Here is a 56033-nt window from a genome sequence, read left to right as displayed (position 1 = left end):
GCACCAGGGCTGCCTCGCGTTCTTCCTCCGAAAGGAAGCGGTTCCGGCTGGACAGGGCCAGACCGTCGCCGGCACGCACCGTGGGGACGGGGACTATTTCGACCGGAAAGTTCAGGTCAGCCACCATCCTCTTTACCAGGGTCAGCTGCTGGGCATCCTTCTGGCCGAAGTATGCCCGGTACGGCGCCGGCGTCCCGTTGTTTCCGCAGGCGCCGGGGATGCCGAAATGGAGCAGTTTGGCCACCACGGTCAGCGCTCCATCGAAATGCCCGGGCCGGGAGGCGCCCTCCCATTTCTCAGCGAGCTTGCCCGATGTGATCCGCACCATGGGCTCCCCGTTGGGATAAACCTCCTCAATGTCCGGCGCAAAGACCAGATCAACGCCTTCTGCCGCAAGGAGTTCCAAATCGGCGTCAAGTGTCCGCGGATAGCGTTCAAGATCACTTGCTTCGCCGAACTGGAGGGGATTCACGAAAATGCTGACCACCACCACGTCGTTTTGTTCGACGGCGGTACGGGCCAGTTGGGCGTGGCCCTCGTGCAGTGCTCCCATTGTTGGCACCAGCCCCTGCGAGCTGCCCTGCTTTGCTTTCAGCAGCCGGGCGCTTTCAATTCGAAGCGAGGCCGCGGTGGTGACTAGTTTGAGCGCCATCTATGATCCTTCCGGCGGCTGGGCTCCGTCGCCAAGGGCGCGCTTCATCTCTCCGAACTGATCCTCTTTCAACAGGCCCCGGCTCGCGGCGCGTCCCGCAGTTGCCCGGGCCATGGCAAGGTACGCGGCCAGAATGTCTCCGCCTGCACCGCCGTCGTGTTCCTTCAAAGCCTCGGCGTGAGCCGTAACGGTTCCCACATCGCCGCGGGCTACCGGGCCCGTCAGCGCCGATTCGCCGGAAGCCAGCGCGTTCTCCAAGGTGGCGCGGAGCAACGGCCCAAGCATCCGTTCCGGTGATTCCACTCCTACTTCCCGGAGCAGTTGCGAAGACTGGGCCACGAGGGTCACGAGATGGTTTGAGCCATGGGCCAGCGCAGCGTGGTAGAGGGTCCGGTCAGCCTCGGCGATGGCCACAGGCTCAGCGCCCATCTCCACCACGAGCGCCTGCGCTATGGGCAGCATGGCGGCGTCCGCTGTGACGCCGAAGGTGCAATCCAGCAGCCGGGTAAGGTCAAGGCTCATGCCGGTGAATGTCATGGCGGGGTGCAATGCGAGCGGCACGGCACCGGCGGCCCGCACCGGGCGGAGGATCCCCACTCCGAAGCGGCCGGACGTGTGCGCCACGAGCTGCCCGGGCTGCCAGGCGCCAAGTTTGGCGAGCCCTTCCACCAAGGCCCCCAGGGCATCGTCTGGAACGGCCAAAAGCACCAGCTCCGAACGCTCCACGATTTCTTGAACCTCGAGGACGGGGACACCGGGCAACAATGTTTCGGCCCGCTCACGGCTTGCGTCCGATACGGCGGAAACCCCGACGACGGCGTGTTCAGCGGCGCGCAGGGCCGCACCGAGGATTGCACCCACCTTTCCCGCGCCAATGATTCCAACACCAAGGCGTCCGGGCCTAGCCATTCTGGGGACCGTCCTGACTGGGGGCTAAGGGTTCGCTCGGAGCCAACTGTCCGCTGAGGGCAGGGGGTTCGGCGATGGGAGTTGCCGGGGCTACCTGCGCCAGCCATTGTTCGCTGGTCTGGCGCTTTCTCGCGGCCCGAGCCCGCGCCGCCTGTTCCTGGAACAGCGCCCGGGCCACATCGACGTCCGCCTGGATCAGCCTCGGCACAACCGGCCCCGCCGTCGTGTGCAGGACAAGATCCGCGACGCCGAACCGCCTTGCAACCGGACCCTGATGCAGAGCAATGGACTGCGTTCGCTGATGCGGCACCACTACGAGCTGCCTCCACCACCGGCCGGAACGGAGCAGCAACGCGGTGTCAGTTGCCGCGTAGCCGTTGCGGCGCCATGCCAGCGGCGCCAGGAGGCGCGCACGTTCAGGGGTGGTGATGAAGCCGCCGTCGTTCTCCCTGCCGTTGATTCCGGCCGCAAAGATGCGGGCCGCATCAGGGGTTCCGGGGTCCGGCAGGACCAGAGACATCATCGTCATAACGTCCGCAAGCGTTCCCACCGGCAGGAGCGTGGTCCGCGAGCCGCCTTCGCCGTTTCCGCCGGCAGCCCCGTAACCGGCAACGTTCACGTGCATCCGGTACCAGCCGAAGAGCCGCCAAATGGGCGGCTGAAACACCCTAAGCGCCTGGATCCGGCCAGGGGGCAATGTCTGTGCCTGCGTATCCAGCAAGCCGTATCGCAGCCGGATACCGTCCGGGGAGATGGCAGCAGTGAAGTTATAGCCCTTGTTGAAGGAAGACCAGTAGGCGGCAGCAAGGCCCAAGGCCGCCGGGATCAGGTACAGGAAAAATCCGCTGTTGCCCGTGAGGACCGAGAGCAGCACCGAGCCAACCGCCCCCAACAGCACAAAGACACTCTGTTCGCTCAGGAGCAGGGAACCCACAAGCCTCGACGGCGGGACGGACAGTACGGTCTGCTCCGGTGCCTCCTGGACGACCGCGTCCGGGCTCTCGGGATCCGGCGTGACTCCCGCGGCACGGGCCAGGATGGTGGCCCGGAGCTGGCGGGCGTCGTCCATCCGCAGGAAGGCGAGCCGGACTGCTGACTCCCCGGCGTCGGCCACTTCGAACCGGAGCTCCGCGAGGCCAAAGATCCGGGCCAGCAGCGGCTGCACGACGTCGATGGCCTGCACCCGGTCCAAGCGGGCCTGGCGCTGCTGGCGGAACAGGAAACCGGTCTTGACCCGGACATAGCCCTCGGCAACCTGGTAGCGGGTGAAGTACCAGGTCATGATGAAACCCAAAATGGCCAGCACCAGGATGACGCTCCCGGCAGCAAGCAGCCACGGTGCACGGCCCGCCATCCGGTCGTCGATGAGCGGACCGCCTTGGATCAGCCGTTCGAAAATGTCCCGGCCGAAGAAGTAGCCGATCGCCGCGAGGGCTATCCAGCCCCGCACAAACGGCGACGCCGGATGGACCCGGAGCCACTCGCCGTCGGCGTTACCGGGGGAAACTCCGGCTGGACCGGCATCTCCGGCGGCTTCCACCGTCACAGTCCTGCCAGCCTGGCTTCACCGCGGGCGGAAAGCTGCTCCCGCAAGCGGGCGCCTTCGCTCTCAGGAAGGCCGGGAATCTGGGCATTGGTTCCGGCGGAGGCCGTGTGCAGCTTCAAAGTGCACAGACCCAGCCAACGCTCCAGCGGGCCAACGCCGATGTCCACGTACTGCATGCGCCCGTAGGGAACCACCATGACGCGTTGAAAGAAGATGCCGCCGCGGATCAGGAGGTCGTCGTCGCGCTCGGCGTAACCGATGGCACGCACCTGCCGGGGAATCAGTACCAGCCGCCAAACCGCGAGAATCAGCATAAGAGAGGGTGCTGTCACGGCAAGCCACAGCGGAGGCCACGTCCACCAGCCCAGAAGTACAAAGATCAGGGGCAGGGACAGGACGACGACGGCAATAAGGTTGCCGATCGCCCATTCCACGAGTCGGACGGTCACGTACTTCGGTGAAACACGCAGCCACGTGATCCCGGGAGGATCAATCGCCTTGGTAGGCATAGCCGCCCTCCCCCTTTGCCTCTCCGCGGGCGCGTCCCGGGAGCTTGGTTGTGCCATCGCCGTCGCCGTCTTCAGGTGGAATACGGCAGAACCGCTCCACGAGGAGCCCCACGATGATCATGACGAGGCCCCCTCCTGCCATGGCAATCGCGAGCCAGGTGACGCCTTGATCGCTCCGCAGGCTCCACACCCGCAGCTGGTCCAGGATGATGCCTGCATGCCAGCCAAGCAGCACCGTTCCGGCATAAGCACTGGCCTGGGCGAGCACCAGGGTGCGGGCAGCCAGGATGGGGTCAAGGATGATTTTCTTCTTGGTGCTGTTGCGCCAGCGAAGTACACGAATTCCCAGCACCAGGGTGAGCGCCACGATCACGCCCATGGTGACCAGGGCGGTGAGAGGCAGGACCGGAGTAGCGAAGCTGAAGCGATTGGCCAGCAGGGTGGCGAGCCAGCCCGCGACTGCGAGGATCAGGCCAATGCCGAGGAGCAGCAGGGGATTGATGGGTTTCACGTCCTACACCGCCCCGGCGGTAGGGAGACCATTGAAGTCACCGAAGCCATCGAAGGGGCGGAGCCCGGAAAGATCCTCGGCCTTGGCCGCAAGAACGCCGACCCGTTGCCCGTCGAGCTCCGCTGCGGGCTCGATGAGCGACCACGGATAGAGCACGAATGCGCGCTCTGCCGCCCGGGGATGCGGAAGCGTCAGTTCGGGATCGGAGCTCACCACATCGCCGTAAACAATGATGTCAACGTCCAGGGTGCGCGGCCCCCACCTCACATCGCGGACACGGAGGTGCTTGTTTTCCACCGCCTGGCAGTGCCGTAGCAACTCCATAGGAGTCAACGTGGTCTCTACCGAGATCACCATGTTCAGGAAGTCCGGCTGGTCCTGCGGCCCGCCGACGGGCTTCGTCTGCATAACGGGTGAGACCGCGAGCAGCCGCACTTCCGGCCGGTCCACGAGATCCGCGACGGCGCTGGACAGGGTGTCGTTCCGCTCCCCCAGATTGCTGCCGAGCGCCAGGACAGCGTGCGCGTACGGCAGCGTAGCCCGCGAAATCATCATTGCCGCTCCCGGTGGACGCTTACGGAGACGTCGCCGAACTCGACGTCGATGGGCGCCTGCGGTTTGTGAACAGTGATGTCGACGGCGGACAGGGGAAACTCCTGCAGCAGATCTTCAGCGATACGCACGGCAAGGGCCTCGATGAGGTTTACAGGTTCGCCTGTGATCCACTTCCTGATCCTGTCCGCGACCTCGCCGTAGTGCGCGGTGTCGGAGACGTCGTCTGAAACGGCTGCTTTTGCGAAGTCCAGGTGCAGCACGGCATCAACAATGAACGGCTGGCCGTCACGGCGCTCGAAGTCGAACACTCCGTGATTCCCCATAGCGGTAACGCCGCTCAACGTGATCTTGTCCATCCAGCCTTCCCTTGTCGGTTGGTGGTGCGTCAGTTGCTGACGGGTGCCGGAGCCAGGCGGGCAGCAACCTTGACGGCGTCGAGGCTGGGGCCGACGTCGTGCACGCGGACGGCCCACGCGCCCCGGGCTGCGCAGACAGCGGTAATGGCGGCCGTGGCGGCGTCACGCTCGTCGGGAGCAGCGGACTTGCCGGCAACTGTGAGGAGGGTACCGAGGAACCGTTTGCGCGATGCCCCCACCAGGACCCTATGGCCCAGGGCCTCCAGTTTGTCCAGGTTCCGCAGCAGTTCCCAGTTCTGTTCATCGTTCTTCGAGAACCCGATTCCCGGATCCAGAATGATCTGCTCCGGTGCAACGCCTGCCGCGTACAGCTTGTCGCGGACACCGATCAGTTCGGCCACAACGTCCTCGGCCACATTCGCGTACTCCGTGAGGGAGCTCATGGTGCGCGCGTCGCCGCGGCGGTGGGTCAGCACATAGGGGACCTTGCTCGTAGCCACAAGTTCGGCCATGCCCGGTTCGATGCTGAGCCCGGAGACGTCGTTGATGATGGCTGCGCCTGCGTCCAGGGCAGCAGCGGCGGTCGCGGTGTGGACGGTGTCGATGCTCACGAGGGCGCCGGCCTTGACCAGGGCGGCGATCACGGGCAGGACGCGGCGTTGTTCTTCCTCAGGGCTGACGTCCTCGGCTCCAGGCCTGGTGGACTCGCCCCCGACGTCGATGATGTCCGCTCCGGCGTAGAACATCCTCAGTCCGGCCGCAATAGCGGTGTCCGGAGTGGGGTTCTTCCCGCCGTCGCTGAAGGAGTCAGGAGTGACGTTGAGGATTCCCATCACAAGGGTCCGGTCAGCGGGCAGGCTATCCAGTGTTGCGGCCCGCCGCGGTTTGCGAAGTATAGGCAGCGGAGATGTTGCGGGTCCGGTTCCAGGTGCTGCAGCTAGGGAGTCCATAGTCTGTTGTTACCTTCCGATGATGAGGCTCATGGCTTCGGCGCGGGTTGCCGGGTCATGCAGTTGCCCACGTACCGCACTGGTGACGGTTTTGGCACCTGGCTTGCGGATGCCGCGCATGGACATGCACAGGTGTTCACATTCGATGACGACGATCGCTCCCCGGGGTTTGAGGTGGGTGACCAGGGCCTCAACAATCTGGGTGGTGAGGCGTTCCTGAACCTGCGGACGCTTAGCGAACATGTCCACGAGCCTGGCCAGCTTACTCAAGCCTGTCACTTTACCGTCGTGGGAGGGGATGTAACCAACGTGGGCCACCCCGTGGAACGGCACCAGATGGTGCTCACAGGTGGAATAGAACGGGATGTCCTTGACCAGCACCAGCTCCTCATGGTCGAGGTCGAAGGTGGTAGACAGGATCTCTGCAGGGTCGTGATGCAGGCCTGCAAACATCTCCGAGTAGGCCTTGGCGACCCGCTTGGGGGTGTCCTGAAGCCCGCCGCGGTCCGGGTCCTCGCCTATCGCGAGCAGCATCTCCCGGACAGCGGCTTCGATCCGTGGCCGGTCCACTTTGATGCCCCGGCGTCCCGCAGGATTCTCGGCAGCAGAAAGGTAACCGACCTCGGTGAGGTCGTCATGGTCGTAGTGATTCACAAGACGAGTTTAGCCGTGGCCGGGCATATCATGCCCGACGTCGGTACCGCCCTTGAAGACCTCCTGGCCTGCCACACCCTGCGGGTGCGGGGGCTGGGCGTCCAGTGGCTCATCGAGGCGGGCCTCCTTGGCCTCCTCCTGGGCTTCGCGCGCAGCCTTCTCCTGGCGCGACTCAACAGGGCCTGCCATCTGTACCGGACGCGACTCCTTGGACAGCCATACCTCGCGGAAATCGCGTTTGCGGATGTCACGGAAAATGTCGGCGATTTCTGCCTGGTTCAGGGTTTCCCGTTCAAGGAGTTCAAGGGCCAGGTAGTCCAGCACGTCCCGGTTTTCCGTGAGGATGGCGTAAGCCTCGTCATGCGCCTGGTCGATCAGCCGCCGGACTTCCTCATCCACGATGTACGCGATCTGGTCTGAGTAGTTGCGCTCATGACCGGCATCGCGGCCCAGGAACGGCTCGCCGCCACCCTGGCCCAGGCGCACTGCACCAACGCGTTCGCTCATGCCGAACTCCGTCACCATCTTGCGGGCCGTGGAGGTGGCCTTCTCGATATCGTTGGAAGCCCCGGTGGAGGGATCGTGGAACACAATCTCCTCGGCAACGCGGCCACCCATGGCGTAGGCCATCTGGTCCAGCAGCTCGTTGCGGGTCACTGAGTACTTGTCGTTGTCCGGGACCACCATGGTGTAGCCGAGGGCGCGCCCACGAGGCAGGATGGTGATCTTGGTAACCGGCGCCGAGTTCCGCAGGGCCGCCGCCACGAGGGCGTGTCCGCCTTCGTGGTACGCGGTGATCTTGCGCTCGTGCTCCTTCATGACGCGGCTGCGCTTCTGCGGACCCGCCATGACGCGGTCAATCGCTTCATCCAGGGCGCGGTCATCGATCAGGTTGGCGTTGGACCGTGCTGTCAGCAGGGCGGCCTCGTTCAGGACGTTGGCGAGATCAGCACCGGTATAGCCCGGAGTCTTCTTGGCCACAGCCTTGAGGTCCACGCCCGGCGCCATCGGCTTGCCCTTGGCGTGAACCTGGAGGATCTGGTCGCGCCCCACGAGGTCCGGAGCCTCGACGGAAATCTGCCGGTCGAAGCGGCCCGGGCGCAGGAGCGCAGGATCCAAAACGTCCGGACGGTTGGTGGCCGCGATCAGGATGACGTTGGTCTTAACGTCGAAGCCGTCCATTTCAACCAGCAACTGGTTAAGGGTCTGCTCGCGCTCGTCGTTGCCGCCGCCGATGCCGGCACCGCGGTGACGGCCGACGGCGTCGATCTCGTCAACGAAGATGATGGCCGGAGAGTTGGCCTTGGCCTGCTCGAAGAGGTCGCGGACTCGGGACGCACCGACACCCACGAACATTTCAACGAAGTCCGAGCCGGAGATGGAGAAGAACGGAACGCCTGCTTCGCCTGCCACGGCACGTGCCAGCAGGGTCTTACCGGTGCCGGGAGGGCCGTACAGGAGGACGCCCTTGGGGATTTTGGCGCCCACAGCCTGGAACTTGGCGGGCTCCTGGAGGAACTCCTTGATTTCCTGGAGCTCCTCAACAGCTTCGTCGGCGCCGGCGACATCGATGAAGGTCACCTGCGGCATGTCCTTGCTGACCATCTTGGCCTTGGACTTGCCGAATTGCATGATCTTGGAGCCGCCGCCCTGCATACGGGACAGCAGGAACCAGAAGAGGAGACCAAGGAGGATAACCGGGACGAGGAGGGAGAACAGGCCTGAGAACCAGTTGCTCTCGATCGGCTGGTCCGTGTAGCCGTTGGCCGGCTTGGCGTCGGTGATTGCCTTGACGACGTCGTCCGCCCTGGCATTGACGAAGAAGAACTGGACGCTCTTGCCCTTGTCCTGACCGTCGATGGTCAGGTTGTCCTTGAGGGTCAGGTCCACGCGGTTCTCGGCGTCGAAAATCTTTGCCTGTTCCACCTGGCCGCTCTGCGAAAGCAGCTCAAGGCCCTTGTCCGTGTCTATTCGTGAGGCACCGCCGGGGGCGAGGGTGGCAAAGGCCAGCAGGAGCATTGCAACAACAACAATGATCCAAATTCCCGGACCCTTGAAGAAACTCTTAGCTTTCATTTGTTCGGGGCTCGCCCCGTCCCTCCTGGTAGTGCTGCACGGCGCAATTGCGCGCGCGTGAGGTACTGCGTCAGCTACTAGCTATACACCGTACGGAGTAATTCACGCACGGTGAAGCCCAAAAGTTCCCTATGGGCGTAGCTGCTACAGCACACAACGGCTCGGTGCGCGAGCCTTCATCGTTACCGCTTTCAGACGGTCAGGCCTTGGGGATCAGGATCCACAGGGCAATGTAAACCAGCTCTCCCACGCCCACCAGGCCGAAGATCACAAAGGCCAGGCGGACGATGAATTTGGGGATGCCGAAGCGCGCAGAGATTGCCGCACAGACACCTGCGATGATCTTGCCGTTCCGGGGTCGAACCAGGGTTGAGTCCATGGGCTCATGCTAACGGGCCAGCTCAACGGAGGGAACCATCAAGCCGGCCCGGAAGGACCCCGCGGCAGCGGACGGACCAGCTAGCCGTGACGCCCGTTCAGGACCGTCACGTTCTCGTAGGAGACATCCTCACCGGTGGTCAGGACCACAAAACCGGTTTGGATTTTTCCCGATGTCACGCTCAGATGCCGCACTGCAGTCCCATCTCCGGCGACGAGGAGTGTGACCCCCTCTTTGAAGGTAAGCACGACGTCGGCTGCGTTGCCCGTGCTCCCCTCGAGCGTGATGCCGCTTCGGTCCTGCCAGATGACCACAGGCTCGTCGTACAACCCGGGGCCAAGACGGATGATCACCGGCAGAGAATAACCGGAAGGGACGGACCCAACAGCTGCCCTGATGCTCCCGAAATCCCCTGATCCGTCCAACGCCACAGTGACAACATCAGCAGGCGCCGACTCGGTTCCGCCAAGAGGGCCCGCGAATCTGCCAACGAGGGCGGGGACGGCCTCTGCAGAATCCAAGCGGTACTGGTAGTGGGAGGACGGATCAAAGGCAGCGCCGCGGGGAGCACTGTTTACACCGACGCAGTCCTCGAAAATGTTTCCCGAGGCAGCCAGTTCACCTTCCGGGTCCTGGATGTTCAGCGGATTCCTGACGTCCTGGAAATAGTTTGCTTCGACGACGAGCCTGGCAGCGTTGCGGCCCAGCATTCCGTAGCTTGAAATGTCCTGCAGATAGTTGTTGTACACATGGCCGGCCAGCACGTTGTCCAGACTGGCATTGCGCTGATGCGTGTTCCTGATCCAGTTGTGGTGGAAGGTCAGCTGCGTAACGACGTTGTCCGTCCAGCCTTCGCCAATGGCCTTGTTGTGGTCCGCAAAGACGTTCCACGAATAGGTCACGTAGTCGCAATCCTTGCGGGTATCCACCAGGCCGTCCCCCATGCGGGTGAAATACATGTGGTCCACCCAGATATGGTGCGAGGTGTCCACCTGGATCCCGTCGCGGTCGTTATCCGGCCGCTTGCCCTCGAAATCCCCGGGAATGTACGAATCGCGCACTGTGAAGTTCCGGAAGATCACGTTGGCTATGTTGATCAGCTTGAAGCCGGCATTCACCACTTCAGCGCCAGAACCAGCGCCCAGGAAGGACTTGTTCGACTGGACCCGCAGCTTTTCATAGGCATCGAAGACGATGCTGCCGTGCAGGATGACCACGAGCGCCTCGCTGGCATTAGCGAAGCTCCGCAGCTCAGCAGCGGTGCGGGCGTGGACAATGTTTCCTCCGGCGCCCCCGGTTGTTCCGTCCAGCCCAAGTCCGGGCAGCGACGCGAACCCCGCGGGGTGGTGGGACCAGACCGTTCCGCCCAAGGCGCTGCTGTTGGGCAACCCGGCCTCGTCGAATCCGTTTCCTCGGAGGCTGGACTCGGAGCTGTATTGCAAGCTATCGGTGGCCACCGCGGCCGAAACTCCCGTTCCCAGGGAGCTGGCGGCTACCGCCCCTCCCCCGAGCAGGCCCGTTGTCAGCACGGATCTGCGGGACGGCGTGACGGTGATTGCCTGAGAAATTGTGCTTTTCACGGTCATTTCAGTTGCCCGCCTCTGTCAGTGCTTGTGCTCCTGCATACGGCGTCCAGTCACCCAGGTAATTGGCAATGGTGAACTCCTGCGCTCCGGCAGCATCGAGCTGCGGGTGGAAAGAATTGAGCCAGGCTCCCGGCCCGCTGTTGTTGTGTTCCCCGAACCGCCCTTCTGTCCAGGAGTGTCCGCTCATGTCCGCCCAGCCCTGCTCAGCGATGTGTGCGCCAAGCCACGAGTCACGAATGACGGCCTGGGGGTGTGCATCAGGATCGCTGCTCGCGAACCAGGGCCGGCCGAGGCTGACCGTCCCGGGGGCTGCGTCACCGGTCAGACTGCTGTTGATGATCAGCAGCCCGTACGGGTTTGCGTTCTTGGTGCTCGGAGCCACGATGTAGCCGTTGTTCGTTGCGCTGCCCCGGTCGAGGGAATGAACAGTACAGCCGTCCAGGACGGCTGTACCGCGGCCGTAGATAAAGTCGACGTCGCCCTCGATGTAGCAGTTCTTCAGATAAGTGCGTGCCGTGGAATCGCGGCCGGTGGTGTCAGCCAGATAGGTGTCCTGGTTGCCGAGGAAGCGGGTGTTGTCGAACGTGACCATGTCCCCGACGGAGCGGACGGCGAGCGCCTGACTGGACCCATTGGCGGCTTCGTCGTACGTATTCTCGACAGTCAGGTTTTTAACCGTCGTGTTGTCTGCGGCAGCGGTCATGGTGGGGCTGCCCTTTGCACCCCAGGTTCCGCCGAAGAACTTCAGCTGTCCGGCTGCAGTGTTGTAGCTGACAACGACGTCGGCCGGGTTGCCAGTCGCTCCAGTGATAGTGACGTTCTTGCGGTCAGGCCAGACGTTAACCACTTCCCGGTAGACGCCGGGTTTCACAGTGATGGTCCGTGCCTGGGTGCTGTGGTCCGGAATGGCTCCGATCGCGGCCTGGATGCTTCCGAAATCGCCCGTACCATCGAGGGCCACGGTGATGTTTGCCCCGGCCACCTTCGCGGAAGACTCCCGGGGACCCGCACCTTCCGAGACGATCCTGGGGACGTCCGCCGTCGCGTCCTTCTGATACTGGTAGAACGACGCCGGCTCAAACGCCGTGCCGATGTTGTCCTTGCGGCCGTAGGTGCCCTTGAAGATGTTGTCGCGGTTCACCACCTGTGTTGCGGGGTCTTTTGCGACGATGGGATCGGCCACCGTGTCGAAGTAGTTGCCTTCCACCACAACTTTGGCGGCGTTCCGGCCCATCATGCCGTATTGGCCGATGTCCTCCAGGTAGTTGTTGTAGACGTGCGCAGCGGCGGTGTTGTCCAGGCTTGCGTTGCGCTGGACGGTGTTGCGGATCCAGTTGTGGTGAAGGGTCATCCGGGTGACTGCGTTGTTCGTCCAGCCCACCCCGAGCGCCTTGTTATGGTCCGCGAACACGTTCCAGGAGTACGTCAGGAAGTCCGAATCCTTGCGGGTGTCGATCATGCCGTCGCCCAGACGCTCGAAGGCCATGTGGTCCACCCACACGTGGTGGCTTGTATCCAGTTGGATCCCGTCGTGGTCCCCCGTCTTGCCGTCCCAGTCGCCGGGAATGTAGGAGTCCCTGATGGTGAAGTTCCGGAAGATGACGTTGGAGACATTGATGAGCTTGAAGCCGCCATTGACCAGCTCTGGACTGTTGCCCACACCGATGAAGCTTTTGTTGGACGCCACCGGGATCTTAAAATAGGAGTCAAGTTTGATGGAGCCAGGGATCAGAATCACCAGGGGTTCTGCTGCCGCCGCATAGCTCTTCAGCTCCTCGAAGGTCCCGGCGTTGACCACCCGGCCGGCCTGGCCTCCCGTGGTGCCGCTGAGCCCGTTCCCTGGCAGCGCAGCGAAGCCGTCAGGCGCCTGTTTCCAGAGCGCCTGCGCCCGGCCGTCGTCGTCGGTCGGTCCCGTCTTTTGAGTTCCCGCGACGTTGTTGGGTGGCGCAGCCTGCGCCGGAACCGCCGCTAATCCCCCCAACAGACTCGCCGCCATGAGGGCGCCAAACATCGATAGAACTTTCATCCCATACTCCTTTGTGTGTGATTACTTGCTGGTTCGGCGTTGACGCCGGAGTTTCAGTGAATAGCCGACGCCGTCACTTCAGGCCGGTGGTTGCGATGCCGCTGATGAGGTACTTCTGCCCCGCGATGAAGAAACCGATGATGGGCGCAATGGACACCACGGACATGGCGAACATGGGCCCCCACATGCTCTGGCCTTCGGAGTCCATGAAGGCCCGGAGCGCCAACGGGACGGTGTACAGGTCCTGGTTTTGGATGTAGATCAGGGGCCCGAAGAATTCGTTCCAGGTGGAGATGAACGTGAAGATCGCAGTGGTGGCCATCGCCGGGACGCACAAGGGCAGGATCACCTTGATGAATGTGCGGAAGGGGCCGCAGCCGTCAATCTGCGCTGCGTCATCCAGCTCGACCGGCAGGGACTTCATGAACTGGACCATCAGGAAGATGAAGAACGCGTTGGTGGCCATGAAGTTGGGCACCACCAGGGGAAGGTAGGTGTCCAGCCAGCCCAGCTGGGAAAAGATGATGTACTGCGGCACCAGCAGGACGTGGCCGGGCAGCATCAGGGTTCCCAGCATCAAGGCGAAGAAGAGCTTCCGTCCGGTGAACTCCATTCTGGCGAACGCGTAGGCGGCAAGGGCACAGGAAAAGATATTGCCCAGGATGGACAGCACCACGATGACCAGGGAGTTAAAGAGGTACACGTGGAAAGGCTGATTCAGGGCCGTCCAGCCCTCGGCATAGTTTGCGAAGTTCCAGTTCTGCGGCCACAGGCCCAGTTGCCGGAAGATGTCCTCACTGGGCTTGACCGAGCTGGAAATGAGCCACAGCAGCGGATAGAGCATCACCAGCCCCACCAGACAGAGGATGAGGTGTTTGGTGAAGCGCTGCGCGGGGGTCCCTTCAGTTTCCCCGTCCGGGACAGAGGGGTTCCGTTGCGGCTGTTTTTGTGACCGCTTCAAGGGAAGATCTAGCAAAGCCATGTCGGTTGCCTTAATTGTCGTAGAAGACCCAGAACTTGGACGCGATGAAGTTGATGGCGGTGAAAATCGCGATGATCATCAGCAGCACCCAGGCCATTGCCGAGGCATAACCCATCTCGAACTCGGTAAAGCCCTTCTGGTACAGGTAAAGGTTGTAGAAGAGGGTGGAATCCGCCGGACCGCCCGTGCCCCCGCTCATGACGTAGCCCTGGGTGAAGGTCTGGAACGAGCCGATGAGCTGCATGATCAGGTTGAAGAAGATGATGGGGCTGATCAGCGGAATCGTGATGCTTCGGAACTGCCGCCATTTCGATGCTCCGTCAATGGACGCGGCTTCGTAGTACATCGACGGAACCTGCCGGAGTCCGGCGAGGAAGATCACCATGGGTGAGCCAAAGGTCCAGACGTTGAGCACTATCAGGGTGCTCAGGGCGAACTCGGGGTCAGTGACCCAGGCGGGCCCCTGGATGCCGAACAGCCCCAGGAAACTGTTCACGATGCCGTCATTGCCGAAGATGTAGCGCCACAGCATAACGATCGCCACACTCCCGCCGAGGAGGGAGGGCAGGTAGTAAACGGAGCGGTAGATCGGCAGGCCCCTGATACCGCGGTTCAGCACCAGGGCCACTGCCAGCGCCGCGGCCAGCGAGATGGGAACCGACACGAATGTATAGATGAAGGTGACCTTCAGCGACTGCCAAAGCCTGGGGTCCTCAAACATGGCCTCGAAGTTGGCCATTCCCACCCAGGCCGGCTGGTTGAAGAGGTTGTAGTCCGTGAAGGCCAGGTACAGCGAAGCGAAGAACGGGATGACCGTGAACAGCATGCCGATGAACCATGGCAGCAGGAACAGGTAACCGGACCGCTGCCGTTTCCGGGAGGAAACCTTGCGGGAGCCCCGGCCGGGCGGATCAGCAGGGGGGCCCGCCGGCAGGGTCTTTGGCTGTTTGGTCAGGACCGACATGGTGTCAGGCTCCAATCGCGAGGACGGCCGGGCTACTTGTTAATGGCTGCATTGCTCTTCTCAAGGAAGGTCTTTGCGGCATCGGCAGGGCTGATCCGGCCGAACTCAACCTCCGTGGTCAACTGCTTGAGGGTGTCCGCGACAACGCTTGCGCCCTTGGGGTAGACATAGGCCTCAGGGAGTTCGTCCTGCTGGATGGCCGCCATCATGTCAACGAACGTTTTGTCATCCTTGCTGAGCTTGGACGTGATGGATTCAGCGACGTCGGGATTGATCGGCACGCCGCGCTGCGTCAGGGTGTGCCCCGCGCCGTCGCTGTCGTTGGTCAGGAAGTCCACCAGCTTGGCTGCTTCCTTTGGGTGCTTGGACTTTGCAGCGACCGACCACAGCATGGTGGGATCAGCGGAGTAGCCCCGCCGTTCGCCGGTGGTTTCTCCGGGTATCCGAAGGAGGACCACTTCCCCTTCTACAGCATCGTTGTAACCCTTGAAGTTATTGATGGGGATGATCTGGGAGGCAACGGTGCCCTTGGCCAGGTAAGACTGGGCGGGTGATCCACCGATCTGCTCGAAGAAACCTGCGGGTGGATATCCCCCGGCTTTTCGAAGGTCCACGCTGTACTGGAACCAGTCACGGATGGTCTCCTCGCTGACACCGAGCTTGTTGTCCTTGGTGTAGAAGTCCTCACCACGCTGGCGTGCGAGGAGGATCGGACCGGTTTCGGTGGCCACGTCATAGCCTGCGCCATAGACCTTTCCACCGGTCTTCTGGGTCACTTCGCTGGCAAACTTGGCGTAGTCTTCCCAGCTCCAGGTCTTGTCGTCAGGAATGGTCACCCCGGCCTGGTCCGTGATGGTTTTGTTGACCACCATGCCGATTGTTGTTACTCCGGTGGCCAGTCCATACAGCTTGCCGTCGACGGTTCCGCGGCTGAGCACCGTTTCCGGTACGGCGTCGAGCTTGAGTTCCGGAAGGGTCTTGAGGTCTGCCAGAGCGCCGCGCTGGGAGTATTCGAGGAGGCTGCGGTTCGCCATCGCGAGGACGTCCGGCGGATTTCCGCCCGCAAAGCGCGTGGCCAGCTTGTCGGCGTAGGGTCCGCTGTCCTGGTATTCGGTCTTGACCTTGACGCCGGGGTTTTTCTCCTCAAAGACGCGGAGGGCAGCTTCAGTGACCTTCGCCCGGTTGGCGTCACCCCAGAACACGAAGTTGAGTTCCACGGTGCCGTTCTGGCCGGCCGGGTTTCCCGAACCGGCACAGCCGGTCAGGGCCAGGCCAAGCGTGAGCCCGGCGGCTGCAAGGACGGTTCTGCGGGAGTGGAGCTGCAGTGTCATCTTCATCGAATGACAACCTCTCTGATGTGAAAGTTTCTGTTGGAAGCGCGTAGGGGACAGAGGAGCGTGGACGAAAGTTTCTGAACGGAACTAGTGAACTGAAGACCGTGGATGTTCCGACACTCCCCCTTTATGTTCGGCTCAGTAAACGATTTCTAGCAAGGAACTACTGTGACTGTCAACACATGCAGGGAAATTCGCTCATTAGGAAACTTTCTGAGTGCTTGCCTATTTATTTCCGATTGGTTAGTCTCATCCAACCCCCGAACTTCCGGACGAAAGGAACTGCCATGGTCCCCGGTCACCATCACAGCAATGCCGTGGACCTCACAGTCGGCGGGGCAGGGATCCTTCGTTATCAGAGCGGAAGTGCCTTGGACGGCAGGCAGTCCCCGCGGCCTTTCCTGCACCCGGTCCAAACCCTGTCAGGCACGCTGGTCACAGATTCCGAGCCCCCGGACCATTCGCATCATCTGGGCATTTCAGTAGCCTTCTCCGACGTAAGCGGCACCAATTACTGGGGTGGGCGTACGTTCAAGCCAGGGGAAGGCTCCAATTTGTTGGCAAATCATGGCCGGCAGCAGGTCACTGATGTCTATTCCGGAAAGGACTCCATCAGCGAGAATCTGGACTGGATCGGAGCCGACGGCGGCGTGCAGGCAATCGAGCGCCGTCGCATCCAGGTGATGAGGCACGCTGATCCGCGGGCCTGGGCCATGAGCATCAGTTCAACCATCAGGCCCGCGGACGAACTGGACCACCTGGACGTATCCTCCTCAGCGGTCAAAGGAAGGGCGGGGGCAGGATACGGCGGTATCTTTTGGCGCTTCCCCCGGGACGCCCGCGCGGAACTGGTGCTGACTGAAGCCGGAACCGGCACTGATCTTGCCCACGGCTCACCTTCACCATGGCTGTCTCTCGCGGCTGTGGTCGCGGGAAGACGGGCGAGCGTAGTGCTGGCCCAGGATCCGGGAATGACACTTCCCTGGTTCCTGCGGACCGAAGGTTACCTGGGGGCCGGCCCCGCCGTCGCCTGGGACACCAGCAGGACAGTCTCGCGGCACAACCCGCTGAATCTGGCCCTCCACGCCGTCGTGATGGACGGGGCAGTGGACTCCCCCGCCCTGGCCCGCAGGCTCCTGGACCTTCATCCGATGCTCCGCATGCAGGCTTCCCAGCCGGCCCTCACTCACCGATAGGATCCAGTGACTTCCGCAGACAGCAAGCCAACATACAGCAACCCCATCCTCAATGCCGACTGGCCTGATCCTGATGCCATCGAGGTAGATGGCTGCTACTACCTCATTTCGTCCAGTTTCAACCGCGCCCCTGGACTGCCTGTCCTCCGTTCGCGCAATCTGGTGGACTGGGAGCATCTGGGGCATGCACTGAAAGCACTCCCGCCTGTGGACCACTTTTCCCTGGTCCGGCATGGAAGCGGGGTCTGGGCCCCGGCGCTCCGTCACCACGACGGCCGTTTCTGGATTTTCTACCCGGACCCGGACCACGGCATCTTCGTGCTCCATTCGGAGAAGGCAGAGGGCCCCTGGAGTGAACCGCATCTGCTGTACCCCGGCCGTGGAATCATCGATCCCTGCCCCCTTTGGGATGAGGATGGTAAGGCCTACCTCGTCCACGGCTGGGCCAAGAGCAGGATCGGACTCAAGAACGTTTTGACGGTGCATCGGATGAGCCCGGACGCCTCCCGGCTTCTGGACAGCGGCACCCACGTTATTAAGGGCGAAGACTTTCCGGGATACACCACCATCGAGGGACCAAAATTCTACAAGCGCGATGGCTGGTACTGGATTTTTGCACCCGCAGGAGGAGTAGCCACGGGATGGCAGTCAGTGTTCCGGGCGCGCTCACCCTTTGGACCTTATGAAGCGCGTAAGGTCCTGGAGCAGGGAAACAGCGCTGTCAACGGTCCCCATCAGGGCGCTTGGGTCACCACACCTGCTGGCCAGGACTGGTTCCTCCATTTCCAGGATCGGGGCCCTTACGGCCGCGTCGTCCATCTCCAGCCCATGGGATGGGGCGACGACGGCTGGCCGTGGATGGGTGCGCAGTTTACTGACGCTCCCGCCGGGACTCCGGTGCTGACCCACCCCTATCCACGAGGGACCTCTCCCGACTCCGTCCACCTCCCAACGTCAGACGACTTCCGTGAAGGGAGCTTGGGGAATCAATGGCACTGGCAGGCCAACCCGCAGGCGGACTGGCTGTCCCTGCCCGGCGACGGGCGGGCCATCCTGCATTGCCAGCCCAACGATCCCGGCAATCTCCGGGAGCTGCCCAATGTCCTGGGCCAGATCCTTCCGGGTGTCCCGTCCGTCTTCAGCACATCAATCGAACTGGGCGATGTTCCGGCAGGGACCCGGGCCGGTGTGGTGGTGCTGGGATTGGAGTACGCCTGGCTTGGCCTCAGGAGAACCCCCACCGGGGTGCAGCTGAGCGCCGGCACCGGAGGGAGCACGCCACAGGAGGAGCAGCTTGGAGCCCCGGTGGACCTCCAGGCCGGTGCGATACAGTTCCGGGTCCGCACGGATGCAAGGCATCGGGCGCATTTCGCGTGGCGTCCGCGGGGAGCCGGCGAATGGCACGAGCAGGACTGGGAGTTCACCCTGGCCAAGGGCCATTGGATCGGGGCGGAGCTGGGGATCTTCGCCACCTCGCCCAGAGGTTCCAGCGGGACGGGCGATGTTATCGTGGGGACAGTACAGCTGGAAGCCGCACGTACTGCACAGGAACAATCGCCGGAGTTTGCGGGATCCACACCACTATGACTCCTAGGACTTCCACTTTGGCCACCCCACCATCGACGCCCGCTCCCCGCTCCACCATTGCGGATGTGGCAAACGCTGCGGGTGTGTCCGTTCCAACGGTCTCCAAAGTTCTCAATGGCCGCGCCCATGTTTCCCAGGAGACCCGGGACCGCGTCAACACCGCCGTCGAAGAACTGGGCTATAACAAGAGAAAAACCCAGGTCAACGGAGCACGGTTGCTCCAACTCGTAGTGAACAACTTCGACAGCCCCTGGGTGCTTGAGATCCTCAAAGGGGCGGAGGCAGCCGCTGCCCGCCAGGGCTACAACGTGCTGTGTACCAAGACTGAACATGTGTCGTCCGAGGAGTGGCGGAAACTCCGGCGCTCCTCAACGAATCAGCTCGCCGGGGTGATGTTGCTGGCTCCCCACAGGGGGTCACGATTGGTGACGGCACTGCGCTCACTGAACATCCCCGCCGTCGCCCTTGACCCCCAAGGCAACGAGGCACTCGCAATTCCGAGCGTTGGGCCGGCGTCGTTCTCCGGGGCGATGCTCGCCGTCGAGCATCTTCTCAAGCTGGGCCACCGGAAGATCGGAATGATCACCGGCGGCGGCGCTGATTCCGTCCACAGTCCCGCCCGTTATGCCGCCTATGCTGCGGCGCTCAGGTCGGCAGGGATCGAGCTGAATCCCGGTTTTGTGCGCGACGGCGACTTCAGCATCGAGGCCGGCCTCCGGCTCGGCGGCGAACTCCTGGATCTGGAGCAGAGGCCCACCGCCGTGTTCGCCGGGAACGACCTTCAGGCGCTGGGCCTGATGAGTGCCGCCGCCGTGAGGTCAATCCGGGTGCCTGACGAGCTCAGTGTGGTTGGCTTCGACGACATCGCCCAGGCAGCTCTTACATCACCTCCCCTGACAACCATCCGGCAGCCTTCAGAGCAGATGGGCGGGCTCGCCGTCGGCATGCTGGTGGACCAGATCGAAAACGCCGCAGCCGGTCCACGCTCCATAGAATTGGCCACGGAGCTGATCCAGAGGGGCTCCACCGCACCGTACCCGCAGCCTGGTTGAGCGTTCCCCGGCTTGGCTACAGGAACAGCGTTCAGTTGTTCCTGCCCCTGGCGGCGACTGCCCACGTGCCACTATGGCTTCCCTCTCTCACCAGACTCACTTCGTCAACGAGGTTCATGGTCAGGCAGACGTGGTTGGGGATGACCCTGAGCCGCGTACCGCGTTCCGGAAGTGCCGCTCCTGGTGGCCACTGTACTGTGGCGTGGTGTTCCGACAGGGCAATGATTCTCGCCGCAGGGTAGTCGAGCAACCGCCCATACCCGGTGGCCCACGGGGCACGGTCGCTGCCCAGGATCTTGCTTCCGGCATCAATGATGAAGCGCCCGGGCTCGTCCGGGCCAGTCTTATGGTGGCTGACAACCGTGCTGGCGACAGTGAGTGCGATGTCCTCGGGACTGCACCGCTCAAGCTCGAGCTGCTGCGCATCACCAAAAACGTAGACACCTGGCCGCAGTTCTGTGGCTGCTGTTTCCCCGCCCAGAAGGGCGGTTGGCGTCGATCCGCCGCTGAGCTCCATCTCAGTGAAGCCTGCGGAAGCAAGGGCCCCCGCGGCCTGGCGAAGGATCGTATCCTCTTCCCCGGCGGCCTGAGGGGGCATTCCGGGTGTGTAGCTGTGGCCAGGGAAGGTGAACACCCCTGTGACGTTGAGGCCGGCCTCGACTGCTGCCAAGGCGATGGCGGCGGCTGAGTCGGGATGGACGCCGCTGCGGTGGTGGCCGCTGTCGAGCTCCACCCTGACTGCGATTTTTCCCGCGTCGGCTCCGAGATTCCTTCCCATGAAGACGGCACTTTCGGCAGAATCAACGCCTACCGTGATGCGGGCGGTCTCCGTGAGGCGACGGAGCCTTTCGGCTTGCCGGACGCGCACCCAGAGCGGATAAGCGATGAAGATGTCCTCCACTCCGCCGTTGGCGAAGACTTCGGCTTCACCGATAGTTGCCACAGTGAGCCCCACGGCCCCTGCTGCGAGCTGCTTGGCCGCAATTTCCAGTACCTTATGGGTTTTGGCGTGAGGCCGCAGGTTGACGCCACGGTTGCTGGTGGCAGACGCCATCCTGGCGATATTCCGGTCCAGTATGGCGACGTCGATCATGACGTCAGGGGTGGTGATCTCATCGGGAACAGTCATTGAGGGCCTCCTTTCGTCAAGATCCCGTGGGAGTTGCAGGGAATTTACCTGCGGTTTACGGCGAAAGTCTTGCCCATATGGCCGGCCTGCGACAGACTCATTCTCACCTGATGAACGGATCCGCGGGGCGATTGAACTTAATCGGCTGATTTCGTTCGGCCAAACCACGTGCGAAACGAACGCCTCGACGCGTTCCGGCTCTTTGGCGATGACGCCGTCGGCAACGAGTCCGCAGACCGGAGAGGATAGTCATGACAGGATCGTTTGAGGTATTCGTTGATTCGGAATCGTACTTCAGGTTCCGGCTCAAGGCTCCGGATGGAACCATCATGGCTGTCTCCACGCCCTTTGAGGACAAACCCGCGGCGGTGGCCGGCATTACTGCCGTGCGCGAGTACGCGGGAATGGGACTCATCACTGACCTGTGTCCGGCTGGTCTGTCCACACGCCCTCCAGAACCGGCGCTTGCCGTTGACACACGGCGCCCGAATGGAGACCGGCAAAGAGATGATCACCAGAGGGTTGATCTGAGACCTGGTGATCACAGAACAGCAGCTGACCATTTCCGGACGCGTGCCAGGACCTTGCGCCAAGCGGCAACGGCCCCCCGCTGGACCCACCTGGTCTGAGTCTGTGGGGTCTCAGACCCCCTCCGGGTTTTGAGACTTTGGTGGGTTACTCGTAGACGTGCGGCGCCAGGGTGCCTACGAAATCAAGGTTTCGGTACTTTTCCGCGTAGTCCAGGCCATAGCCGACCACGAATTCGTTAGGAATGTCGAACCCGACGTACTTGACGTCGATCTGCACCTTCGCGGCCGTGGGCTTGCGGAAGGCCGTGCAGATTTCCACGGACGCGGTGCCGCGGGATTCAAGGTTGGTCTTCAGCCAGGACAGGGTGAGGCCGGAATCGATGATGTCCTCAACGATCAGCACATCCTTGCCCATGAGGTCGGTATCAAGGTCCTTGAGGATCCGGACCACGCCTGAGGACTGGGTGCCGGAGCCGTAGGAAGAAACAGCCATCCAGTCCATGGAGACGTGGCTGTGGAGTGCCCTGGCGAGGTCAGCCATGACCATCACAGCACCCTTGAGGACGCCGACGATAAGGAGCTCCCGTCCCTCGTAGTCCCTGTCAATGTCTGCAGCGAGCTCGGTAATGCGCTGCTGGATCTGTTCCTTGGTGTAGAGAACGTGCTTAAGGTCTGCCTGGACGTCGTTTGAATCCACCAATGGCTCCTGTGTAGATACGGGGTGCGACTATTTCTGGGGCGGTTTGTGAGACCGGAATACAAGCTTCCCACAGCGTGCGCCTTCACGGGGAACGGGGCGTCGGCCGGTCTCCCGGTAGAGCTGGTCTTCGGCCAGGATTTGCGCAAGGGAAAGCCTGTACACGCTGACTCCTCCGGGCAGTTCCACCGGCCCCGCTGAGCCCTTCCGCCGCAGGAGGGCTTCCGCTGCCAGGAGCCGCTGGTAGCTGGGCTGCTGGCCCCCGACGGCGGCAGCTGCCTTCGCGATGACCCGGTACCTGATGGCCGGGGGAAGTTCCCGCAGCTCTTCCTCCGGCAAGGTCACGTCCGGTCCGGAACGCTGAACCAACAGGTCATAAGTCGTGTTCGCCACATCCTCGAGGTAGTCAGCATCGAGCTGCAGGATAGAGGCCGTGCGGGCAAGGGATTCAGCCACCCCCGGGCCAAGCTTTTCCTCCAGCAGCGGGAGGACCTCCACCCGGGTCCGCGAGCGGGCAAAGGCAGGATCTGCATTGCTGGGATCATGCCAAGGCTCCAACCCTTCCACCTTGCAGATTTCCAAAGTTTCAGCCCGACGCAGGCCAAGGAAGGGCCTCAGGAGACGATCCCGGACGGGGCGCATCCCCGCCAGGGAACGGGTACCCGATCCACGGGCAAGGCCCAGCAGCACCTGCTCAGCCTGGTCATCCAGGGTATGTCCCAGCAGGATTGCGCCGGCTCCGACGTCCTCCGCCACCGACTCGAGCGCGGCGTGCCGGGCGTCGCGGGCGGCAGCTTCGGGGCCCACGCCGGTGGTGGCCACGTCGACCGTCCGCACCACGACAGGAGAGAGGCCCAGCTCCTCCAGCATGGCTGCGGTTTTGGCCGCAACGTCCGCAGAGCCCTGCTGGAGCTGATGGTCCACAACCACTGCGCCTACCGAGACGCGGTGCCCGTCCACGTGTCCTCGCCGGGCAAAATAGGCCGCTACGGCTGCCAGTGCCAGTGAATCGGGGCCACCGCTGCACGCCACGAGCACTTGCTCCGGGTAGCCCGCGGAGGCCAGGGCGTCCTGCAACATTTTCCGGGCGGTCCCGACGACGGGAGCAAGACGGCCGGGACGCCGTCGTCCGCCCGTCCCGAGCACAGCCCCTGACCCCGCGCCTGGCCCCGAGCCTGGCACGGTAATTAGAGCCCCATCCGTTCGAGCCAGATCTTGGCGTCGTGGATTTCAGGCTCGGTGGGGAGGTGATCGGCGGATTCCCAGACCCGGTTGAAGCCCTCCATGCCTGCAACGTCAACAACGGCACGGACGAACTTGGCGCCGTCGGTGTATTGCCGCATCTTCGCGTCCAGGCCGAGCAGGTTGCGGATGAACTTTTCCACAATTCCGCGGTCCTTGCCGCGGTCGTTGAACCGCTGCCGGATTGTTTTCACAGACGGGACGATGCTGGCGTCGACGGCGTCCATCACCACGTTGGCGTGCCCTTCGAGGAGGCTCATCACGGCCGTCAGGTGCGAGATAGCGGCTCTTTCCTCGGGGTCCTGAAGCAGGTCCAGAATGACGCCGCGGCCTGGCGTAGTACCCGAGGCCGACCTGTCCTTAAGGGAGCGTGCGGCAGCTGTTGCCCGCTCCATGAGCGAATCTACATTGCCGAGGAGATGCCCGCTGAGATCATCAATTTGGGTGAGCATGTGGTGTCGCAGCCAAGGTGCAGCCGCAAACTGCACGCGGTGTGTCTGTTCGTGCAGGCAGACCCAGAGCCGGAAGTCCTCCGGCGTGACGTTGAGCTCGCGCTCTACGGCAATGATGTTGGGAGCAACCAGAAGCAGCCGTCCGCCAGCCGGCGCGTTGGAGTCCTCGGCCAGGGCCGAAAACGGATCGTACTGGCCCAGCACCTTGCTGGACAGAAAGGCCAGGATGGCGCCGAGCTGGCTGCCGGTGATGGCCCCGCTCACCGCCGCGGCTCCCGGGGTGAGCGTTCCCTGCCGGCTCTCAAGGAGCTTTTCGATCGCGGGCTTGAGCATCACCGCGAAACTCTGCGTGTTGGCCCTGGACCAGGAGGCCCTGTCCACCACCAGGACTGAGGAATCCCGGAGGTCCCGCGCGGCTTCAAGCCCGGTGATGTCGTGGACGTGGGGTACCGAGACGTCGGCCATGAAACGAAGGTTCTCCACGGCTGAGCCGATCTCTGAGGACCCCAGTGACGGGCCGGCCGGAGCAAGCCTCGCCGCGGTGGAAGCGGCAAGCTCCCAATTGATGAGCGCCTGGGCCGGAACTGTTGACTCGCCTGCTGAAGACTCCATAACGTCCATCACACCATAGCCCGCTGCTGTGCGTCCTTAAGTTCGCCCAACGGCGAACCCGCCAGTCTGATTAGTGTTCCAGTTTGATGGCTTTCCGAAGGCTGAGGGCTCCGCCGCCCTGCATCACGGCACGGCGGTACACCTTTTCGCCCAGGCGCAGCAAGGCCACGGCCGTCACGAGAGCCAGTCCCAGGGCAAGGAAGGGTTCCCACGGCTCCAGTGTGGAATTCAGCATCCGGATGGGCATTGCCACTGAGGACACCACCGGCACAAAGGACGCCAGCACCAGTATTTGCCCTTTGGCGAACATGCCGACGAACAGTGCCGCCAGTATCAGCGACATTACGGGGGCGGAGCTGCCGTTGAGATCTTCCGGACGGCTGGCCAGGGAGCCTAGGACCGCCCACATCGCGGCAAGGATCAGGAAGCCGAACAGGAAGAAGATCAGGAACCAGCCCGACGACGGAATGACACTTCCGGCCAGTTCGGCGGTCCCTGTCAGGTTCAGGGCCAGCAAAGCTGTTCCGCCGTAAAGCGCCAGTTGCACCATAGCCATCAAGGTATTGCCCAGTACCTTGCCGTAAAGCAGGTGGCGGATGGGAATGGCTGTCGCCAGGATTTCGACGACGCGGTTCTGTTTTTCTTCCACTACCGAGTTGGCGATGGCCATTCCGAAGATGATGGCGGCGGTGTAGAAAAGGAAACTGAAGATAAAACCGATGATGGTGGCCAGGATCTGCTTCTCGGCGTCCCCCTCCAGGAGGTTCGTGCGCAGTTCGGAGCCCTTCAGCAGTTGCTCGCTGGTGGTTCCGGCCGCAGCCGCGTTGGTGTCCAGTGCGTAGGCGCGAAGCGATTGTTCGAGGAGCTGTAACAGCTCAGCCGGTACCTCGTTTTTCCCCGTAACCGTCCACGAGCCTTCCGCCTCCTGCAGGAGGGCGACGTCTGCCCCTCCCCTGCGGACCAGGTCCAGTGCCGCCTCGCTGCTGCCGGTGGTTTCGGAAGCAAAAGAGACATTTCCGCCGTCAGCGCGCCCGGATTCGTTGGCCAGAAACACAACTGCACGGCCCTGGTCAGCCGTAACAGCTAACGTGTAACTCTCGCCCCGCGCCGACATGAAGGCGTTGAAGACCACTCCGGCCAGGATGAGAAGCAGGGTGACGACGGTGTAGACGCGGAAACTCTTGTCTTTGGCCTTCACGCTGATCTCCCGCATCGACACAATGGCCCAGGGGCGGAAAGGGGGCTCGGGAGAGGACTCCCGCGTGGCAAGGTTGCCGGATGCTTCCGGTTGCGGCGCCGCGCCATTGCCTGTCCCGGTCCTGGTGCTGTTGATCGTCATTTCACTACCTCCCGGTAGAGCTCGCTAAGACTGCGGCGGATTGGAGCAAATTCCTCAACTGTTCCCCTGGCCATGGCTTTGGCCAGAAGCCGTTGCGCAGTGGCGGCATCCTTGATTTCCAGGACGGCGTTACTGCCTTCGACGTCGATGACAGTCACCCCCGCTTCCTCCCTGATCCAGCCGGCGTCGGGTGGCGCGCTTAGGCGGTGCTGCTGGACTGCCCCGGCACGTAGCTCCGTCCCGCTTCCGGCGGCAACGACTTCTCCTTTCTGCAACACCACAAGGCTGTCGCACAACCTGTCCACGAGGTCCAGCTGATGACTGGAAAACAGCACCGGCACGCCTTCGGCTGTGCGCTCCCGGAGCAGCTCCACCATGGCGTCGACGGCCAACGGATCGAGTCCCGAAAAGGGTTCGTCCAGAATCAGGACGGTGGGCCGGTGCAGGAGGGAAGCGGCGATCTGGACGCGCTGCTGGTTACCCAGGGAAAGAGCCTCCAGCTTGTCCTTGCTGCGATCCGCGAGTCCGAACCGTTCAAGCAGTTCCAGCGCTCCTGCCCTGGCACCGCGAGCGCTCATCCGGTGGAGCTGACCCAAGTAGACGAGCTGATCGATGATCGGCTGTTTGGGGTACAGTCCACGCTCTTCAGGCATGTAGCCAAAGCCTGCCCGCAGCTGTGCCGTCAGCGGCTCCCCGTCGAGAAGTACCTCGCCCCCATGGGCGGCGAGAACTCCCATGATCATCCTCATGGTGGTGGTTTTCCCGGCCCCGTTGGCTCCCACGAAGCCGGTCATATGCCCGGCTGGCACCACAAAGCTGACGTTGTTCACGGCTGTATTTGTACCGAATCGCCGCGTGAGGTTCTTCACGTGCAGCATGCTGGTTGCTCCTTCGCCCCGCCCCCGGGGATGCAGATCAGGTTGACTCTTTGAGTCTAGGAAGCAGCCGGAAGGACGGGATCGGCCAAAGGGCGGAACAAATTCCCTACTGACGGTCCCCCGGAAGGATGAGCCCGCACTCATAGGCGAACACCACCGCCTGCACGCGGTCCCGTACCTGGATCTTGGACAGCAGATTGGAGACGTGGGTTTTGACAGTCGCCTCTGAAAGAAACAGGGCGGAAGCGAGCTCACCATTGCTCATGCCCTTAGCCATCCCCAGGAGTACCTCGCGTTCGCGGTTGGTCAACAGCCCCAAGCGGGTGCTGTCTGCTCGTTCCCGCTCCGCGGTTCCATCGGGAGAGCGGGTGGGGAGTCCGCTATGCCCGGGAGAGCGTTCCCGGGCGAAACGCTGGATGACCCTGAGCGTCACTTCCGGGGCCAGCAACGCGTATCCGCCGGCAACCGTATGGATGGCCGCTACAACATCATCAGGGTCCGTGTTCTTCAGCAGAAAACCACTCGCTCCGGCGCTGAGTGCATCGAAAAGGTAATCATCCCGCTCAAAAGTGGTCAGGATAATGACTTTGCTTCCATGGGAGCCTGGGCCAGCGTTCGCCGCCCTGATCCGTTCGGTGGCGCGAATCCCGTCCAGCACCGGCATCTGAACATCCATCAGGATCACGTCGACGTCGTTCTCGCCGGCAAAACGAATGGCGGCCTCGCCGTTGGCCACCTGCCCGACTACCTCGATGTCCTCCTCTACGGACAGCATGGTGGCGAGTCCTTCGCGGAGGAGCGACTGATCGTCGGCCAGGAGGACACGTACTGGTTTCATCGGAATCTTTCGGTTGTGCTTGCTGGTGTGAAGGTGGGTCAATTGAGGCTGAAGCGCGCGCGGACCCGCCAGCCCGTTTCAGCCCGGGGACCGATTTCGGCTACGCCTCTGTGCAGCGCCACCCGTTCACGTATGCCCTGCAGTCCGTATCCGGAACTGACCGGCGCTGCCCCCGGACGTGGACGGCCGTCGTCGAGCGTTTCCAACTCCACCCAGCGCTGTCCGGCACTCCGACCGGTTCTGAGAGTCATCTTCGCGGTACCCGACGTCGAGTGCCGCCGCACATTCGTCAACGATTCCTGCGCAGTCCGGAAGATGGACAAAGCCAGCGGCGCCGGGATCGTTTCCAGGTCACCGGGTTGGTCTTCCACCCTGTTCAGGACCACGCTCAGGCCCAAGGCGCGGTTCTCCTCGGCCAGCGTTTCGATATCGTCCAGCCCAGGCTCCGGACCTCTCACCGCCGCCCCGTCCTGCTGATCGACAGCGATAACGGCAGTTTCAGTTCGCAGCACACCCAGCAGGTTCCGCATATCCGTAACCGCCTGGCGGCTGGTGCTTTCGATGACCCGCAACGGCTCGACGGCGGCTTCCGGTTTTTTGTTCAGGACGCGCCGGGCGGCACCGGCGTGGACCCCCACCACAGCAATGTGATGCGCGACGACGTCGTGCAGCTCACGCGCTATGCGCAGGCGCTCATCCACCACGGCACGGCGGGCCAGCTCGGCAGCCTGGTGGCGGATCTGTTCGGCCTGTTCTGCGAGTTGGGTTCGTTGCAGCGCTTTCCGCCACGAGGTGAGTCCGGCCAGGATGGCTCCGCCGAAGTAGGCAAAGTTGATGATGAAGTAATAAATGGCTACCGAGGCGAGGGGTTCAAGCAGGCTCGGGGCGCCGTCCAGTTCCTCGGTGGCGCGCGCAATCATTTCGTCGTAGGTGTTGGCAACAGTAAGGCCAAGGATCAGCCACAGTGTCATGGCAAGTACCACAACGGTTGTGCCGAGCCATAGCACCCGCCGGTTCCGTGCCCAAGCCACCGCAGAGTACAGCGAGGCGAAATAGGCCACTTGAAAGGACATCTGGAGGGACAGGACCGGAATCCATAGGCCCAGGCCAATAAACGCGGCAGACATCAGCAGCATCACAGCCACCGGGTACTTCCTCCGAAGCACCAGTGGACTGATCATGAGCGCCAGCACCAGGTGCTGCAGCCAGATCGGGTGGTCGTCTTCGCTCAGGGCCCCAAAGCCGCGGCTCAGCTCCATAGCCAGGGCGCTGATGAACAGAAAGACCACTACACCCAGGGCATCCCGCCGGAGCTCAATGCCGCTTGGGCCTGGCCTCTCCCAGTTGGCTTCGTCAGCTGACCTGGCGTCCTCAGGCCTCTGGGCGGTGCCGGTTCCAGTCAGCTCGCGGATCCGCTCGAACATTATGGTTTGGCGCAACGGGAAGCCTGTGACATGCTGCCCAGTCTAGCCATGCTTTTGCCGCGCGCTCCGGCGGCGGTCAGCGGCAGCCGCAGGATGCAAGAACAGACGCGGATTGGTCCAGGGCAACGCGGTTTCCGGCCGCCCCGGGAGTGAGATCGTTCCCGATGAAAGAAAACACCAGCAGCCTTCCTTCGGCATCCACCACGTAACCGCTGAGTGCGATGACCGAGTTGAGCGTGCCGGTTTTCGCGCGCACCAGTCCCGCGCCGGATGCCGTAGACCCCTCGGTGTAGCGGGCCCCCAGCGTTCCGGTCAGGCCCGCCACAGGAAACCCGTCCAGCGCCGCCCGGAGTCTTGTGTCCTCCCCCGAGGTAATGGCGCGAACAACTTCAGAGAGCTGGCGGGCGGTTACCTGGTTCGCCAGCGTCAGTCCGGACACATCGGCGAGGTGCAGGCCGGCAGTGGGGATGCCCAGCCTGATGAGTTGCTCGATGACGTTGGTGACGGCGCCGTCGTTACTTCCAGGCAAGCCTGAACCAGCGGCGGCGATCCGCCCAAGGGCCTCGGCAAGATAGTTGTCCGAGGTTTCCAGCATCAGGTTTACCTGTTCCCGCACTGTGGCTGACTGCACCTCTGCCAGCACCTTCCCCTGGAGCCCTTGACCTGGGGCCCGCTGCACGCCGGGGGCTACCGTAAGCCCGGCAGCGGCACCGGCGGCAGTCAGCTGTGCGGAGAACGCCTCCGCCGCAGTCAGGGCGGCGTCCTGAGGGCGCTGGCCGGTGGTTACGCCGGGCTCAAACCGCGCGGAATTAAGCGCGAGGGGGAACAACGGCGCCACCTCTCCCGCCGCAACGTCATCCGGGCTCCAGGCCGGGCTCAGGGCGGGACCTGTAAAGAGGGAATCGTCAAGCAGTACGGAGACAGCCCCGGTTGCGCCGTTGGCCTTCAGCGCCTGGACGGTCTGCTCGGCCAGCGTGGCGAGCCCTGCGTATCCCAAGGCGTCCTTCCCTGAGGACGCACCGGCCGCAAGCAGCACGTCTCCGCCACCCGTTAGCACAACGGAACCAGCCGTGGGGCCTGTCACTGTCTTAGTGCTGAAGCGGCGGTCCGGGCCGAGCGACCTCAGTGCCGCCACCGCCGTCAGCAGTTTCACATTCGACGCCGGAACCCGGTTTTCTGCCCCGCCCCGGTCAAAGAGCACCTGACCGGTGGCCGCGTCCTGGACTACCCCTGTGAAGCTTCCCCCGCCGTCCGGCTTAAGGGTGGCATTGAGTTGGCCGGCCAAAGTTTCCGGCCAAGGAACGGGAGCGGATCCGCTAAGGGGTTCGATGCCGTCCGGCCGGGAAAGATCACGGGGGACCTGCTGCCATGGAGGAATCGAAGGGGCCGGCTGCGCAGGATAGAGCCCTTGGCCGGTGAAGCCGGGGGCGATGGCCATACCTGCAGGTACGGCGAGGGCTGCAAGCAGGAGGGTGAGGAGCATCAGCGGGTAGTGCCGCCGGAGGACTACGAGGGCGTTGCGCAGGGCCATTTTTACGCCTGACAGGCCGGTGATGTGTTTCATACTGCAGCTGGTCCTTAAGTCCTGAATGTCCCCACTAGTTCAGAAAACCTGGGCCTCTCGCTATATCCTCAATAGTAGTCGGCGGCACGGACACTCTTTAGCAGAAGGTCACGATTGCCGCGAACCCCCTGAAGTCGAGGAGCATTCCATGAAGCATGACGTGACCATCGAGATCCCCAAGGGATCACGCGTCAAGTACGAAGTCGACCACGAGACCGGCCGCGTCCGCCTGGACCGCGTCCTCTTCACGTCCATGCAGTACCCCACCCACTACGGCTTTTTCGAGAACACCCTGGGTGAAGACGGCGACCCGTTGGACGCACTGGTGCTCCTGCAGGATTTCGATCTCCACCCGGGCGTCATCGTTGAGGCCCGCCCCATTGGCGTTTTCAACATGACCGACGACGGCGGCGGCGACGCCAAGGTCCTGTGCGTTCCGGCGGATCCCCGTTTCGACCACATCCAGGAAGTCACCGACGTCAGCGAATTCCTGATCAAGGAAATCGAGCACTTCTTCACACGCTACAAGGACCTTGAGCCCGGCAAATGGGTCAAGGCCGAAGGCTGGGCGGACCGTGCCGCAGCCGAAGCCGAGCTCGAAGCCTCCATCAAGCGCTACGTTCCGGCCGCAGGGCACTGACGCTCAAACACGACGGCTTGGGCCCACCCACCGGCTGCTTGTGACTTGCCGCCGACGGCGGTGGTGCGGTTTGATACGAACCGCACCACCGCCGTTGTACGTTAAGGCCTGTTAAGCGAGTGACCAGTTGCGGATTTCCTCCGGGTCCTCACCATGCTTCCGTGTGTGGTTCAGGGCTTTGATCCGGCGGTCCTGAAGGCCCTGACGCAACATCGAGTGTTTTTCCGCGAGTCCGGGAACCCTGTCGATGGCATCTATGGCGAGCTGGAAGCGGTCGATACCGTTGAGCATGGCCATGTCAAAGGGCGTGGTGGTGGTTCCCTCTTCCTTATAGCCGCGAACGTGCAGCCCTTCCTGGTTGGTCCGCCGGTAGGTCAGCCGGTGAATCAGCGCCGGGTAGCCATGGTAGGCAAAAATGATCGGCTTGTCCGCGGTGAAAATACCCTCGAAGTCCCGGGCCGTCAGACCGTGAGGGTGCTCGCCGGAATCCTGGAGCCTCATAAGGTCCACCACATTGACCACGCGAACCTTCAGCCCTGGCGCTCCCGCTTTCAGGAGCTCCGCCGCTGCCACCGTTTCCACAGTGGGGACATCGCCTGCACAGGCAAGTACGACGTCGGGTTCCTCACCGGGGACTTCCGAGCCGGCAAAGGCCCAGATGCCCAGGCCCCGCCGGCAATGGTGGGCCGCTTCCTCCGGGCCCAGCCAGATTGGAGACGGCTGCTTGCCACTGACCACAATGTTCACGTAGTCCCTGGACCGCAGGCAGTGCTCCATCACGGAGAGCAGGGTGTTTGCGTCGGGCGGCAGGTAAACCCGGATGACTTCGGCTTTCTTGTTCACTGCGTGGTCAATGAAGCCGGGGTCCTGGTGTGAGAAGCCGTTGTGATCCTGCTGCCAGACGTGCGATGACAGCAGGTAGTTCAGCGATGCCACGGGCTGGCGCCAGGGAAGGGCACGGTGGACCTTGAGCCACTTCGCATGCTGGTTGAACATGGAATCGACAATGTGGATGAACGCCTCGTAGCAGCTGAAGACCCCATGGCGGCCGGTCAGAAGGTATCCCTCCAGCCATCCCTGGCACAGATGTTCACTCAGTACCTCCATGACGCGCCCCGCCCTTGCGAGGTGTTCATCCAGGGCGTCAATCCTGTACTGCCACACCTTGTCCGTGGCCTCGTACACGTTCTGCAGCCGGTTTGATGCAGTTTCGTCAGGACCGAACAGCCGGAACGTGTCCGGATTCGCGGCGATGACGTCCCGCAGCCACGAGCCCAGCGTGATCATGGGGCTCACCCGCTCAACCCCGGGCCTGGTTACCTCCACGGCGTGGCGGTCGTAATCAGGCAGCTTCAGGTCCCGGAGCAGGACGCCGCCGTTCGCATGTGGCGTGGCGCTCATGCGCAGGTCACCTTTGGGGGCATTGGCAGCGACGTCAGCGCGGAGGCGGCCGCCGTCGTCGAACAGTTCTTCGGGCCGGTAAGACTCCAGCCACTCCTGCAGTTGAGCCAGATGTCCGGGGTCGGTGCGGACCTTATCCAGGGGAACCTGATGGCTTCGCCAAGTCCCCTCCACCTGTTTTCCGTCGACAACGCGGGGGCCTGTCCAGCCTTTCGGTGATCGCAGCACGATCATGGGCCACCGGGGAGCATCTTCGTCCTGGTTCCTGCTGCCCCTGCACTCCTCCTGGATACTGCGGATCTCCGCCAGACACTCATCCAGGGCCCTGGCGAAGTCGAGGTGCGCCTGGGCCGTGTTGTCCGGGTCCTCCACGGTGACAAAGAGCGGCTTGTGTCCGTAGCCCTTCAATAACTGTTCCAACTGGGCCTCCGGCATTCTGGCCAGTACGGTCGGGTTGGCGATCTTGTAGCCGTTCAGGTGCAGGATTGGCAGGACGGCGCCATCAGCCACCGGGTCGAGGAAGTTATGGGAGTGCCAGCTTGCGGCCAGTGGCCCGGTTTCCGCCTCTCCATCTCCAATCACGACGGCGGTAATAAGCTTTGGGTTATCGAACACCGACCCGTAGGCATGGGCCAAAGAGTACCCAAGCTCCCCGCCCTCGCTGATGGAGCCGGGGCTTTCCGGAGCTGCATGGCTCGGGATTCCGCCCGGGTAGGAGAACTGCCGGAACAGTTCGGCCAGCCCGTCCGCGCCGCCGCCCACGTTGCTGTAAATTTCCGGGTACGTGCCCTCCAACCAGGCGTTGGCTACCACCGCAGGTCCGCCATGGCCCGGTCCTGCAATAAACAGCATCTCCTGCCTGTCCCGGCGGATGACCCGGTTCAGGTGGGCGTAGACGAAGTTCAGTCCAGGCGTGGTACCCCAGTGGCCCAGAAGCCTCGATTTGGTGTCTTCGGGGTCCAAGGGCCGCCGGAGCAAGGGATTGGCGCGCAGGTAGATCTGACCCACGGAGAGGTAGTTGGCGGCCCTCCACCAACGGTCCACCAGGTCCAACTCGCCTTCGGCGGCGGCACCGCTGCTGGCGGGGCTTTCATCAGTGGGAGCCGGTTTCTGGTTCCAAACGCCGGCTTTACTCTCTGCGCTTGTTGCGTTCGGGCCCAAGTCGCTGGTCATTGCATCCTCCGCGTTGGTCAGCGCCGCGGTTGGCGGCAGTCCTCCCCCATCGCAGCATCTTCCCGTCAGAGACACAACCAATCCGGCGAGCGGCCCCCGTCGGGTATAACCGCTGCGGGGAGCTCTCCCCATCGTGCCGTCCGCCGGGAACGTTTAGGCTATCGGGGAAACTCATAATGCTTTACCTTCGACGGGGGACTACCGATGGCCGGATTCTACGGTGCTGACATCAACCAGCTGCGATCACTGGCAGGGACGATGGGAAAAGCAGCCGATGCCATCAACGTCCAAAGCGTCCAGCTGACAAACATGATCAACTCGAACACCTCCTGGACCGGTGAGGACGCGGCGCACTTCAAGAGTGACTGGAACTCAGCGCACCGCCAAAGCCTGATCCGAGCCGCAACAATGCTCCGCGACAGTGCAAAAGAGCTCAAGGAGCAGGCTAACCAGCAGGAGTTCGCCAGCCACGAGAGCGGCGAAAGCTCAGTGGGCGTGATGCTGGACGTTTACGAGACCGGGTCGGCCGTCAAGGACCTCGGAGCGCAGCTGTGGGCCGCGTACAAGCTGGGATCACTGGGCTGGGAGGAGTTCGCCAAAACCAAGGAAGTGCTCACCAACTGGCGGGCCGGCGGAACAGTACTCAACGAAGCCCTTGATTCCCTCCGCAGCGGAGGGAAGATTACCGATGTCATCGCCGATCTCAAGGCAAACATCCCGTACAGCCAGGCCTTCCAGGACGCCACGAAATTTTCCAAGGGACTGCGCATTGCCGGCGCATTGGCCGCGCCACTGAATATTGTGGGCGGCATCAGCGACATGGTGAACCCGCAACATGAGGGTTGGCGCGGCACTGGCGACCGGGTAGCCGGCGGGCTCTCCGTGGTGGGTGGAGTGGGCAGCATCATGCTCATGACAGCCGGTGGGGCCGCGATGCTGGGACCGATCGGGGCTCCCATCGTGGTGGCAGCCGGCGTCGTCGCGGGCGCTTGGGCGTTAGGCAACCTGGTTTACGACAACTGGGATTCCATCAGCAACTTTGCCCGTAATCCGGGCAGCTATATCGCCGATGGTGCCGGCGAAGTGGCAGATTTCGCAAAAGACGTAGGCAGTAAGGTGGCAGATGGGGTCGGCGACGCGGCCAAATCAGTCGGTAACTTTGTCGGAGGAATATTCGGATGACCACGAACACCATGAAATGGACCGAACGCGACGTTCAATGCGCAGCCAAAGTCCTGGAATCAGCAACGCCAGGGGGAACGGTGCTGCCGACGCTGACGGATGAGGAAGTTGTTGCCCTCGACGGCGTCCAGCATGACCAAGTGGTTGCCTTGCCCTGGCTGTCTGTCCAGACGGTCGAAAAGGAAATCCTGTGTGCTGTAGCACTGCGGGGGCTGCTGGCCAAGGAGCTTGTGTACCCGGTGGTTTTCAAAGGTGAGACCGAACCGAGCCGGCTTCATGCCGTGGATGACATCACCGGTGCGCTGACGCTCCGGCGCAGCGGGGACAGCATCGTATCCGTTGAGCGGACAGTCTCGACGGGGAAGCGTTGGCTATACGCCTACATTCATGTGGAGGGCGTGCTGTTGGAGGAAGTGGACGACGGCGGGCTGCACGGTTTCACCGTGATCACGCGTGAACGGCTGGCTGCCCGGTTGGCCGGGTTTGTTGATCCGGACGGTGCCGCAGCAAAAGACTCTGAGGCGTCAAGCTACTCTGAGTCTGAGTTCGAGGCTTACGCCGCCACGGCGTTGGCGGACACCCTTGCGGCAAGCAATGTGGTGGCTCTCAACACGGGTTCCAACGAGTTCCCCACACTCACCGTCTACACCGGCCCCTCCGCAGTTCACGTACTGACGCCCAAGGTTGCCCCTGACTCAACCGGCAGCACGGCCGGGGAAGCCGTCCGCCTCGAACTGCTGGAGACGTCAAGAAGCAGCCTCGAATCAGCATTGGCCCGATTGGTCAGCGCCCCGTGACCCGAAGCCCGAAAAGCAGTACGGGCCTGGTTGATGCCGTCACCGGGGGTCCGGTTCTGGCCCACACAAGGACCGGAAACTACTATGTCCGGAAGCCCGGCTGGCCGCATTTCTGGGGCCGGGTGCTGGACGGATTGGTGGTGCTGCTTGCTGCAGGCATCCTGATAGCCGTTTTGAACTCCCTGGTCCAGAGCCTGGCCCTGGGGTCCCTGTCTTTGGCACTTCTGTCCAGCAACGGATTGTTCGTTGCCGCTCTCGCAGCCATTTGGTTCATTGTCCTTTTTGCCTATGGAATGATCATGGGCAGCGTTGGCAGCCTCGGCGACGCCGCCGCCGGCATGCGCTCGGTGCGGATTGCCGACGGCACGACCTCGGGAGCCTGGCTGGGCGGCTGGCGTACAGTCTGCTGGTCATTCGCACCGTTGTACTTCCTTTTGGCATTCGCCTCGGCGCTCAGCGGCGGAGGTGGCGAGACCTTCGACGCCAGGTTCACCGCCGTCGACGTCCGCTCCGGGCTTGCCGAAGGCATCCCGCCCGTCCGGGATCCTCAGGTTGCTGCCGCCGAGCGGGCAGCGGGAATTCAACACGGAGAGTTGCCCAGGCTCTATCAGAACGGGGACAATCGTGGCTGATGGAAGGACCTGGCTCGTCCGCAGGGCTGAACGGCTCTACGGACCTCAACTCGGCAAACTGCAGCACTCGGAGCTGTCCTGGCACGTCAGCTGGAAGCTCTTGCCGTGGTTTGTCGCGGCAGGGTTCGTCTTCGGCGCCATAGCCGAATTCACGGGGCAGCCCACATCCTCCCGGGCCCCGGGGTTGTTCTCGAACCTTCCCCTGTATGTGGTGGCAAGCCTTCTGACAGGGCTGCTCCTGTGGGCGCTGACGCTCCTGTGGAGTTTCCGCCGGTTGCTGGTATTCGAACGGGGTCTTCTCTACCGCTACAGCCAAAAACACGCCGCCAGGACCATCTTCTGGCAAGACATCGCCCCGGGAACACTCCGTACGGTGGTGGCCCCGGAGGGCACCGACGCCGATAGGCTGTTGAAAACACTTGCTGCCGGAGACAAGGTCCCCCTGGGCGTGCGCGGGCGATATGCGGTGGTGTTCCGCGCCAAAGATTCAGTCCCGGCCGGCACAAGTTCGGAGCACCGGCCGACGGCGCCACGATTCTTCACTTTCACCACCCACCACAGCCCCGACCAGCTGGTGATGACGATTCAAAGGGGTCTGGCAGCTGCCGGCGTCCCCGACGCTGCAGCATCCGCGCGAGCGTTGCCGCCCGCCGTCGTAAGTTCCGCCGTGGCGCTGGATTAAAGCTTGCCTCTTAAGTGGCAGCCGGTAGTCTTTGACCCACAATGTTCACGCTGACCATCAACCAGAGGGACAGCCGGCGCGATGGTGACCGGGTTCCGCAGCTCCTCAAGGATCTGCGCCACATCCCCGCGCGCCTGGATTTCGATCGGTCAGTGGAGGACGAAGTCCAAGGCATTGTGGACGCCCCTGAGCAGGCAGTAGAGGCGGCCTTGATTGCCCTGCGTTGTGGCAGCTGGTTTGTGGGGATTGGTGTGGGACCGGTCAATGAACCCCTCCCGAACCAGATCAAGGACGCGTCCGGTCATGGACTCATCTATGCGCGGCGGGCAGTGGACCGGCTGCGGAACAGCAAGGACAGGGTTCCGGTGGCAGTCGAAGGACCCTTGGCGGACCTGTCCGGGGAGGCCGAGGCCGTGCTGCGGCTCCTCGGCAACATTGTGCATGGCAGGAGCCCTGCGGAATGGCGGGTGCTGGATCTGCTGACACCCGGAGTGCGGGGGCAGCAGAAAGCGGTGGCCGAAGAACTGGGCATCACCACGCAGGCGGTCAGCAAAGCAGTGGCACGGGCCCAATGGGCTGATGAACATGCCGCCCGCCCCGCGGCCGCCCGGCTGCTGCACATGATCCTGGAAGTGCGCTGACTCTGCAGCGCCGCCGTCGTGACCCTCTTTGCCGCCTGAAGCGTTGCAACACGCCTGGTTAGCGGCGCGTCTCAGCGCGTCCCGGGGCAAACAAGGTCAGGACGGCCTCGGCGATCCCTCTAGAGCAGGCTGCGCAGCACGTGGGCAGCGCCGTCGTCGTAGACAGAAAGCGTGACTTCATCCGCCGCAGCCGCAACTTCATCCGGCGCCTGGCCCATTGCGACTCCCCGGCCTGCCCAATCGAGCATCTCGATGTCATTCCGCCCATCCCCGATTGCCACAGTGCGGTGCTCGGGAATGTCCAGGTGGCCCCGGATCCGCTCGAGGGCACTTGCCTTCGTGACCCCGGCGGCGGCGATGTCCAGCCAGGCTGTCCAACCCACGGAGTACGTTACACCGGACAAGCCAACGTGCTGGATCGCCTCCGTGAATTCCTCCGGGGTGTTCTCTGAACTGAAAACCACCACACGGACGGCGGTCGACTTGAGCAGGGTCTGGAAGTCAACACCGATGGCTTCCACACCAAAGCTGGGGTCCTGGAACCGCTCTGTGGACAGGAATTTACCATCCGCATCCTCGAGCGCATACTTCGCCGAGGGCAGGCGTTCCCGCAGTGCGCGAAGTGCAGGGCCGGGGTCGAACGTTGCCTTGTGGAGGACCTTATAGCCGTCTGTGTGCGCGGGGTCCAGCCGCAGGGTCACTCCCCCGTTGCAGCACACGGCGTAGCCGGTCTCAATTCCAAGCTGCTCAATGATGGGGAGCGTGGCATTGAGGGAGCGACCGGTAGCGATCATCACTTCGTGACCGGCAGCAACCACGGCCTGGGCCGCTTCCCGGACCGGGGCGGACATGTGGCCATCGTGGTCCACCAGGGTGCCGTCCACGTCCAGGGCAACCATCAGTTTGTGTTTCAGGCCGTTGCTGCCGTTGTGCCTGTGGCCGTTGCCGTTTTGGCCTGTTAGCTGCTTGGCAGCATCGGGCATAAAGGCGGTCAGCTTGTTTCTCTTATTTTCGTTTCGCCGGTCATCGTTGCCAGCGACTGAGGTTTCAGTCAATGTACTCATTTATCTAGTAGAGCAGACGCCCCCGGTCCTCGCTAGGACGCACGCCACACATTCATCCTGTGTTCGCTAACGAATGGCCAAATCCTAACGGTTTGATGCTGGATCGGGGGATTGTTCGACGAAGTCCTGTCTTGTCTTGCATCAGTGCACCGCTGCCGCAGGTTCGCGGTCGTTCCGGTCGTTTTGCCGATGGGTGCCGATGTCCCGGTTGCCGATTCAAGGAGCAGCGGCCAGACCCTCTGCACCAGGAACGGGATTCCCATCAGAGTCAGCGCGGCGAGGGCCCCTACTTCAGAGTGTCGTCCCGATCGACGCCCGCATCATTTGCAGCTGCAGAGCCAGCCCCGAACGCACGGGCAGCGCAGGTGCGCCGGCATTTTTGAGGCCATCAATCGTGGTGCAAATCAGGGTTGCCAGCTGTTCGCTCGAAGCCCCGATATTCGCCAGCTTTATCTCGCCAAAATGGTCAGCCTCGCTGAGGGCAGTGGCGATGAGCTGGACCAGCCGCTGCCGCGCCTCGCGTGCGACGTCGCCAACCAGTCCCACGTTTGCATCAAAGAGCTCGGACCCGTGAGGGCTCCCGCTGATTTCTTCCAAGAGGCCTGCGAAGTAGGTGGAAAGCGCAGCTTCAATCCGTTCGAAAACTTCCAGATTCCGTGACAACTCAAGCTCGACGGCGTGCATTACTTGCCCGTGGGCGCGAATGGAGCCGGCCCGGAATACTTCTTCCTTGTTCTTGAAATGCAGATAGACCGCGGCACGGGAGATTCCGGCAGCCTCGGCGATATCGCGCATGGATGTCTTCCGGAATCCGTAACGGCAAAACACAGCCAGAGATGCGTCCAGAATTCCATCAGACTTCGATTCAGAAGAGCTCACCAGAGTAGATTGACAGTTTGAGCAGAAAGTGTCAATCTGTCCGAACGCGACCGGGAAGACAACCGCCACAAACGAATGGATAGCCGAATGAGCACGCCAGCCAACCTTGAAGCAGAACGAATCCGCAGCGTCGAACGATCCCGCCTGAAAGCACTGGTCGACGCCGACATCCAGGCTGCTGATTCGTTGCACTCAAGTGACTTCCAACTCGTTACACCGATCGGGGCGCTCCTCAACAAAGAGCAGTACCTAGGAGCCATCGCAACAGGCCAGATCTCCTACAAATCCTGGGAGCCGGGACCCATTGACGTGCGGCACTCCGGCCGCTTTGCCACCGTCCGATACCGGGCGGACCTCGAAGTGATCTTCGGTGGGCATCACGTGGCCCAGACCGGCTACTGGCACACCGACACCTATGAGCTGAATGACGGTGAATGGCAGGCTGTGTGGTCACAGGCGACGGCGATTCAGTAAGCCTTAGGCCGTTACTGGCGGCGGGGCGGTGGATTCACGGATTACGAGGTGCGTAGCCAGCTCTACCCTGCGGGAACTCAGCGCTTCTCCCTGCATTTGACTGAGGATGGACCGCAGAGCGGCGCGTCCCATCTCCTGCAGTGGCTGAGCCACTGAAGTGAGGGCAGGCACGGACTCCTCCGCCCGGTAGGTGCCGTCAAATCCGACCAGACTTATGTCTTCCGGCACCCGAATTCCCTGCCGACGCGCCTCGGCAAGCACACCCAGGGCAATGCTGTCGTTAGCGGCAAAGATGGCGGTGGGTCGCCGTTCCAGTTGGAGCAGGGACTTCAGCCCCTCAACTCCGTGTTCGGACCGGAAAGATCCGGGGATGATAGAGCGCCCATCCACCGTTACCCCGCTTGCCCCCATAGCGGCTAGATATCCATGGAGCCGCGCCTGATTGCATTCGACGCCGTCAGGCCCGCCCAGGTAAGCAATTCTGCGGTGTCCAAGTTCAAGCAGGTGGGAGGTTGCCTCCTTGCCGCCTGCCCAGTTGGTGGCCCCAACGCTCACCACATCGCCGGGAGGCGGATTGAAAGGGTCAATCACTGCGGAGGGTACTCCCCTGCGGCGGAAGGCATCCAGCTGAGCCTCGTTGAAGGCGGATGTCACCACAATCATTCCGCAGCGGCCTTCGTCGATTATGCGGGCGGCGCGCTGTTCCGCGGACAGGCGCGGGGCGCCCTGCTTACTCGTGACATTGAGCAGGACCTCAATGTTCGACTCCCCCGCTGCTTCCAGGACTCCATTGAGGACCTCGATAGCGTAGGCGGTGTTCAGTGAGTCAAGGACCACCTCGACGGCCTGCCTGCCGGTGAGGCTCCTGCGCTGCTGAAGCGGCGATTTGTACCCGGTCCGCGCCAGCACCGCCATGACTCTGGAGCGGGTTTCCTCCGCTACATCGTGGCGTCCGTTGATTACCTTGGAAACGGTCGGCGCAGAAACCCCTGCCTCGCGAGCAACTGCCGCCAACGTCAGTTTTGGCTTGGGCTCAATGGCAGGCATGGCCACTCCTAGACTTTCGAAATATTTCGACGAGTAAGTCTCGCAGTGGGACCGCTGAACGTCAATCAACTGCCATGTAACTGTTGCCGAAAGGCTTGACCTACCCCTGTGATCACCACTACTTTTATCTCACTCTCCCGTTATCCTAGCGAAACTTTTCGGAGCTTGGGCGCGGAGTTCAGGATCATTCCGGCCACAGCAAGACAAACCATTGAGCGAGCTTTCACGAAAGGTATTCGATGACTTCCGCACAGCCATTACGGGTGGGCATGGTGGGCTATGCCTTCATGGGCGCCGCACATTCCCACGCATGGCGGACCGCACCCCGGTTCTTCGACCTGCCGCTTGCGCCGGAGCTTACGGCCGTGGCCGGGCGCGACCGGACAGGCGTCACGGCAGCAGCAGAGAAGCTTGGCTGGACCTCGGTTGAAACCGATTGGCGGCGCCTCATCGAGCGTGACGACATTGACCTGATTGATATCTGCACTCCCGGCGACACACACGCCGAAATCGCGGTTGCCGCACTTGAAGCCGGAAAGCACGTGCTCTGCGAAAAGCCGCTGGCAAACTCAGTGGCCGAAGCAGAACGTATGGCCCAGGCAGCAGAAGCCGCCTTCGGCCGCGGCATCTACTCCATGTGCGGCTTCACTTACCGACGTACTCCGGCTTTATCGCTGGCCAAACGAATGGTGGATGAGGGCCGCCTCGGGACCATCCGGCAGGTCCGCGCACAATACCTGCAGGACTGGCTCAGCCACGCAAACGCCCCTATGACGTGGCGGCTGGACAAAGCGAAGTCAGGGTCCGGATCGCTGGGCGATATCGGTGCCCACATCATCGACGCCGCACAATGGGTCACAGGTCAGAACATCACGGGGGTGTCGGCGCTGCTGGAAACGTTCGTCACTGAACGCCCACTTGCCGGTGACCGCGTCGGCCTGGGCGGCCACGGCGACGTTACCGAAGAAGCTCCACGGGGTGCGGTCACGGTGGATGACGCCGCTATATTCTCCGCCCGGTTTGCGAATGGTCCCATCGGCGTCTTCGAAGCCACCCGCTACGCCCTGGGCCGGAAAAACGCGATGCGGCTGGAACTCAACGGCACAAAGGGATCCCTCGCCTTCGACTTCGAGGACATGAACGTCCTCTCCGTCTATGACGATGACGACTCGCCGGATGCCGGCTTCAGGAGGATCCTGGTCACGGAGCCGGAACACCCTTATGTGGGGAACTGGTGGCCCACCGGCCACGGTCTCGGTTACGAACATGGCTTCACCCACCAGGTGGTGGACCTGGTGAATGCGATTGCCGGGAAACGCCAACCGGAACCATCTTTCGCCAGCGCCCTGCAGGTGCAGCGCGTACTCGGCGCCGTCGAATCCAGCGCTGCAGCCTCCAGCCGCTGGCAGGAAGTGTGAGATGACAGACATGAAAACAGCGCTGGTGGTCCGCGGCGGATGGGACGGACACCAACCGGTCGAGGCTACAGACCTCTTCATTCCACACCTGAAAGACAACGGCTACGACGTACGGGTGGAGGAATCGCCTAAGATCTACGCTGATGCAGGCTACCTTGCCGGTGTGGACCTCATCATGCAATGCATGACCATGTCCACCATTGAAAAAGAGGAATTCGAAGGGCTGCGCACTGCTGTCGAAAACGGCACCGGCCTGGCCGGATGGCACGGAGGGATCGCCGACTCCTATCGGAACACCTCGGACTACCTCCATCTCGTAGGAGGGCAATTCGCCTGCCATCCGGGCAAACACCCGGACGAACGCATCGGGGAACAGAACGACAACTACGTTCCATACACGATCAACATGCTCCCGGGGGTGGACCACCCCGTTACGCGAGGCATCGGCGATTTCGATCTCATCACCGAACAGTATTGGGTTCTGGCGGACGATTACATTGACGTTTTGGCTACTACGACGCAGAAGGTCCGTGAGTGGGATCCCTGGAACCGCGAGGTGATATCGCCGGCTATCTGGACGCGTCAATGGGGCAAGGGGCGGATCTTCGTCTCCACTCCGGGTCACAATCTGGAAGTTCTCCGGGACAGAAACGTCCGCACCATCATCGAAAGGGGCCTTCTATGGGCAAGCCGATAAACGTCGGAATTATCGGGTGTGGGGCCATCATCGCGCAGTACCTCGCCACCTTCCAACGCCTGGAAGCCATCGAACTCGTAGCGGTAGCGGATTTGGACCCCGTCCGGGCTCAGGCTGTAGCCGATGCTAACGACGGCGTCCGGGCTCAGACCGTTGACGGATTGATCACCGCTGACGACGTCGACCTTGTCCTGAACCTGACCATCCCTGCCGCCCATGCCGGCGTCGCCCTCAAGGCAATTGCCGCAGGCAAGAGCGTTTACGGGGAAAAGCCGCTTGCAGCTACGACTGCCGAAGCCAGGCAGGTACTGAACGCAGCGGAAGCAGCGGGGGTCGCCGTCGGCTGCGCCCCGGATACCGTTCTCGGAACAGGAATCCAGACAGCCCGTAAAGCGATCGACGACGGACTGATCGGACCACCCATTTCGGCGACCGCCACGATGGTCACCCCGGGTCACGAGCGCTGGCACCCCAACCCCGACTTTTATTACCAACCCGGTGGCGGTCCTCTGCTCGATATGGGCCCGTACTACGTCAGTGCCCTGGTGACCCTGCTGGGGCCGGTGGTTTCTGTGACAGGCGCGGCCAGCCACACCCGTGCCGAACGTACTATCGGTTCCGGCGTACGGGAGGGAGAGGTGATACCGGTCAGCATCGACTCCCATGTAACCGGCGTTCTGACCCACGAAGGCGGGGCGTTGTCCACTCTGGTCATGAGCTTCGACGCCGTCAGGACGAAGGCATCAAACATCGAAGTCCATGGGGAGCGGGGTTCCCTGGCCATCCCGGATCCGAATCTCTTTGATGGAGATGTCGAACTCTTCACGCTGGGCGCGGACTCCTGGCAGACTCTGCCGGTATCCGCCGGGTACATCGACTCCGGCAGAGGATTCGGCATCGCAGACCTCGCACTGACACCACCTGGAGAAGAACCGCGCGCCGGCGGCAGGCTGGCCTATCACGTACTCGAGGTGATGGAGTCGGTGCTCGACTCAGCCCGCACCGGCGTCGTTGTCCCGATCCAGAGCAGGGCATCGCGGCCCGACCCCGTGCAACTGACAGCATCGCCGGAGGAATCCCGCCCCCAGCCGGTCAGCTCCTAGGTCACTGCCTACAGCACAGGCAGGACTTCGAGGCCGCCGAGGTACTTCTGCAGGGCCACCGGAACGTTGACGGAACCATCAGCGTTCTGGTGGTGCTCCAGAATGGCCACGATCCAGCGGGTGGTGGCCAGGGTTCCGTTGAGGGTTGCGACGGCACGCGTTCCCTTGGAGACCCCTTCCTCATTGACCGTGCGCTCACGGATGTTGAGGCGGCGGGACTGGAACGTGGTGCAGTTGGACGTCGAGGTGAGCTCCCGGTAGGCACCCTGAGTGGGAACCCAGGCTTCGCAGTCGAATTTCCGGGCCGCGGACATGCCGAGGTCGCCGGCAGCAGTATCAATAACCCGGTAGGGCAGCTCGCACTTCCCCAGCATTTCCTCTTCCCACGCCAGAAGCCGCTCGTGCTCGGCAGCGGCTTCCTCCACGGTGGTGTAGATGAACATTTCCACCTTGTTGAACTGGTGCACACGGATAATCCCGCGCGTGTCCTTACCGTGCGATCCCGCCTCCCGGCGGTAACAGGAGCTCTGGCCCGCGTACCGGACGGGACCATTGGAGAGGTCCAGGATTTCGTCGGCGTGGTACCCAGCCAAGGCAACCTCGGAAGTTCCCACAAGGTAAAGGTCGTCTTCGGCGAGGCGGTAGATCTCGGCGTCGTGCTTAACATCGAAGCCGGTGCCCTGCATGGTTTCGGGACGCACCAGGGTAGGGGTAATCATGGGAACAAAGCCGGCGTCGATGGCCTGTTCCATGGCCATCTGCAGGAGGGCCATTTCCAGCCGGGCGCCCACACCGCGAAGGAAATAGAACCTGGATCCGGAGACTTTGGCGCCGCGTTCCATGTCGATGGCGCCAATAAGCTCGCCGATTTCCAGGTGATCCCGGGGCTCGAAGTCCGGGAATTCACGCGGAGTGCCAACGGTCTTGACTACGACGTAGTCCTCCTCTCCGCCTTCAGGAACACCGTCCTCGATAAGGTTGGGGATGCTGCGCAGCAACTCCTCCTGCTTGGCCTGGGCGGCGTCAGCCTCGGCGGAGGCAGCCTTCACGGAGTTGGCGAGTTCCCTGACCTCGGCCAGCAGTGCCTGCTTTTCCTCACCCTTGGCCTGGGCCACCTTCTTGCCGAAGACATTCTGCTCGGCGCGCAGGTTCTCAAAGCGAATCAGGGCTGCCCTGCGAGCTGCATCAGCGGAGATGATCGCATCCACAACAGATTCGTCGGCGCCGCGGGCGCGCTGGCTGGCACGGAACTTGTCCGGATTGTCGCTGAGGTCTTTTACGTCGATCACCAGACAAGAGTATCTAATCCACCACGCACACCGACGCCGGCCCGGGCGAACCTCCGGACCGGGATACTGTTGGAGCACAATGAGCGACCTGCTGATCTATCTCATCGCCCTCGGCGCGCTGGCGTTCGCCTTCTCCAGCTGGTGGGGTGTGCGCAAGTTGAAGGCACGTCACGTGCGCAGTGCCGTGGGCGAAGAAGCCCACCACCCTGGACTGGAAAAGCAAAAGGTGGCGGTTGTGTTGAACCCCATCAAGGCCAAGTCCGAGGAAGCGCGCGCAGCCATCAAGCGGGCCTGTCTCGACGCGGGGTGGGATGAACCCCGTTTCTTTGAAACCACCATTGAGGACCCCGGCTTTTCACAGGCGCGAGCGGCGCTTGAGGACGCGGCCGACGTCGTTCTGGTGGGCGGGGGCGACGGAACCGTCCGCGTTGTGGCTGAGACGCTGGCCGGCAGCAAGATCCCCATGGGCCTGGTACCGCTGGGAACCGGAAATCTCCTGGCCCGCAACCTTGACCTGGACGTCTATGACCTGGCCGGGAGCGTCGATACAGCCCTGTTCGGCCATCAACGCTTCATTGACACGGCCCAAATGGGCATCGTCAATTCACGGACCGGGCATTCGTCCAAGCACACCTTCCTGGTGATCGCAGGGATCGGCCTGGATGCCGAGATCCTTGGCGATACCAATGACGGGCTGAAGAGGGCTGTCGGCTGGTTGGCTTATACGGAGGCCGGCGTGCGCCACATGCCCGGCAGACGTAAAAAAGTGTCCATCGCCCTGGATGACCAGCCGGAGCAAACCCGAAAAATCCGGAGCCTGCTCTTTGCCAACTGCGGGCTCATCCCTGGCGGGATCGATTTTGTCCCGCAGGCCATGATCGACGACGGCATGCTCGACGTTGTGGTCATGAGTCCGCGCAGCGCCATCGGCTGGGTGGCCATGTACGCGAAGATCGTCTTCAAACACAAGCGGCATCTCCCCGTGATGACCTACTACCGCTCAGGCAAGGCAGTGATCCGCTGTGCTGAGCCCATGCCTACCCAACTGGACGGGGACCCGTCAGGGGAGGCCACCGCGGTAACTGTCAGGGTTGACCCCCGGTCACTGCTGGTCCGGGTCAAAGGCACCTCCACCGGGCATTGGATGCCAGACGGTTCCACGCTGTAGACCGCGGGCACCCCTGTAATCCGGTCGCCTTTCGCGACTGGTTTCCCTAAAAGGTCGATGCCACTCTCAGGAGCCGGATCCCTTTGCTTCGGCGGCCAACTTTTCCGCAGCTGCCTTCGCTGCGGCGCGGGCTTCGGTCTGCTCGCGGATCATTGCCTGCTCCTCTTCGAAGCGGAGCCGATCGGCGCGGTCTGCCTCATCGCCGTCCCAGTCCTGGTTGTCGGCACGGGGCTTGGGATTCACGATCATCCCTTGGCCGTCATTATCGGTACTGGCTGCTGACATGTCCCGCTCCCTCCGGTAGAGGCAATCCCCCATTGATCTGGCAAGCATACGCACAGTTAAGCAGGCGCGGAAGTGCTCCAAGCGGCATTTGTCTACGCTGTGCGCGAAGCCTCAGGGGCCGGATCCCGGGTTACCGATGCACCTGAGAGAATTCCTTGGACCCATTCATGCGCCGCTTGGAATGCTTCGTCGGAGGTGTGCGGCTCCACTACAGGGCTCTGCGCATCTGCCCTGCTGTACGAGCCGAGAAAGCGTGTTGCGGGGCTGATCCTGTGCAGCCCCGCCAAGGCATCGGCCATCCGTGCATCCGCTGCATGTCCGTCGGCATCAATGCTGAAGAAGTAGTGCCCCAGGTACTGTCCTGTGGGGCGGGACTCGATCCTGCTGAGGTTCACTCCCCTCGTGGCGAACTGGTCCAGAATCTCCATCAGGGCGCCAGGGCGGTCCTCCGGCAGGGGCACCACCACCGTCGTTTTGTCGGCACCTGTCCGCTCCGGCAAGACACCAGGCCTGCTGACGAGCACGAAACGGGTCACGGCTCCCGGGTTGTCCCCGATGTTTTCAGCCAGGACCTGAAGGCCGGGCTGTTCCTCGGCCACAATAGGCGCGCAAATAGCCGCATCGTAGTGGACGCCGTCGTCGTTCAGCAGGCCAAGGGCAGCGGCGGCAGTCGAGGATCCAGGGATATATTCAGCAGCAGGAATATTGGCCTCGGCCCAGAGCCTGCATTGCGCCCAAGCATGTCCATGGGTGGAAATGCTGCGGATATCGGAGATCCTCACGCCTGGTCTTGCCACAAGGACAAAGCTGATAGGAACCAGGGCCTCACGGATGATACGCAGTTCCTCTCCCGTGGCTATGGCGTCGAGCGTGGCTGTCACGCCACCCTCCACCGAGTTTTCGATAGGCACCATCGCTGCGTCCGCGGATCCGTCCCGCACCTTGTCCAGGGCCGAGTTCACGTTCGACGACGGGATGCGCACCGCATCCACAGCCCCCGGAACCTGCAGCAGCGCCGCTTCGGTGAAGGTACCCTCAGGGCCCAGGAAGGTGTAGGTAACGGGAACTGCGGACATCGGCAATCCTTCAGTTGAACGGGTGGAGGCGGAACAGGAACTACAAGATGACGGGCTTGAGGCCGCTCTCGGAGACCAGAGGCAAACCGGATTCAAGCCACTGGTCCATGCCGCCGGCCACGTTGAAGGCCGAGTATCCCTGGGCCACCAACCATTGGGCAGCGCGGAAGGAGCGCCCGCCGGTACGGCAAATAATGTAAAGGTCCTCGTCCGGGTCCAGGTCACCGAGCCGGGCAGGCAGCTGTTCCAAAGGGATGTGCAGTGCAGACTCGGCGTGTCCGGCTGACCACTCGTAGTCCTCCCGCACGTCAAGAAGGCGGGCGCCGGCGGGAATATCGTTCACTGTCACGGTTTCGAAATCGCTCATGGGAGTCCTCTCCTGGATTTTCTAGGTCTGACTCCAGCGTATCGCCAGCAGCCGGAGTCACCCCCCAGCAGGGGCCACGTTACGCTTTCTATGGACACCGCAAAGGAGAATCAGCGTGCCGGTAAGAGCGACGATCACAGGGACGGCCCGTCGTGGCTGACCTCCATGAGCTCTCCGCTGTCCAATTGCGCGATGCACTGGCGGAGGGAAAACTGTCTGCCAGGGAAGCCACCGAACATTACCTTCGCCGCATCGAGGCACGGAACAAGGCCTTGGGTGCCTTCATCACGGTGACGGCGGGCCAGGCAATGCATGACGCTGCGGCCGCCGACGAACTCTACGCGCACACGGCGGGTGATTCCGGCGCAGACGTCCTTCCGCTCCTCCACGGGATGCCTGTGGCGTTCAAGGACCTCACGGACGTGGCCGGTGTGGTGACCACTCACGGAAGCGCTGCCCTGGATCACCGGCCGGCTCCTGCTGACGGAGTACTTGCCGCAGCGCTCAAAGCGCAGGGAGTCATTTCCCTCGGAAAGACGCAGGTTCCTGAGTTCGGGCTGACGGCCTACAGCGAAAACAGGGTGGCGCCGCCGTCGCGCAATCCTTACGCAATGAGCAGGAGTTCGGGCGGGTCCTCCGGCGGCAGTGCGGCGGCGGTAGCAGCAGGACTCATCCCGTTCGCCCCCGGGACCGACGGCGGCGGCTCCATCCGTATTCCCGCTGCAGCATGCGGCCTTGTTGGACTTAAGCCTGGGCGGGGGCTGGTGCCAGCGGGGGAAAGCACCGGCGATCCCGCACGCCTGGTGGTCACGGGCCCCCTTGCAAGGCGGGCCGAGGACGCGGCGCTCATGCTGGACGCGTTGACGCACGATGCCCTGAAGCCCGACGCCGCGGATCCGGCCGGTCCCCGCGGAGGCTATCTTGAAGCACTGAGACGAGAACCCGGAAAGCTCCGTATCGGCATCAGCCTGGACAGCCCCTGGCAGGGCATTTTCCCTTTTACGCCTGATGCAGAGGCACTCGAGGCACTCGCTGAAGGCACAAGGATGCTGGAGGCTGCGGGACATTCGACGTCGGAGGCAGCCATCCGCTACGACAATCGCTACCCGGATGCGTTCACCACTGCCTGGACTGCGGGAGTGGGTGCCGCTCGTATCAGCCCGCGGCGCGAGCCGCTCCTGACCCCGCTCACCCGGACGTTCAGGCGGCGGGCCCAGCAGCGGAGCGCCACCAAGCTCGCCGAAGCGGTGGGTTTTCTGCGGCAATTCCAGCGTGACACCATCGCTCAGTACGCGGCGTGGGATCTCATCATGACTCCGGCTCTGGCGCAGACGCCAAGGCCTGTGGGTTGGTTCACTGGAACGCATGGAGACGGGCCGTGGCCCACCGAGTGGGCGGGCGACGCCGACGGAGACTACCGCCGGCAGTGCGAGTACGCGCCGTGGTCATCGATGGTCAACGCTTGCGGACTCCCTGCCATCACTTTGCCCGTCCACTGGACTCATGGAACGTCAGGCACTTCCCTCCCTATGGGAATCCAACTCATCGGGCCGATGGGTTCGGAAGCACTTCTCCTCCAGGTCGCCGCGCAACTGGGCTTCTAGACCCCCTTCCTTTTTGCCCTTGGCACCTCTCGCTCTTCCTTGCTTCTGGAGCGCCTCCATTAGCATTCGATGTGCATCATAAACATTTGTGCGTGCTTGTGATGATCAGTGAGGTGTGTCACCATGAAGGCACAAGTGAACGCATAGGAGCGTTCCCAGGCAAGGCCTGGCCACAGGAGAAGGAATCACATGGGAATTTCGGGCATGAAGCGAGTGCGGAAACTGCGCATCCATTGGCCAATCGAGCGGGAGATCCTCGCGCGGCTCGCTGCCGGCGAAACTCAGGTGTTCGAGGAGGACCCCCGAATGGCCGCGTTTCTGGCCGCTCTACGGGAAATGCCTGAACTTGGAGACTTCGGGATGTACCACCACGTCTTTGAGTCGGGACTTGGCTTCGAGGGATTCACGGTAGGCGAAGGTGCGAATCCAACGATGGGCACGGTCGGCGAACGCAGCGTCTCCCCCACCTTCCTGCTGACCACGTACATCGACGCCGATCTTTCCGACGATGCCGTTGGGCGGATTGTGGAAAGAGTCGTGGCCATCCACCCGTGGGAAGTCCCGGTTCTTGAAGTCTCCGAAGCACTCAACATCTCCACATTCATGACAGGAAGGGTTGCAGCATGACAATCAGCGCAGCGAGAACCGATAGCCTCACTTCAGGAGCGTGGGAAGGCTTTAGCTCTGTTTTGGCCGGCCGGACCTTCACCGATCTGACCCATGCCTTCCATCCGGGGCAACCCCGTTTCCCGGCGTTTCCCGACGAAGTCCGCAGCGATCTTTTCGATCTTGAGGCGGGGGACGGGTTTACTGCGCACCAGTACACCATCGTTGGGCAGTGGGGCACCCACGTCGATCCGCCGTCGCACTTTATCCGGTCAGGACGAACCTTGGACCACATTTCCGTGCAGGAAATGATCCTGCCCCTCGTGGTCCTGGACATCAGCGACCGGGTGGACAAGGACCCGGACGCCACTCCCTCCCTCGCCGACATCGAAGCCTGGGAAGAGCGGCATGGACGGATCCCGGAGGATTCGTTTGTGGCTCTGCGCAGTGGCTGGAGCAGCCGCTGGCCTGATGGTGAGGCCATGGCCAACCGGGATGCCGATGGCGTCAGCCATACGCCCGGATGGTCCGCCGAGGTATTGCGCTTCTTTGTGGAAGAGCGGAATATCCGTGCAATCGGCCATGAACAGACAGACACTGACCCGGGTCAGGCAACGTCCCGCTCGGATTTCAGTCTCGAAACCTACATCCTGGCGCAAGGGCGCTGGCAGATTGAACTGCTCGCCAGTTTGGAGTCCCTGCCCGAAGCAGGGGCGGCAATCGTAGCCACCTGGCCCAAACCCCAGGGTGGCAGCGGCTTCCCGGCAAGGGTCTTTGCCATCCACTGACCTCTGCAAATAACTGTCACCAACGTTGGCTAGACTCGGCCCATGCCGAAAAACTCAAGCATGGGCCGTGGGATGAACGTGGTGTTCGCGGTGAGTGCCCGGCAAGCCTCCGGCAACGCGGGAGCCACTGTTGCCGACGTCGCCGCAGATCTCGGCAAAGACCGCAGCCAGGTGTCGCGCGGGCTCAAGGCGGCGCTGCAGGAAGACTTTTTGATCCGGGGCGAGCGCCGCGCCTATGCCTTGCACTGGGGACTGTACGCCGATGCGCGGGCCCTCACCGAGCAACGGCTGCGGACCGATGGGCTGACGGCATTGGAAGGTTTGGTCGAAGACACCGGAGAAGGCTGCTTCCTGGGCGTTCTGAGCGGCGATTCGACCGTCACCATCGGCGAGCGCGTCCCGGCCGACAGCAAGATGATCGGCTCGTGGATCGGCCGGCCCTACCCCGCTTACTGCAGCGACGCCGGCCAAGCCCTGCTGTGGCAGGCTACCGACGATGAGGTCCGGACCGTCTTCAGCCGCACCGAGTTCGTGAAGCATGGACCTAAGACCCCCGCCGGCGTTGACGACTTTCTCGAGCGGCTTCACACCGCCCGCGAACGCGGTTATTCAGTGGTGGATGAGGAAGCCGAACCCGGCCTGTATTCCCTGGCTGTCCCCATTCATGACTTCCGCGGCGAAGTGCTGGCCGCGCTGCAGGTGGTCGGGCCAAAAAGCAGGCTGGAACCCAAAAGCGCCGAGTGTGGTGCCGCCGTCGTCAAATGGGGGCGAGCCCTCGAGGCAGCCTTGACGGGGCGGTCCTCCGCTGTTTGACCGTCCGGCAGACGTTTGACGGTGCAGCGCTAGGGCCGCCTCTCCCCTCAACTGGCCTCGGCGTCGTTCCAGTTCGACTTCATTTCGATGAGCTGAATGAGGTTGCCGCAGGTGTCATTTAGAACGGCCACGAAAGCGGTGCCGATGTCGGTGGGCGGCTGGGTGAAAACGACACCCTTGTTGGTCAGCTTGGTGTACTCGGCCTCGATGTCCTCGACCGAGAACTGAGCGAGGGGGATGCCGTCTTCCATCAGCGCATCCCGATACGGCTTCACGGCAGGATGACCCGCCGGCTCAAGTAACAGCTCAGGACCGTCAACCATTTCGGGTGACTCAACTGTTAGCCAGAAGTTCTCGCCGAGGGGAATGTCATGTCGCTTTTTGAAGCCGAGCACTTCGGTGTAGAAGGCGAGGGCTGCCCGCTGGTCATCAACGAACAGGCTCGTCAGGGAAATTTTCATTGTTCACTCCTTTTGCTGCTTGGCCATCGTCCGGTGATCTGCGCGAGTGGCCCGGGATTGAAGTAGTGGAATTTGGAGCGTCCGCGCCTCTCGGTCACGACCAGACCAGCCGACTCGAGCACTCCGAGGTGCTGGGAGATCGCCTGACGTGTGAGGGTGAGGCCGTGACGCATTGCCAGCGTGGTACAGATCTCGAACAGAGTCTGGCCGTCCCGCGCTGACAGGTCGTCAAGAATAAGGCGCCTCGTCTCGTCGTCGAGAGCGCGGAAGACATCGACCATGGCTTCATGGTAGGCAAGCCGCTGCTTGCATATCAAGCCACCGATTTTTGAGCGTCATTGCCGATGAGGAACTTTCCCGTCGAAGCACGGCTGTTGTCTATTCCGGAAAACCCCATGACCCTAGGAATGCGGGGGTCAGATTCTGACCAGTGGCTCCGCGTCATAGACATCATGAAGAAGCCGTGTGAACGCCGAATCGTTCTTTAGCTGGTGGTCGCCAAGACGTGTCAGCGGGATGCCTGGCGTCCAAGAGTTCATTGCCGCAGCGGAAATGCCTTCCGTTAGATCGAGCTGACGGACCGGTAGAGTCTGCTGGGGTATGCCCCTGGCCTCGAGCTGTCGAACCAGGATCTGCATAGTCACGCCTGACAGGACATCAGCCTCTGGCCAGATTACTGACTCGCCATCCCAGAAGGCCAAATTCCATATCGTGCCTTCACTTATGCGACCGGCCCCATCTTCGAAGGCGGCGTCGTCAAAACCGCGCGCGTTTGCCCTTCTCAGATAGAACGTCTTGGAGACTTCGCCAACATGCTTGATCTGCGGCAGGTGGCGCTCGTGCCGAGCCACGTCGAAAGCCATCGGGGCTGCGGGTGGATCCGCTGGTTCGACAACCTTGATCAGGACGTCGAGAGCACTCGCCGGACCAGCTGGCATGAACTCCCCGGGTCGCGAGGCGAGGAAGCACGTCACGGACGAGTCCGGCGGTGCGGCCTCAATCGCCACTCGCAGGTACTCACGGACCTGGGAATCCGGCAGGTGCTGGTCGAACAGCAAGCTGCTGGCGGTCTGGAGACGGCTCAAATGCAAGTCCAAGCCCTTGACCGAACGGTCGCGTACCTGCATGGCGGTGAAGTGGGAGTAGCCTGTGAAGGCCAACGGTGCAAGGTCCTCAGCCGTAGCAACCCGACCGTTGAAGTAAGTAAGCGAGAATGACATACCTGCAAATGTAGGAGTTGACACTAGTGTCAAAGGCAAGCCTTGGAGGCCGGAAGCTCCTCCGAGTCGGTGAAGTTGCCTCTCTCACCGGCGTGAGTCCCCGACTTATCCGCTACTACGAGAATCAGGGCCTAATCTCGGCAGAACGATCCTCGACCGGGCAGAGACACTTCGAAATCACCGCGGTCGAGCAAATCCGGCACATTCGGCTGCTGCTGGATGCTGGTCTTCCCACACGCATCATCAGCGAACTCCTGGACTGCATCCACGATCCGGGGCGTTTGGAGCTCTGCGCGGTGCCAACCTTGGTTGAACACCTTCGCGCTCGTGACGAGAGAATCGCGGAACTGGTCAGCACTCGCCAGGCCCTACAGGGATTGATCGATTCTTCCAACCTTGGACCTGACAGACGACTAGCCGGTTCATAGCCGGTCGTTTTTGCATACAAACTGCTGCACCGTATATGGACCCCGGATTCTGTTGGTCGAAGCCGACCGGGCAATTTTGCGGGCGCGTCTTACGGGAATCCGGAAACTTCGGAACCGGGCGGTCTGTCGCATCGCCCGCGGGACATGGTGCGATAACCGGTGAGGGACCGGCTTACGGGCATGAGTGAAGATCATCCACAGCAGCCTCTTCTTGACCAGCACTAGACTCAATCGACACCCCGGGCACCCGCCCGGCACCTCAGGAAGGATCATCTTTATGCGGAAGCTCGTGTACTACGTGGCCACGACCCTCGACGGCTACATCGCTGGCCCGGACGGTGCCGACCCAAGCGGAGCGGACTACTTCCCGCTGACGCCCGATGTCGTCCAGTACATCATCGAGCACTACCCCGAGACTCTTCCCGGACCGGCGCGAGCCGCCCTGGGCATCGGCAGTCCAGGTCGGACGTTCGACACAGTCCTTGAAGGACGGGCGTCCTACGAGATCGGCCTCGCCGCCGGCTTGACCGACGCGTACCCCCACCTTCGCCATCTCGTATTCTCGACCACGCTGGAAAGCCGCGATCCTGCCGTCGAGATCGTCCGCTCCGGCGCCCTGGAACGGGTACGCGCGCTCAAGGCCGAAGAGGGCAAGGACCTGTGGCTGGTGGGTGGCGGCACTCTCGCCCACTCGCTGCTGCCAGAAATCGACCGGCTCGTGCTCAAGCAGAACCGTTCCGTCATCGGATCTGGCATCCCGCTCTTCGACGGTCCGTTCCAGCCCCATATGTTCCGGCCTGTCGACGAGACCCTGCTCGACTCAGGCTTGCGGGTCCTCACTTACGACCGCGTCTGAAACCACTCTGACAGGCTCAGCCTGAATGAGACTCGCATCCCGGACACCTCCGATGTCCCGGTGAGCGTTCGGCGGATTCAGGCGGTCATTGCAACAGGAGTCCTTGGATCAGTTCGATCGGTTTTCTGAACTCTAGTCGTTTGCGTCATCGACGGCTGACGGACGTTTGAGCGGTCAACGTGGACCATTATCTTCAAGTCAAGATCTCGCAGGCGATCTTCCGAAACTACGCACGCAAAATGAAGAGGGTCCTTGAACGTGTGTCATTTCCGGGCGCTAGCTGTACTCACCCGGTACGTTGGTGACGCGGCTGGCTGGTGAGGCGCCTTTGAGTTCGGTGTGGGGTCTGTGGTGATTGCAGTGCTCGATGAAGCCCTGGTAACAGGCTTGGCGTTTGCTTTCTGAACTATAGGCGCTGGCGTAGGCCCATTCCTCCAGGAGGATGCGGTTGAGGCGTTCGACCTTGCCGTTGGTTTGTGGACGATAGTGCCTGGTGCGTTTGTGGCTGATGCCGGCTCCGGCGAGGACTTCCGCGAAAGGGCGGGAACGGTAGCATGCGCCGTTATCGGTCAGTACTCGCCGGATTTTCACGCCGTGGGCTGCGAACGCTGCGATGGCATTACGCATGAACGCCGTGGCGGTTTCCTTGGTTTCGTCCGGCAGGATCTCGGAGTACACGAATCGGGAATGGTCATCGGCCGCGTGATGGATGA

At 62.5% G+C, this 56033-nt stretch carries 58 protein-coding genes (1 of these 58 running past the window's edge); 21 read left to right on the top strand and 37 right to left on the bottom strand.

Annotated elements, in window-relative coordinates; genetic code table 11:
* The 16 genes from panC to RIN13_RS03835 all read right to left on the bottom strand — a co-directional run.
* Positions 1-652, bottom strand: partial view of a pantoate--beta-alanine ligase gene (panC, locus tag RIN13_RS03910; protein ID WP_309106025.1) — the 5' portion only. Its footprint begins 251 nt before the window's first position; 652 of the gene's 903 nt are visible here — the first part of the coding sequence; it begins with the start codon at positions 650-652; its stop codon lies beyond the left edge, outside the window.
* A complete protein-coding gene (locus tag RIN13_RS03905) occupies positions 653-1561 on the bottom strand; it encodes a DUF2520 domain-containing protein (protein ID WP_309106024.1) in 909 nt (302 codons plus the stop codon).
* Positions 1554-3107, bottom strand: a complete 1554-nt coding sequence (locus tag RIN13_RS03900; protein ID WP_375164672.1) for a PH domain-containing protein — start codon at positions 3105-3107, stop codon at positions 1554-1556. The genes RIN13_RS03905 and RIN13_RS03900 overlap by 8 nt, the downstream gene beginning before the upstream one ends.
* The gene (locus tag RIN13_RS03895) at positions 3104-3616 is read right to left on the bottom strand and encodes a PH domain-containing protein (protein WP_309106023.1); all 513 of its coding nucleotides are present in this window, start codon (positions 3614-3616) and stop codon (positions 3104-3106) included. The genes RIN13_RS03900 and RIN13_RS03895 overlap by 4 nt, the downstream gene beginning before the upstream one ends.
* Positions 3597-4127, bottom strand: coding sequence for a DUF3180 domain-containing protein (locus RIN13_RS03890; protein ID WP_309106022.1), 531 nt, complete (start codon positions 4125-4127; stop codon positions 3597-3599). Before RIN13_RS03890 ends, RIN13_RS03895 begins: the two co-directional genes overlap by 20 nt.
* A 3-nt stretch (positions 4128-4130) precedes the next feature.
* Positions 4131-4682, bottom strand: coding sequence for a 2-amino-4-hydroxy-6-hydroxymethyldihydropteridine diphosphokinase (gene folK, locus RIN13_RS03885; protein WP_309106021.1), 552 nt, complete (start codon positions 4680-4682; stop codon positions 4131-4133).
* Entirely contained in the window at positions 4679-5038 is a 360-nt protein-coding gene (folB, locus tag RIN13_RS03880) for a dihydroneopterin aldolase (protein ID WP_309106020.1), read from the bottom strand. The genes folK and folB overlap by 4 nt, the downstream gene beginning before the upstream one ends.
* 29 nt (positions 5039-5067) lie before the next feature.
* Entirely contained in the window at positions 5068-5988 is a 921-nt protein-coding gene (gene folP, locus RIN13_RS03875; protein WP_309106019.1) for a dihydropteroate synthase, read from the bottom strand.
* Between the two features lie 9 nt (positions 5989-5997).
* Positions 5998-6642, bottom strand: coding sequence for a GTP cyclohydrolase I FolE (gene folE, locus RIN13_RS03870; protein ID WP_375164669.1), 645 nt, complete (start codon positions 6640-6642; stop codon positions 5998-6000).
* Between the two features lie 9 nt (positions 6643-6651).
* Positions 6652-8718 carry an ATP-dependent zinc metalloprotease FtsH gene (gene ftsH / locus RIN13_RS03865; protein WP_309106018.1) on the bottom strand — a complete coding sequence of 689 codons (2067 nt, stop codon included), beginning with the start codon at positions 8716-8718 and terminating at the stop codon, positions 6652-6654.
* 199 nt (positions 8719-8917) lie between these two features.
* Positions 8918-9097, bottom strand: a complete 180-nt coding sequence (locus tag RIN13_RS03860) for a PspC domain-containing protein (RefSeq protein ID WP_309106017.1) — start codon at positions 9095-9097, stop codon at positions 8918-8920.
* An 80-nt stretch (positions 9098-9177) separates the two neighbouring features.
* Positions 9178-10683 carry a pectate lyase gene (locus RIN13_RS03855; protein ID WP_309106016.1) on the bottom strand — a complete coding sequence of 502 codons (1506 nt, stop codon included), beginning with the start codon at positions 10681-10683 and terminating at the stop codon, positions 9178-9180.
* 1 nt (position 10684) lies between these two features.
* Positions 10685-12709 (bottom strand): pectinesterase family protein, encoded by a 2025-nt coding sequence (locus tag RIN13_RS03850; RefSeq protein ID WP_309106015.1) that lies wholly within the window; start codon positions 12707-12709, stop codon positions 10685-10687.
* 73 nt (positions 12710-12782) lie between these two features.
* A complete protein-coding gene (locus RIN13_RS03845; protein ID WP_309106014.1) occupies positions 12783-13691 on the bottom strand; it encodes a carbohydrate ABC transporter permease in 909 nt (302 codons plus the stop codon).
* Positions 13692-13701: 10 nt separating this feature from the next.
* Positions 13702-14655, bottom strand: coding sequence for a sugar ABC transporter permease (locus RIN13_RS03840; protein ID WP_309106013.1), 954 nt, complete (start codon positions 14653-14655; stop codon positions 13702-13704).
* A gap of 32 nt (positions 14656-14687) precedes the next feature.
* Positions 14688-15992, bottom strand: a complete 1305-nt coding sequence (locus tag RIN13_RS03835; protein ID WP_309106012.1) for an extracellular solute-binding protein — start codon at positions 15990-15992, stop codon at positions 14688-14690.
* Between the two features lie 284 nt (positions 15993-16276).
* Here RIN13_RS03835 and RIN13_RS03830 point away from each other — a divergent pair, with 284 nt between their 5' ends.
* From RIN13_RS03830 to RIN13_RS03820, 3 genes are read left to right on the top strand one after another with little or no spacing between them, the layout of a single operon-like run.
* Positions 16277-17185 (top strand): PmoA family protein, encoded by a 909-nt coding sequence (locus RIN13_RS03830; RefSeq protein WP_309106011.1) that lies wholly within the window; start codon positions 16277-16279, stop codon positions 17183-17185.
* 6 nt (positions 17186-17191) lie between these two features.
* Positions 17192-18772: a family 43 glycosylhydrolase gene (locus tag RIN13_RS03825; protein WP_309106010.1), complete on the top strand. Its 1581-nt coding sequence runs from the start codon at positions 17192-17194 to the stop codon at positions 18770-18772.
* 17 nt (positions 18773-18789) lie between these two features.
* Positions 18790-19824 (top strand): LacI family DNA-binding transcriptional regulator, encoded by a 1035-nt coding sequence (locus RIN13_RS03820; RefSeq protein ID WP_309106009.1) that lies wholly within the window; start codon positions 18790-18792, stop codon positions 19822-19824.
* 31 nt (positions 19825-19855) lie between these two features.
* Here the strand turns inward: RIN13_RS03820 and RIN13_RS03815 are convergent, their stop codons facing one another.
* Positions 19856-20953, bottom strand: coding sequence for an alanine racemase (locus tag RIN13_RS03815; protein WP_309106008.1), 1098 nt, complete (start codon positions 20951-20953; stop codon positions 19856-19858).
* A 251-nt stretch (positions 20954-21204) separates the two neighbouring features.
* On the opposite strand from RIN13_RS03815, the gene RIN13_RS03810 reads away from it, so the two are divergent.
* Positions 21205-21582: a YegP family protein gene (locus RIN13_RS03810; RefSeq protein WP_309106007.1), complete on the top strand. Its 378-nt coding sequence runs from the start codon at positions 21205-21207 to the stop codon at positions 21580-21582.
* Positions 21583-21628: 46 nt separating this feature from the next.
* Here RIN13_RS03810 and hpt read toward each other — a convergent pair whose 3' ends face one another.
* The 8 genes from hpt to dacB form a co-directional block, all read right to left on the bottom strand.
* Positions 21629-22180 carry a hypoxanthine phosphoribosyltransferase gene (gene hpt, locus RIN13_RS03805; protein WP_309106006.1) on the bottom strand — a complete coding sequence of 184 codons (552 nt, stop codon included), beginning with the start codon at positions 22178-22180 and terminating at the stop codon, positions 21629-21631.
* Positions 22181-22210: 30 nt separating this feature from the next.
* Positions 22211-23260: a tRNA lysidine(34) synthetase TilS gene (gene tilS / locus RIN13_RS03800; protein WP_309106097.1), complete on the bottom strand. Its 1050-nt coding sequence runs from the start codon at positions 23258-23260 to the stop codon at positions 22211-22213.
* A 107-nt stretch (positions 23261-23367) separates the two neighbouring features.
* The gene (locus RIN13_RS03795; protein ID WP_309106005.1) at positions 23368-24486 is read right to left on the bottom strand and encodes a zinc-dependent metalloprotease; all 1119 of its coding nucleotides are present in this window, start codon (positions 24484-24486) and stop codon (positions 23368-23370) included.
* A 70-nt stretch (positions 24487-24556) separates the two neighbouring features.
* Positions 24557-25825 carry an ABC transporter permease gene (locus RIN13_RS03790; protein WP_309106004.1) on the bottom strand — a complete coding sequence of 423 codons (1269 nt, stop codon included), beginning with the start codon at positions 25823-25825 and terminating at the stop codon, positions 24557-24559.
* A complete protein-coding gene (locus RIN13_RS03785) occupies positions 25822-26703 on the bottom strand; it encodes an ATP-binding cassette domain-containing protein (RefSeq protein WP_309106003.1) in 882 nt (293 codons plus the stop codon). The genes RIN13_RS03790 and RIN13_RS03785 overlap by 4 nt, the downstream gene beginning before the upstream one ends.
* A 106-nt stretch (positions 26704-26809) precedes the next feature.
* Positions 26810-27541 carry a response regulator transcription factor gene (locus RIN13_RS03780; RefSeq protein ID WP_309106002.1) on the bottom strand — a complete coding sequence of 244 codons (732 nt, stop codon included), beginning with the start codon at positions 27539-27541 and terminating at the stop codon, positions 26810-26812.
* A gap of 38 nt (positions 27542-27579) precedes the next feature.
* Positions 27580-28980 (bottom strand): histidine kinase, encoded by a 1401-nt coding sequence (locus RIN13_RS03775; protein ID WP_309106001.1) that lies wholly within the window; start codon positions 28978-28980, stop codon positions 27580-27582.
* 61 nt (positions 28981-29041) lie between these two features.
* The gene (gene dacB, locus RIN13_RS03770; protein ID WP_309106000.1) at positions 29042-30529 is read right to left on the bottom strand and encodes a D-alanyl-D-alanine carboxypeptidase/D-alanyl-D-alanine-endopeptidase; all 1488 of its coding nucleotides are present in this window, start codon (positions 30527-30529) and stop codon (positions 29042-29044) included.
* 148 nt (positions 30530-30677) lie between these two features.
* Here dacB and RIN13_RS03765 point away from each other — a divergent pair, with 148 nt between their 5' ends.
* Positions 30678-31169, top strand: coding sequence for an inorganic diphosphatase (locus RIN13_RS03765; RefSeq protein WP_247041291.1), 492 nt, complete (start codon positions 30678-30680; stop codon positions 31167-31169).
* Between the two features lie 111 nt (positions 31170-31280).
* Here the strand turns inward: RIN13_RS03765 and RIN13_RS03760 are convergent, their stop codons facing one another.
* The gene (locus RIN13_RS03760) at positions 31281-33743 is read right to left on the bottom strand and encodes a phosphoketolase family protein (RefSeq protein WP_309105999.1); all 2463 of its coding nucleotides are present in this window, start codon (positions 33741-33743) and stop codon (positions 31281-31283) included.
* Between the two features lie 204 nt (positions 33744-33947).
* Here RIN13_RS03760 and RIN13_RS03755 point away from each other — a divergent pair, with 204 nt between their 5' ends.
* Genes RIN13_RS03755 through RIN13_RS03735 form a run of 5 tightly spaced genes read left to right on the top strand, consistent with a single transcriptional unit; the run spans position 33948 to position 37677 of the window.
* Positions 33948-34925: a hypothetical protein gene (locus tag RIN13_RS03755; RefSeq protein WP_309105998.1), complete on the top strand. Its 978-nt coding sequence runs from the start codon at positions 33948-33950 to the stop codon at positions 34923-34925.
* The gene (locus RIN13_RS03750) at positions 34922-35722 is read left to right on the top strand and encodes a hypothetical protein (RefSeq protein WP_309105997.1); all 801 of its coding nucleotides are present in this window, start codon (positions 34922-34924) and stop codon (positions 35720-35722) included. The genes RIN13_RS03755 and RIN13_RS03750 overlap by 4 nt, the downstream gene beginning before the upstream one ends.
* Positions 35719-36354: a hypothetical protein gene (locus RIN13_RS03745; RefSeq protein WP_309105996.1), complete on the top strand. Its 636-nt coding sequence runs from the start codon at positions 35719-35721 to the stop codon at positions 36352-36354. The genes RIN13_RS03750 and RIN13_RS03745 overlap by 4 nt, the downstream gene beginning before the upstream one ends.
* On the top strand, positions 36347-37036 hold the full coding sequence (locus RIN13_RS03740; protein WP_309105995.1) for a hypothetical protein: 690 nt from the start codon (positions 36347-36349) through the stop codon (positions 37034-37036). The genes RIN13_RS03745 and RIN13_RS03740 overlap by 8 nt, the downstream gene beginning before the upstream one ends.
* A 41-nt stretch (positions 37037-37077) precedes the next feature.
* Entirely contained in the window at positions 37078-37677 is a 600-nt protein-coding gene (locus tag RIN13_RS03735) for a helix-turn-helix domain-containing protein (protein ID WP_309105994.1), read from the top strand.
* 119 nt (positions 37678-37796) lie between these two features.
* Here the strand turns inward: RIN13_RS03735 and RIN13_RS03730 are convergent, their stop codons facing one another.
* Positions 37797-38741 carry an HAD family hydrolase gene (locus RIN13_RS03730; RefSeq protein WP_309105993.1) on the bottom strand — a complete coding sequence of 315 codons (945 nt, stop codon included), beginning with the start codon at positions 38739-38741 and terminating at the stop codon, positions 37797-37799.
* Between the two features lie 291 nt (positions 38742-39032).
* Complete coding sequence (locus RIN13_RS03725; protein WP_309105992.1) at positions 39033-39620, bottom strand: helix-turn-helix domain-containing protein; 588 nt, start codon at positions 39618-39620, stop codon at positions 39033-39035.
* A gap of 87 nt (positions 39621-39707) precedes the next feature.
* Here RIN13_RS03725 and RIN13_RS03720 point away from each other — a divergent pair, with 87 nt between their 5' ends.
* On the top strand, positions 39708-40094 hold the full coding sequence (locus RIN13_RS03720) for a nuclear transport factor 2 family protein (protein WP_309105991.1): 387 nt from the start codon (positions 39708-39710) through the stop codon (positions 40092-40094).
* Between the two features lie 3 nt (positions 40095-40097).
* Here the strand turns inward: RIN13_RS03720 and RIN13_RS03715 are convergent, their stop codons facing one another.
* Entirely contained in the window at positions 40098-41141 is a 1044-nt protein-coding gene (locus tag RIN13_RS03715; RefSeq protein WP_309105990.1) for a substrate-binding domain-containing protein, read from the bottom strand.
* A gap of 239 nt (positions 41142-41380) precedes the next feature.
* On the opposite strand from RIN13_RS03715, the gene RIN13_RS03710 reads away from it, so the two are divergent.
* Genes RIN13_RS03710 through RIN13_RS03700 form a run of 3 tightly spaced genes read left to right on the top strand, consistent with a single transcriptional unit; the run spans position 41381 to position 44359 of the window.
* A complete protein-coding gene (locus RIN13_RS03710) occupies positions 41381-42559 on the top strand; it encodes a Gfo/Idh/MocA family oxidoreductase (protein WP_309105989.1) in 1179 nt (392 codons plus the stop codon).
* Position 42560: 1 nt separating this feature from the next.
* Positions 42561-43256: a ThuA domain-containing protein gene (locus RIN13_RS03705; protein WP_309105988.1), complete on the top strand. Its 696-nt coding sequence runs from the start codon at positions 42561-42563 to the stop codon at positions 43254-43256.
* Entirely contained in the window at positions 43241-44359 is a 1119-nt protein-coding gene (locus RIN13_RS03700) for a Gfo/Idh/MocA family oxidoreductase (protein ID WP_309105987.1), read from the top strand. The genes RIN13_RS03705 and RIN13_RS03700 overlap by 16 nt, the downstream gene beginning before the upstream one ends.
* Before the next feature lie 8 nt (positions 44360-44367).
* On the opposite strand, the gene serS is transcribed toward RIN13_RS03700, so the two are convergent.
* Positions 44368-45648, bottom strand: coding sequence for a serine--tRNA ligase (gene serS / locus RIN13_RS03695; protein ID WP_309105986.1), 1281 nt, complete (start codon positions 45646-45648; stop codon positions 44368-44370).
* Positions 45649-45727: 79 nt separating this feature from the next.
* Here serS and RIN13_RS03690 point away from each other — a divergent pair, with 79 nt between their 5' ends.
* Positions 45728-46816, top strand: coding sequence for a diacylglycerol kinase family protein (locus RIN13_RS03690; RefSeq protein WP_309105985.1), 1089 nt, complete (start codon positions 45728-45730; stop codon positions 46814-46816).
* A 66-nt stretch (positions 46817-46882) separates the two neighbouring features.
* Here RIN13_RS03690 and RIN13_RS03685 read toward each other — a convergent pair whose 3' ends face one another.
* From RIN13_RS03685 to RIN13_RS03675, 3 genes are all read right to left on the bottom strand, one after another.
* Positions 46883-47101, bottom strand: coding sequence for a hypothetical protein (locus RIN13_RS03685; protein WP_309105984.1), 219 nt, complete (start codon positions 47099-47101; stop codon positions 46883-46885).
* 92 nt (positions 47102-47193) lie between these two features.
* Positions 47194-48177 carry a prephenate dehydratase gene (gene pheA / locus RIN13_RS03680; protein WP_309105983.1) on the bottom strand — a complete coding sequence of 328 codons (984 nt, stop codon included), beginning with the start codon at positions 48175-48177 and terminating at the stop codon, positions 47194-47196.
* A gap of 40 nt (positions 48178-48217) precedes the next feature.
* On the bottom strand, positions 48218-48544 hold the full coding sequence (locus RIN13_RS03675; protein ID WP_309105982.1) for a rhodanese-like domain-containing protein: 327 nt from the start codon (positions 48542-48544) through the stop codon (positions 48218-48220).
* A gap of 152 nt (positions 48545-48696) precedes the next feature.
* Here RIN13_RS03675 and RIN13_RS03670 point away from each other — a divergent pair, with 152 nt between their 5' ends.
* The 4 genes from RIN13_RS03670 (at position 48697) to RIN13_RS03655 (ending at position 52355) form a co-directional block, all read left to right on the top strand.
* On the top strand, positions 48697-50148 hold the full coding sequence (locus RIN13_RS03670; protein WP_309105981.1) for an amidase: 1452 nt from the start codon (positions 48697-48699) through the stop codon (positions 50146-50148).
* Between the two features lie 189 nt (positions 50149-50337).
* Positions 50338-50775 (top strand): hypothetical protein, encoded by a 438-nt coding sequence (locus tag RIN13_RS03665; RefSeq protein ID WP_309105980.1) that lies wholly within the window; start codon positions 50338-50340, stop codon positions 50773-50775.
* A complete protein-coding gene (locus RIN13_RS03660; protein WP_309105979.1) occupies positions 50772-51542 on the top strand; it encodes a cyclase family protein in 771 nt (256 codons plus the stop codon). Before RIN13_RS03665 ends, RIN13_RS03660 begins: the two co-directional genes overlap by 4 nt.
* Positions 51543-51584: 42 nt before the next feature.
* Positions 51585-52355, top strand: a complete 771-nt coding sequence (locus RIN13_RS03655; protein ID WP_309105978.1) for an IclR family transcriptional regulator — start codon at positions 51585-51587, stop codon at positions 52353-52355.
* A gap of 47 nt (positions 52356-52402) precedes the next feature.
* On the opposite strand, the gene RIN13_RS03650 is transcribed toward RIN13_RS03655, so the two are convergent.
* The 3 genes from RIN13_RS03650 to RIN13_RS03640 form a co-directional block, all read right to left on the bottom strand.
* Positions 52403-52816 (bottom strand): VOC family protein, encoded by a 414-nt coding sequence (locus RIN13_RS03650; protein ID WP_309105977.1) that lies wholly within the window; start codon positions 52814-52816, stop codon positions 52403-52405.
* The gene (locus RIN13_RS03645; RefSeq protein ID WP_309105976.1) at positions 52813-53097 is read right to left on the bottom strand and encodes a metalloregulator ArsR/SmtB family transcription factor; all 285 of its coding nucleotides are present in this window, start codon (positions 53095-53097) and stop codon (positions 52813-52815) included. Before RIN13_RS03645 ends, RIN13_RS03650 begins: the two co-directional genes overlap by 4 nt.
* Positions 53098-53232: 135 nt before the next feature.
* Positions 53233-54036: an aminotransferase class IV gene (locus tag RIN13_RS03640; protein WP_309105975.1), complete on the bottom strand. Its 804-nt coding sequence runs from the start codon at positions 54034-54036 to the stop codon at positions 53233-53235.
* 26 nt (positions 54037-54062) lie between these two features.
* Between RIN13_RS03640 and RIN13_RS20470 the strand changes: the two genes are divergently transcribed.
* Together RIN13_RS20470 and RIN13_RS03635 are read left to right on the top strand one after the other, a co-directional pair.
* Positions 54063-54464 carry a MerR family transcriptional regulator gene (locus RIN13_RS20470; RefSeq protein WP_375164662.1) on the top strand — a complete coding sequence of 134 codons (402 nt, stop codon included), beginning with the start codon at positions 54063-54065 and terminating at the stop codon, positions 54462-54464.
* Between the two features lie 277 nt (positions 54465-54741).
* Positions 54742-55320, top strand: coding sequence for a dihydrofolate reductase family protein (locus RIN13_RS03635; protein WP_309105974.1), 579 nt, complete (start codon positions 54742-54744; stop codon positions 55318-55320).
* A 276-nt stretch (positions 55321-55596) separates the two neighbouring features.
* On the opposite strand, the gene RIN13_RS03630 is transcribed toward RIN13_RS03635, so the two are convergent.
* A partial coding sequence (locus RIN13_RS03630; protein ID WP_309105973.1) for a DDE-type integrase/transposase/recombinase occupies positions 55597-56033 on the bottom strand: 437 nt, incomplete at its 5' end.

Source organism: Arthrobacter sp. (assembly GCF_031179985.1).
Classification (GTDB): Bacteria; Actinomycetota; Actinomycetes; order Actinomycetales; family Micrococcaceae; genus Arthrobacter.
Note: the sequence above shows the minus strand (reverse complement) of the source record. Positions and strands in the feature narration are given on the sequence as shown.

Coding starts and splice junctions, on each gene's coding strand:
- RIN13_RS03905 (WP_309106024.1), bottom strand. CDS start 1,561: ATGGCTAGGCCCGGACGCCTTGGTGTTGGAATCATTGGCGCGGGAAAG.
- RIN13_RS03895 (WP_309106023.1), bottom strand. CDS start 3,616: ATGCCTACCAAGGCGATTGATCCTCCCGGGATCACGTGGCTGCGTGTT.
- folK (WP_309106021.1), bottom strand. CDS start 4,682: ATGATGATTTCGCGGGCTACGCTGCCGTACGCGCACGCTGTCCTGGCG.
- folB (WP_309106020.1), bottom strand. CDS start 5,038: ATGGACAAGATCACGTTGAGCGGCGTTACCGCTATGGGGAATCACGGA.
- folP (WP_309106019.1), bottom strand. CDS start 5,988: ATGGACTCCCTAGCTGCAGCACCTGGAACCGGACCCGCAACATCTCCG.
- ftsH (WP_309106018.1), bottom strand. CDS start 8,718: ATGAAAGCTAAGAGTTTCTTCAAGGGTCCGGGAATTTGGATCATTGTT.
- RIN13_RS03860 (WP_309106017.1), bottom strand. CDS start 9,097: ATGGACTCAACCCTGGTTCGACCCCGGAACGGCAAGATCATCGCAGGT.
- RIN13_RS03855 (WP_309106016.1), bottom strand. CDS start 10,683: ATGACCGTGAAAAGCACAATTTCTCAGGCAATCACCGTCACGCCGTCC.
- RIN13_RS03850 (WP_309106015.1), bottom strand. CDS start 12,709: ATGAAAGTTCTATCGATGTTTGGCGCCCTCATGGCGGCGAGTCTGTTG.
- RIN13_RS03845 (WP_309106014.1), bottom strand. CDS start 13,691: ATGGCTTTGCTAGATCTTCCCTTGAAGCGGTCACAAAAACAGCCGCAA.
- RIN13_RS03840 (WP_309106013.1), bottom strand. CDS start 14,655: ATGTCGGTCCTGACCAAACAGCCAAAGACCCTGCCGGCGGGCCCCCCT.
- RIN13_RS03835 (WP_309106012.1), bottom strand. CDS start 15,992: ATGAAGATGACACTGCAGCTCCACTCCCGCAGAACCGTCCTTGCAGCC.
- RIN13_RS03830 (WP_309106011.1), top strand. CDS start 16,277: ATGGTCCCCGGTCACCATCACAGCAATGCCGTGGACCTCACAGTCGGC.
- RIN13_RS03815 (WP_309106008.1), bottom strand. CDS start 20,953: ATGACTGTTCCCGATGAGATCACCACCCCTGACGTCATGATCGACGTC.
- RIN13_RS03810 (WP_309106007.1), top strand. CDS start 21,205: ATGACAGGATCGTTTGAGGTATTCGTTGATTCGGAATCGTACTTCAGG.
- tilS (WP_309106097.1), bottom strand. CDS start 23,260: ATGTTGCAGGACGCCCTGGCCTCCGCGGGCTACCCGGAGCAAGTGCTC.
- RIN13_RS03795 (WP_309106005.1), bottom strand. CDS start 24,486: ATGGAGTCTTCAGCAGGCGAGTCAACAGTTCCGGCCCAGGCGCTCATC.
- RIN13_RS03790 (WP_309106004.1), bottom strand. CDS start 25,825: ATGACGATCAACAGCACCAGGACCGGGACAGGCAATGGCGCGGCGCCG.
- RIN13_RS03785 (WP_309106003.1), bottom strand. CDS start 26,703: ATGCTGCACGTGAAGAACCTCACGCGGCGATTCGGTACAAATACAGCC.
- RIN13_RS03780 (WP_309106002.1), bottom strand. CDS start 27,541: ATGAAACCAGTACGTGTCCTCCTGGCCGACGATCAGTCGCTCCTCCGC.
- dacB (WP_309106000.1), bottom strand. CDS start 30,529: ATGAAACACATCACCGGCCTGTCAGGCGTAAAAATGGCCCTGCGCAAC.
- RIN13_RS03765 (WP_247041291.1), top strand. CDS start 30,678: ATGAAGCATGACGTGACCATCGAGATCCCCAAGGGATCACGCGTCAAG.
- RIN13_RS03760 (WP_309105999.1), bottom strand. CDS start 33,743: ATGACCAGCGACTTGGGCCCGAACGCAACAAGCGCAGAGAGTAAAGCC.
- RIN13_RS03755 (WP_309105998.1), top strand. CDS start 33,948: ATGGCCGGATTCTACGGTGCTGACATCAACCAGCTGCGATCACTGGCA.
- RIN13_RS03750 (WP_309105997.1), top strand. CDS start 34,922: ATGACCACGAACACCATGAAATGGACCGAACGCGACGTTCAATGCGCA.
- RIN13_RS03735 (WP_309105994.1), top strand. CDS start 37,078: ATGTTCACGCTGACCATCAACCAGAGGGACAGCCGGCGCGATGGTGAC.
- RIN13_RS03730 (WP_309105993.1), bottom strand. CDS start 38,741: ATGAGTACATTGACTGAAACCTCAGTCGCTGGCAACGATGACCGGCGA.
- RIN13_RS03720 (WP_309105991.1), top strand. CDS start 39,708: ATGAGCACGCCAGCCAACCTTGAAGCAGAACGAATCCGCAGCGTCGAA.
- RIN13_RS03715 (WP_309105990.1), bottom strand. CDS start 41,141: ATGCCTGCCATTGAGCCCAAGCCAAAACTGACGTTGGCGGCAGTTGCT.
- RIN13_RS03710 (WP_309105989.1), top strand. CDS start 41,381: ATGACTTCCGCACAGCCATTACGGGTGGGCATGGTGGGCTATGCCTTC.
- RIN13_RS03705 (WP_309105988.1), top strand. CDS start 42,561: ATGACAGACATGAAAACAGCGCTGGTGGTCCGCGGCGGATGGGACGGA.
- RIN13_RS03700 (WP_309105987.1), top strand. CDS start 43,241: ATGGGCAAGCCGATAAACGTCGGAATTATCGGGTGTGGGGCCATCATC.
- RIN13_RS03690 (WP_309105985.1), top strand. CDS start 45,728: ATGAGCGACCTGCTGATCTATCTCATCGCCCTCGGCGCGCTGGCGTTC.
- RIN13_RS03685 (WP_309105984.1), bottom strand. CDS start 47,101: ATGTCAGCAGCCAGTACCGATAATGACGGCCAAGGGATGATCGTGAAT.
- pheA (WP_309105983.1), bottom strand. CDS start 48,177: ATGTCCGCAGTTCCCGTTACCTACACCTTCCTGGGCCCTGAGGGTACC.
- RIN13_RS03675 (WP_309105982.1), bottom strand. CDS start 48,544: ATGAGCGATTTCGAAACCGTGACAGTGAACGATATTCCCGCCGGCGCC.
- RIN13_RS03665 (WP_309105980.1), top strand. CDS start 50,338: ATGGGAATTTCGGGCATGAAGCGAGTGCGGAAACTGCGCATCCATTGG.
- RIN13_RS03660 (WP_309105979.1), top strand. CDS start 50,772: ATGACAATCAGCGCAGCGAGAACCGATAGCCTCACTTCAGGAGCGTGG.
- RIN13_RS03655 (WP_309105978.1), top strand. CDS start 51,585: ATGCCGAAAAACTCAAGCATGGGCCGTGGGATGAACGTGGTGTTCGCG.
- RIN13_RS03650 (WP_309105977.1), bottom strand. CDS start 52,816: ATGAAAATTTCCCTGACGAGCCTGTTCGTTGATGACCAGCGGGCAGCC.
- RIN13_RS03645 (WP_309105976.1), bottom strand. CDS start 53,097: ATGGTCGATGTCTTCCGCGCTCTCGACGACGAGACGAGGCGCCTTATT.
- RIN13_RS03640 (WP_309105975.1), bottom strand. CDS start 54,036: ATGTCATTCTCGCTTACTTACTTCAACGGTCGGGTTGCTACGGCTGAG.
- RIN13_RS03635 (WP_309105974.1), top strand. CDS start 54,742: ATGCGGAAGCTCGTGTACTACGTGGCCACGACCCTCGACGGCTACATC.